The sequence below is a fragment of the Polaribacter batillariae genome, assembly GCF_017498485.1.
Taxonomy (GTDB): Bacteria; Bacteroidota; Bacteroidia; order Flavobacteriales; family Flavobacteriaceae; genus Polaribacter; species Polaribacter batillariae.
In genome coordinates this window covers 1,672,073-1,729,743 of record NZ_CP071795.1, presented here as the reverse complement: position 1 = coordinate 1,729,743, position 57,671 = coordinate 1,672,073, and the positions used below count along the sequence as shown (strand labels likewise).

At 30.3% G+C, this 57,671-nt stretch carries 60 protein-coding genes and 1 pseudogene (2 of these 61 running past the window's edge); 36 read left to right on the top strand and 25 right to left on the bottom strand.

Going from position 1 to position 57,671, the window contains the following annotated elements; all coding sequences use genetic code 11:
* A protein-coding gene (locus JL193_RS07530) for a hypothetical protein (protein ID WP_207973198.1) crosses the window boundary here: on the top strand, positions 1 to 616 show its 3' portion. The gene continues 80 nt to the left of window position 1, outside the view; only the last 616 of its 696 coding nucleotides appear in the window; its start codon lies beyond the left edge, outside the window; it ends in the stop codon at positions 614 to 616.
* A 44-nt stretch (positions 617 to 660) separates the two neighbouring features.
* Here JL193_RS07530 and JL193_RS17155 read toward each other — a convergent pair whose 3' ends face one another.
* From JL193_RS17155 to JL193_RS07510, 7 genes are all read right to left on the bottom strand, one after another.
* A complete protein-coding gene (locus tag JL193_RS17155; protein WP_243456866.1) occupies positions 661 to 915 on the bottom strand; it encodes a hypothetical protein in 255 nt (84 codons plus the stop codon).
* 41 nt (positions 916 to 956) lie between these two features.
* The gene (locus JL193_RS17150) at positions 957 to 1,625 is read right to left on the bottom strand and encodes a hypothetical protein (RefSeq protein ID WP_243456865.1); all 669 of its coding nucleotides are present in this window, start codon (positions 1,623 to 1,625) and stop codon (positions 957 to 959) included.
* A gap of 26 nt (positions 1,626 to 1,651) precedes the next feature.
* Entirely contained in the window at positions 1,652 to 1,963 is a 312-nt protein-coding gene (locus JL193_RS17145) for a hypothetical protein (RefSeq protein ID WP_243456864.1), read from the bottom strand.
* Positions 1,960 to 2,196, bottom strand: coding sequence for a hypothetical protein (locus tag JL193_RS17140; protein WP_243456863.1), 237 nt, complete (start codon positions 2,194 to 2,196; stop codon positions 1,960 to 1,962). Before JL193_RS17140 ends, JL193_RS17145 begins: the two co-directional genes overlap by 4 nt.
* A gap of 135 nt (positions 2,197 to 2,331) precedes the next feature.
* Positions 2,332 to 3,192, bottom strand: a complete 861-nt coding sequence (locus JL193_RS07520; protein WP_207973197.1) for an ABC transporter ATP-binding protein — start codon at positions 3,190 to 3,192, stop codon at positions 2,332 to 2,334.
* Between the two features lie 3 nt (positions 3,193 to 3,195).
* Positions 3,196 to 3,594, bottom strand: coding sequence for a hypothetical protein (locus tag JL193_RS07515; protein ID WP_207973196.1), 399 nt, complete (start codon positions 3,592 to 3,594; stop codon positions 3,196 to 3,198).
* Positions 3,595 to 3,648: 54 nt separating this feature from the next.
* On the bottom strand, positions 3,649 to 4,971 hold the full coding sequence (locus tag JL193_RS07510; RefSeq protein ID WP_207973195.1) for a serine hydrolase domain-containing protein: 1,323 nt from the start codon (positions 4,969 to 4,971) through the stop codon (positions 3,649 to 3,651).
* A gap of 215 nt (positions 4,972 to 5,186) precedes the next feature.
* Between JL193_RS07510 and JL193_RS07505 the strand changes: the two genes are divergently transcribed.
* The 15 genes from JL193_RS07505 to JL193_RS07435 all read left to right on the top strand — a co-directional run bounded on the left by JL193_RS07505 (position 5,187) and on the right by JL193_RS07435 (position 22,202).
* Positions 5,187 to 6,167 carry a sensor histidine kinase gene (locus JL193_RS07505; protein ID WP_207973194.1) on the top strand — a complete coding sequence of 327 codons (981 nt, stop codon included), beginning with the start codon at positions 5,187 to 5,189 and terminating at the stop codon, positions 6,165 to 6,167.
* The gene (locus JL193_RS07500; RefSeq protein WP_207973193.1) at positions 6,164 to 6,868 is read left to right on the top strand and encodes a LytR/AlgR family response regulator transcription factor; all 705 of its coding nucleotides are present in this window, start codon (positions 6,164 to 6,166) and stop codon (positions 6,866 to 6,868) included. The genes JL193_RS07505 and JL193_RS07500 overlap by 4 nt, the downstream gene beginning before the upstream one ends.
* Before the next feature lie 48 nt (positions 6,869 to 6,916).
* The gene (locus JL193_RS07495; protein ID WP_207973192.1) at positions 6,917 to 7,534 is read left to right on the top strand and encodes a lipoprotein signal peptidase; all 618 of its coding nucleotides are present in this window, start codon (positions 6,917 to 6,919) and stop codon (positions 7,532 to 7,534) included.
* Between the two features lie 276 nt (positions 7,535 to 7,810).
* Complete coding sequence (locus tag JL193_RS07490) at positions 7,811 to 8,098, top strand: hypothetical protein (RefSeq protein ID WP_207973191.1); 288 nt, start codon at positions 7,811 to 7,813, stop codon at positions 8,096 to 8,098.
* A 94-nt stretch (positions 8,099 to 8,192) separates the two neighbouring features.
* Positions 8,193 to 8,699: a ferritin gene (locus tag JL193_RS07485; RefSeq protein ID WP_207973190.1), complete on the top strand. Its 507-nt coding sequence runs from the start codon at positions 8,193 to 8,195 to the stop codon at positions 8,697 to 8,699.
* Between the two features lie 733 nt (positions 8,700 to 9,432).
* Positions 9,433 to 10,587: a homogentisate 1,2-dioxygenase gene (locus JL193_RS07480; RefSeq protein WP_207973189.1), complete on the top strand. Its 1,155-nt coding sequence runs from the start codon at positions 9,433 to 9,435 to the stop codon at positions 10,585 to 10,587.
* 346 nt (positions 10,588 to 10,933) lie between these two features.
* Complete coding sequence (gene hppD, locus JL193_RS07475; protein ID WP_207973188.1) at positions 10,934 to 12,097, top strand: 4-hydroxyphenylpyruvate dioxygenase; 1,164 nt, start codon at positions 10,934 to 10,936, stop codon at positions 12,095 to 12,097.
* A 124-nt stretch (positions 12,098 to 12,221) separates the two neighbouring features.
* On the top strand, positions 12,222 to 13,139 hold the full coding sequence (locus tag JL193_RS07470) for a tryptophan 2,3-dioxygenase family protein (protein ID WP_207973187.1): 918 nt from the start codon (positions 12,222 to 12,224) through the stop codon (positions 13,137 to 13,139).
* 102 nt (positions 13,140 to 13,241) lie between these two features.
* Positions 13,242 to 14,012, top strand: coding sequence for a DUF3108 domain-containing protein (locus tag JL193_RS07465; RefSeq protein ID WP_207973186.1), 771 nt, complete (start codon positions 13,242 to 13,244; stop codon positions 14,010 to 14,012).
* A 125-nt stretch (positions 14,013 to 14,137) separates the two neighbouring features.
* Positions 14,138 to 15,415 carry a peptidoglycan DD-metalloendopeptidase family protein gene (locus tag JL193_RS07460; protein ID WP_207973185.1) on the top strand — a complete coding sequence of 426 codons (1,278 nt, stop codon included), beginning with the start codon at positions 14,138 to 14,140 and terminating at the stop codon, positions 15,413 to 15,415.
* A gap of 4 nt (positions 15,416 to 15,419) precedes the next feature.
* Positions 15,420 to 16,988: a glucose-6-phosphate isomerase gene (gene pgi / locus JL193_RS07455; protein ID WP_207973184.1), complete on the top strand. Its 1,569-nt coding sequence runs from the start codon at positions 15,420 to 15,422 to the stop codon at positions 16,986 to 16,988.
* Between the two features lie 217 nt (positions 16,989 to 17,205).
* The gene (locus JL193_RS07450) at positions 17,206 to 19,959 is read left to right on the top strand and encodes a TonB-dependent receptor (RefSeq protein ID WP_207973183.1); all 2,754 of its coding nucleotides are present in this window, start codon (positions 17,206 to 17,208) and stop codon (positions 19,957 to 19,959) included.
* A gap of 100 nt (positions 19,960 to 20,059) precedes the next feature.
* Positions 20,060 to 20,482: a hypothetical protein gene (locus tag JL193_RS07445; RefSeq protein WP_207973416.1), complete on the top strand. Its 423-nt coding sequence runs from the start codon at positions 20,060 to 20,062 to the stop codon at positions 20,480 to 20,482.
* Between the two features lie 2 nt (positions 20,483 to 20,484).
* Positions 20,485 to 21,213: a lysophospholipid acyltransferase family protein gene (locus JL193_RS07440; protein WP_207973182.1), complete on the top strand. Its 729-nt coding sequence runs from the start codon at positions 20,485 to 20,487 to the stop codon at positions 21,211 to 21,213.
* A 5-nt stretch (positions 21,214 to 21,218) separates the two neighbouring features.
* Positions 21,219 to 22,202 (top strand): acyl-ACP desaturase, encoded by a 984-nt coding sequence (locus JL193_RS07435; protein WP_207973181.1) that lies wholly within the window; start codon positions 21,219 to 21,221, stop codon positions 22,200 to 22,202.
* 293 nt (positions 22,203 to 22,495) lie between these two features.
* Here JL193_RS07435 and JL193_RS07430 read toward each other — a convergent pair whose 3' ends face one another.
* Complete coding sequence (locus JL193_RS07430; RefSeq protein ID WP_207973180.1) at positions 22,496 to 23,299, bottom strand: nitrilase family protein; 804 nt, start codon at positions 23,297 to 23,299, stop codon at positions 22,496 to 22,498.
* Positions 23,300 to 23,381: 82 nt separating this feature from the next.
* On the opposite strand from JL193_RS07430, the gene JL193_RS07425 reads away from it, so the two are divergent.
* Positions 23,382 to 26,135 (top strand): PD-(D/E)XK nuclease family protein, encoded by a 2,754-nt coding sequence (locus JL193_RS07425; RefSeq protein WP_207973415.1) that lies wholly within the window; start codon positions 23,382 to 23,384, stop codon positions 26,133 to 26,135.
* A 67-nt stretch (positions 26,136 to 26,202) separates the two neighbouring features.
* Positions 26,203 to 26,403: a hypothetical protein gene (locus JL193_RS07420; RefSeq protein ID WP_207973179.1), complete on the top strand. Its 201-nt coding sequence runs from the start codon at positions 26,203 to 26,205 to the stop codon at positions 26,401 to 26,403.
* 12 nt (positions 26,404 to 26,415) lie between these two features.
* Here the strand turns inward: JL193_RS07420 and JL193_RS07415 are convergent, their stop codons facing one another.
* Complete coding sequence (locus tag JL193_RS07415) at positions 26,416 to 27,207, bottom strand: universal stress protein (protein ID WP_207973178.1); 792 nt, start codon at positions 27,205 to 27,207, stop codon at positions 26,416 to 26,418.
* A gap of 96 nt (positions 27,208 to 27,303) precedes the next feature.
* On the opposite strand from JL193_RS07415, the gene JL193_RS07410 reads away from it, so the two are divergent.
* Positions 27,304 to 28,635, top strand: a complete 1,332-nt coding sequence (locus tag JL193_RS07410; RefSeq protein WP_207973177.1) for an MATE family efflux transporter — start codon at positions 27,304 to 27,306, stop codon at positions 28,633 to 28,635.
* 35 nt (positions 28,636 to 28,670) lie between these two features.
* Here the strand turns inward: JL193_RS07410 and JL193_RS07405 are convergent, their stop codons facing one another.
* The 5 genes and pseudogenes from JL193_RS07405 to JL193_RS07385 form a co-directional block, all read right to left on the bottom strand.
* Positions 28,671 to 28,877, bottom strand: a complete 207-nt coding sequence (locus tag JL193_RS07405; protein ID WP_207973176.1) for a helix-turn-helix domain-containing protein — start codon at positions 28,875 to 28,877, stop codon at positions 28,671 to 28,673.
* Positions 28,878 to 28,879: 2 nt separating this feature from the next.
* A complete protein-coding gene (locus JL193_RS07400; protein ID WP_207973175.1) occupies positions 28,880 to 29,386 on the bottom strand; it encodes a DUF2975 domain-containing protein in 507 nt (168 codons plus the stop codon).
* A 4-nt stretch (positions 29,387 to 29,390) separates the two neighbouring features.
* A complete protein-coding gene (locus tag JL193_RS07395) occupies positions 29,391 to 29,978 on the bottom strand; it encodes a DUF2975 domain-containing protein (protein WP_207973174.1) in 588 nt (195 codons plus the stop codon).
* Between the two features lie 157 nt (positions 29,979 to 30,135).
* Positions 30,136 to 30,836 (bottom strand): annotated as a pseudogene (locus JL193_RS07390) (Bax inhibitor-1/YccA family protein).
* A 63-nt stretch (positions 30,837 to 30,899) separates the two neighbouring features.
* Positions 30,900 to 31,328, bottom strand: coding sequence for a LexA family protein (locus JL193_RS07385; protein WP_207973173.1), 429 nt, complete (start codon positions 31,326 to 31,328; stop codon positions 30,900 to 30,902).
* A gap of 68 nt (positions 31,329 to 31,396) precedes the next feature.
* Between JL193_RS07385 and JL193_RS07380 the strand changes: the two genes are divergently transcribed.
* Genes JL193_RS07380 through bioA form a run of 3 tightly spaced genes read left to right on the top strand, consistent with a single transcriptional unit; the run spans position 31,397 to position 34,462 of the window.
* Positions 31,397 to 32,548, top strand: coding sequence for an aminotransferase class I/II-fold pyridoxal phosphate-dependent enzyme (locus tag JL193_RS07380; RefSeq protein ID WP_207973172.1), 1,152 nt, complete (start codon positions 31,397 to 31,399; stop codon positions 32,546 to 32,548).
* A 34-nt stretch (positions 32,549 to 32,582) separates the two neighbouring features.
* Positions 32,583 to 33,197, top strand: a complete 615-nt coding sequence (gene bioD / locus JL193_RS07375; RefSeq protein ID WP_207973171.1) for a dethiobiotin synthase — start codon at positions 32,583 to 32,585, stop codon at positions 33,195 to 33,197.
* Complete coding sequence (gene bioA, locus JL193_RS07370; RefSeq protein ID WP_207973170.1) at positions 33,197 to 34,462, top strand: adenosylmethionine--8-amino-7-oxononanoate transaminase; 1,266 nt, start codon at positions 33,197 to 33,199, stop codon at positions 34,460 to 34,462. Before bioD ends, bioA begins: the two co-directional genes overlap by 1 nt.
* A gap of 237 nt (positions 34,463 to 34,699) precedes the next feature.
* Here bioA and JL193_RS07365 read toward each other — a convergent pair whose 3' ends face one another.
* Positions 34,700 to 35,143, bottom strand: coding sequence for a cytochrome c oxidase assembly factor Coa1 family protein (locus JL193_RS07365; protein ID WP_207973169.1), 444 nt, complete (start codon positions 35,141 to 35,143; stop codon positions 34,700 to 34,702).
* Positions 35,144 to 35,241: 98 nt separating this feature from the next.
* Between JL193_RS07365 and JL193_RS07360 the strand changes: the two genes are divergently transcribed.
* The 5 genes from JL193_RS07360 (at position 35,242) to JL193_RS07340 (ending at position 40,686) form a co-directional block, all read left to right on the top strand.
* Positions 35,242 to 36,480 carry a beta-ketoacyl synthase N-terminal-like domain-containing protein gene (locus JL193_RS07360; RefSeq protein WP_207973168.1) on the top strand — a complete coding sequence of 413 codons (1,239 nt, stop codon included), beginning with the start codon at positions 35,242 to 35,244 and terminating at the stop codon, positions 36,478 to 36,480.
* 55 nt (positions 36,481 to 36,535) lie between these two features.
* Entirely contained in the window at positions 36,536 to 37,126 is a 591-nt protein-coding gene (locus tag JL193_RS07355) for a hypothetical protein (RefSeq protein ID WP_207973167.1), read from the top strand.
* Positions 37,120 to 38,541, top strand: a complete 1,422-nt coding sequence (locus tag JL193_RS07350) for a flotillin family protein (RefSeq protein ID WP_207973166.1) — start codon at positions 37,120 to 37,122, stop codon at positions 38,539 to 38,541. The genes JL193_RS07355 and JL193_RS07350 overlap by 7 nt, the downstream gene beginning before the upstream one ends.
* A 69-nt stretch (positions 38,542 to 38,610) precedes the next feature.
* Positions 38,611 to 39,708, top strand: a complete 1,098-nt coding sequence (gene bioB / locus JL193_RS07345; RefSeq protein ID WP_207973165.1) for a biotin synthase BioB — start codon at positions 38,611 to 38,613, stop codon at positions 39,706 to 39,708.
* A 111-nt stretch (positions 39,709 to 39,819) separates the two neighbouring features.
* The gene (locus JL193_RS07340) at positions 39,820 to 40,686 is read left to right on the top strand and encodes a cupin-like domain-containing protein (RefSeq protein ID WP_207973164.1); all 867 of its coding nucleotides are present in this window, start codon (positions 39,820 to 39,822) and stop codon (positions 40,684 to 40,686) included.
* A gap of 269 nt (positions 40,687 to 40,955) precedes the next feature.
* On the opposite strand, the gene rseP is transcribed toward JL193_RS07340, so the two are convergent.
* Positions 40,956 to 42,302, bottom strand: coding sequence for an RIP metalloprotease RseP (gene rseP, locus JL193_RS07335; RefSeq protein ID WP_207973163.1), 1,347 nt, complete (start codon positions 42,300 to 42,302; stop codon positions 40,956 to 40,958).
* A 172-nt stretch (positions 42,303 to 42,474) separates the two neighbouring features.
* On the opposite strand from rseP, the gene JL193_RS07330 reads away from it, so the two are divergent.
* Positions 42,475 to 43,152: an SCO family protein gene (locus JL193_RS07330; protein WP_207973162.1), complete on the top strand. Its 678-nt coding sequence runs from the start codon at positions 42,475 to 42,477 to the stop codon at positions 43,150 to 43,152.
* A gap of 226 nt (positions 43,153 to 43,378) precedes the next feature.
* On the opposite strand, the gene JL193_RS07325 is transcribed toward JL193_RS07330, so the two are convergent.
* Positions 43,379 to 44,077: a zinc metallopeptidase gene (locus tag JL193_RS07325; protein ID WP_207973161.1), complete on the bottom strand. Its 699-nt coding sequence runs from the start codon at positions 44,075 to 44,077 to the stop codon at positions 43,379 to 43,381.
* Positions 44,078 to 44,223: 146 nt separating this feature from the next.
* Between JL193_RS07325 and JL193_RS07320 the strand changes: the two genes are divergently transcribed.
* The 7 genes from JL193_RS07320 (at position 44,224) to JL193_RS07290 (ending at position 49,155) form a co-directional block, all read left to right on the top strand.
* The gene (locus tag JL193_RS07320; RefSeq protein WP_207973160.1) at positions 44,224 to 45,261 is read left to right on the top strand and encodes an asparaginase; all 1,038 of its coding nucleotides are present in this window, start codon (positions 44,224 to 44,226) and stop codon (positions 45,259 to 45,261) included.
* Between the two features lie 229 nt (positions 45,262 to 45,490).
* Entirely contained in the window at positions 45,491 to 46,213 is a 723-nt protein-coding gene (locus JL193_RS07315; RefSeq protein WP_207973159.1) for a MotA/TolQ/ExbB proton channel family protein, read from the top strand.
* Positions 46,214 to 46,221: 8 nt separating this feature from the next.
* Positions 46,222 to 46,683: a hypothetical protein gene (locus tag JL193_RS07310; RefSeq protein WP_207973158.1), complete on the top strand. Its 462-nt coding sequence runs from the start codon at positions 46,222 to 46,224 to the stop codon at positions 46,681 to 46,683.
* Positions 46,684 to 46,687: 4 nt separating this feature from the next.
* Positions 46,688 to 47,317: an ExbD/TolR family protein gene (locus JL193_RS07305; RefSeq protein WP_207973157.1), complete on the top strand. Its 630-nt coding sequence runs from the start codon at positions 46,688 to 46,690 to the stop codon at positions 47,315 to 47,317.
* A gap of 18 nt (positions 47,318 to 47,335) precedes the next feature.
* Complete coding sequence (locus tag JL193_RS07300; protein WP_207973156.1) at positions 47,336 to 47,800, top strand: ExbD/TolR family protein; 465 nt, start codon at positions 47,336 to 47,338, stop codon at positions 47,798 to 47,800.
* A 307-nt stretch (positions 47,801 to 48,107) separates the two neighbouring features.
* Positions 48,108 to 48,410, top strand: coding sequence for a hypothetical protein (locus JL193_RS07295; protein ID WP_207973155.1), 303 nt, complete (start codon positions 48,108 to 48,110; stop codon positions 48,408 to 48,410).
* A gap of 67 nt (positions 48,411 to 48,477) precedes the next feature.
* Positions 48,478 to 49,155 (top strand): porin family protein, encoded by a 678-nt coding sequence (locus JL193_RS07290; RefSeq protein WP_207973154.1) that lies wholly within the window; start codon positions 48,478 to 48,480, stop codon positions 49,153 to 49,155.
* Here JL193_RS07290 and JL193_RS07285 read toward each other — a convergent pair.
* The 8 genes from JL193_RS07285 to JL193_RS07250 form a co-directional block, all read right to left on the bottom strand.
* Complete coding sequence (locus JL193_RS07285) at positions 49,150 to 49,749, bottom strand: hypothetical protein (RefSeq protein ID WP_243456861.1); 600 nt, start codon at positions 49,747 to 49,749, stop codon at positions 49,150 to 49,152. The genes JL193_RS07290 and JL193_RS07285 overlap by 6 nt on opposite strands.
* A complete protein-coding gene (gene rpoN / locus JL193_RS07280) occupies positions 49,750 to 51,210 on the bottom strand; it encodes an RNA polymerase factor sigma-54 (RefSeq protein ID WP_207973153.1) in 1,461 nt (486 codons plus the stop codon).
* An 18-nt stretch (positions 51,211 to 51,228) separates the two neighbouring features.
* The gene (locus JL193_RS07275) at positions 51,229 to 51,378 is read right to left on the bottom strand and encodes a hypothetical protein (protein ID WP_207973152.1); all 150 of its coding nucleotides are present in this window, start codon (positions 51,376 to 51,378) and stop codon (positions 51,229 to 51,231) included.
* Positions 51,362 to 51,946, bottom strand: coding sequence for an ATPase (locus JL193_RS07270; protein ID WP_207973151.1), 585 nt, complete (start codon positions 51,944 to 51,946; stop codon positions 51,362 to 51,364). The genes JL193_RS07275 and JL193_RS07270 overlap by 17 nt, the downstream gene beginning before the upstream one ends.
* A gap of 24 nt (positions 51,947 to 51,970) precedes the next feature.
* Entirely contained in the window at positions 51,971 to 53,401 is a 1,431-nt protein-coding gene (asnS, locus tag JL193_RS07265) for an asparagine--tRNA ligase (protein ID WP_207973150.1), read from the bottom strand.
* A gap of 293 nt (positions 53,402 to 53,694) precedes the next feature.
* Positions 53,695 to 54,366, bottom strand: coding sequence for a hypothetical protein (locus tag JL193_RS07260; RefSeq protein ID WP_207973149.1), 672 nt, complete (start codon positions 54,364 to 54,366; stop codon positions 53,695 to 53,697).
* 553 nt (positions 54,367 to 54,919) lie between these two features.
* Positions 54,920 to 56,125, bottom strand: coding sequence for a hypothetical protein (locus JL193_RS07255; protein WP_207973148.1), 1,206 nt, complete (start codon positions 56,123 to 56,125; stop codon positions 54,920 to 54,922).
* A 23-nt stretch (positions 56,126 to 56,148) separates the two neighbouring features.
* Complete coding sequence (locus JL193_RS07250; protein WP_207973147.1) at positions 56,149 to 56,664, bottom strand: hypothetical protein; 516 nt, start codon at positions 56,662 to 56,664, stop codon at positions 56,149 to 56,151.
* Positions 56,665 to 56,841: 177 nt separating this feature from the next.
* Between JL193_RS07250 and JL193_RS07245 the strand changes: the two genes are divergently transcribed.
* Positions 56,842 to 57,671, top strand: the 5' end (the start) of a protein-coding gene (locus JL193_RS07245) for an SWIM zinc finger family protein (RefSeq protein WP_207973146.1). It continues 853 nt past the right edge of the window; only the first 830 of its 1,683 coding nucleotides appear in the window; its start codon is at positions 56,842 to 56,844; its stop codon lies off the right edge, out of view.

The following is a 57,671-nucleotide window of genomic DNA, read 5'->3' as shown; positions in this document are numbered from 1 at the left end:
CATATTATTATTTTCTAGTGTTACTTTTTCTCAAAAAAAAGCAATAAAAAAATTTCAAACAATTTTAAAAAATATAGAAGTTGCTACAGCTGGTTTAGACGATTTGGTGCTAGAGAACTCCACTTCAGAATTTATTGAAATTTATTTGTACTCAGAAAACCCGAATAAAAATCATATTATTTTTGAAGAAGAATATGGTGTTGTAAAAATTCGGTTTAACATTCCTTCTTTTGAAGCCGAAGATAAAATTTTTAGAAAATATATTACCAAAAGGCTTAATAGAGCTAGTGCCATTGTAAAGATTCCTAAAAATAAAAACCTTACTATTTTCGGAGAAAATATAAACATAACTTCTAAAAGTTACGATGGAAATTTAAAAATTTATATCGAAAATGGAATTGTAAAATTAAATACGATAAAGCAGAATGTAGATGTAAAATTATATGCAGGTAACGTGTTTGCAAATGCAAAAAAAATAAATTTTAATATCGTTTCTAATACGGGTAAAATACAAATCGATGGTATTTTTTATAAAAAAGAGTACAAAAAAATAATTGCTTATACTTCTAAAAAACTTAGAATTACTACGATAATAGGCAATATTTATATCGATTAAAAAGTTTAAATCACTTCACAAAATAATTTTTAGTCATAAATTAATTATAAATACTTTTTTAAAAAAATGGTTGCTCCAAAAAATATTAGAATTAATACTAAAGGAGTATGCATATTTACGAAATCATTTTTTATTGCGCCAAAATAATCAAAGAACGGAATTTTATTGATATTCGCATAAGTCACTAAAAAGAAAACAACTTCAAACAGTTTTTTACCTTTTATAATTTGACCTAAAATAACAGATGCAAACACTAAAAACGTAAATCCAACAATAATAAAAGCTGCTTTTATATACAAAAAATTAAATCCTAATTTTATAATTAGTGGAGACGAAATTATTAAAAAAAATAAAAGACTTGCAATAATTTTTGATGCAAAAATCCTTTGAATTGGTTTGTAAGAAGATTCAGAAAACAGATGTATATTAAAGGTTTTTTCTTGTGTAGAGATATCCGAAATTCTATGCACCTGTAAAACCATAAAATTGGTAAAACAATGGTGTGTGCAATTTCTAAAGCTAAAACACCTAACAAAACCATTCCAATAATATTAATAAACCATAACCATTTTTTGCCTTTTCTTACTAATAATAGAAATTCTGTTTTAATTAACGGAAAAATAGAATAATTGGTTTTTGTGGCGATTAATTCCGATAAGTTTACTTCTTTTACAGGTTCTTTTAAATGGATAATTTTCTTTTTTTTCGAAGACTTAAGTTTCTTTTTCAAAGAAAATCGATGAAATAACAGAGAAGAGATGCCTACTAAACCAATTGCTATTATCATCCAAATAAATCTACTGATTATAAATAGCGATGAAAATTGAACCCCTTTAAATTCAAATTTATTGGCTTTTTTGGTATTTCCTAAAACATAACCAATGCTTAAATCTGTATTTTTATCAATTTGAGTAATTGTTCTAACTGTATCTTCTAATTGATGCATGACAACTTTACTTCCAAAAACGTCTAAAGCAAATTCATTTTTATTTTTAGGAGTAAATGCCATCAATACGCAAAACAACAAGAAGAAAATTACATTTTGTAAAACAGCATATTTTGCAAATAGTATTTCAAAAAATACAGCCAAACTTGCAACAAAAACATCGCTGGAATTGTAATGATTGCATAAGGTTTTATAAAATTAACTATTTGAAAAGGATAACCATCGTTATATAAAAAGAAGAGTACAATACTCATTATAAAGATGATAAAAACAATGGTTAAAAGTAAAGTAAAGTTGCTAATGGTTTTAGAAATTAAATACATAAAATTAGAAGTAGGCGTAGCTGCAATTATTTGACCAACTTTGGTTTCAACATCATTTTTAATACCACTATTTATCAAATAAAACCAATTAACGACAAGAAAATACTGCTCATAATTGCGGTTACATAACCAAACCAAGCAGAATTATAATATCCTACATAATCGCTAATTCTTATAGTAGAATAATTAGCATTTGGTTCTGGTACAAATGTGTAGGCAATTGCCAAACTCGCACAAAGTGTAATTAGAAAATTGTAATTTCTAGTACGTTGTAAATAATCTAGTTTTATAATGTTTAAGAATGGTTTCATAAGTTTTGTTTAATGATGAGTAATTCCTAAATGAATTTTGTCTGAAAAAATGCTGCTAATGCTACTAAAGTTAGCATTATGATAGATAGTATGATTAATAAATTACGTGTTGATTTTTTCATTTGAATTATAAATTTAATTTTTATTTAAAAACAAGTAAGCGTCTTCTAAAGTTGCGCTCTGCTTTGTAGAATTTTCAATAGGAGTATTAGAAATGTATCTAACCTTTAATTTCCCATCGATTCTTGATGCATTTATTATAGTAAATTTTTCTTTGTAACTAGATAGTAAATCTGCATCAATAATGGTTTCAAAAACGGCATCCTTAACTTGGCTAATAATTTCATTTGGATTGCCATATTCAATTAGTTTACCATTTTTCATAATAGCAACTTTGTCTGCAATTGTATCAATATCAGAGACAATATGTGAAGATAATATTACAATACAATTATTTGCCAAGTAAGAAATTAGGTTTCTAAAGCGTACTCTTTCTTCTGGATCTAGACCTACTGTGGGTTCATCAAACAAAATAATTTTTGGATTATTTAAAAGTGTTTGTGCAATACCAACTCTTTGTTTCATTCCTCCAGAATAGGTGCCAATTGGTTTTTTTGCATTTTCGATTAAGTTTAGACCTTCTAATAATTGTGTAATTTTAGTCTTTAAATTCTTACCTCCAATACCTTTCATTGCAGCCATATACTCTAAAAATTCGTAGGCATTTAAATTTGGATATACCCCAAAATCTTGAGGTAAAAACCCCAATTTTTTGCGCATATAATTGGCATCTTTTACAATGTTGTTTTTGTTTAAAGTGATGCTTCCGGAGCTAGGTTTACTAACAGTAGCAATCATTTTTAATAAGGTAGATTTTCCAGCACCATTGGCGCCTAATAAACCTAAGATTCCTTTTTCAATATGTATTGAAAAGTCTTTTAATCCATATTTTTCTTTGCTGTATTTTTTAGATACGTTTTGTATTTCTAAATGCATAAACTACGATTTAGGTTTTACTCTTTCTAAAATAGTTTCATAACCATTTTGAGAATACTTCAATCCATTTTTATTGCCTTCAATCCATTGAAAATCAACCCCTCTTTTAGGTTCAGATAGTGTATTTTTATTCTTTGGCAACAATGGGTCTTTAGAAAATTCTGTAATAATGTACATTTTCCCTTTTTCTTCCACAATATCTAATATAAAATTGGCTTCCACCATTTTGTATTTACCAATAAATTTTTTAAAATTTGGGGATTCTACTTTAGTAGTTTCGGTTTTCTTTTTTTGCACAGTTTCCTTTTTTATTGCAACGGTTTCTGCATTTTTTGTTTGACTAAATGCACTTGTTTGAAGGAACAGTAATGCTAAAATTGTAAGTTGTTGTAAAGTGTTCATAATGTTTAAAATTTGGTTATTATACGTATTTGATGTTTATTAAAATGTAAATTTTTATTTCTTTGGTTTGATGCGGTTTATAGTAGTTTCGAATCCATTTTGATTGAATTTTAAGCTATCTGTATTTCCATCTATTTTAGATAAAACTACTCCAACAAGTTTATCAGAAACAGAATTTTTATCTTTTTGAGCAAGTTCACTTTTGACTCCTTGAGCAGCAACAACAATGTACATTTTGTTGTCTTCGAGAATGATTTCTAGTTCTAAATTGGCTTCCTTAAGTAAATAAGTTCCTGTATATTTTTTGAAATTATTAAGGTCAACACTTTTAAAATCTTCGATAGGTTTATTGTTTAAAAAACTTAATAAATCTTTACGAATACTCGCTCTAGAAGGAATGGAGATATTATTAGAAAACATCATAAATAGGTTTTTAGTTGCTGGGTTGTATTGATTTCTAAAAGAGTAACCAATATTGTTGCCTCCATGACCAAAATAGTTTTGATTTTCGAATTTAGATTTAAATATTCCCAAACCATAAGTTTCATTACCAGATTTTAACATTAATTCTAAAGATTCTTTTTTCAATAGTTTTTCAGTTTCAAAAAGAGCGCTATAAAATTGTTCCATATCATATAATGTAGAAGCTACACTACCAGCAGCATAGGCAACATTTGCAAAAAATTGATAGTCTAAATATTCCGAAACATCTTTATTTTCGTGGTATGGAGTTGCTAAATTTGGTAGGTTTTTGTGTAAATAAGGATGTGTATTTTTTAGTTGTAGAGGTTCAATAATACGTTCCCTAAGAATATCAAAATAGCTCTGATCGGTTATTTTTTCAAGAATTTTACCTAATAAAAAATAATTGGTATTACAATAATTGAATTTACCCACCATTTTAGGATTATTCTTTTCTATTTTCTGAAGTAAGTTTTCTTGGTAAACAGCATCTTCTTTAGCGAAAAAAATTTCCACTATATTTTTGCCAATAACTTCATCTAAACCACTTTCATGTGTTAGCAATTGTTGTATTGTTAAAGAATTATCTACATTTTTTATTGGTTTAAGATATGTTCCAATAGAATCAGATAGTTTTAGGTTGCCTTTTTCTTTTTCTTGCAAGATTAGAATTGCTGTAAATGTTTTTGTAGCACTACCAATATTAAAAAGACTATGCTCAGTTAAGTGAAAATTACCTAAACTTAGTGTGCTTCTTTTTCCATCTTTTTTAACCAATATAGCAATACCTTTGTTTTGTTCTTTTAAAGAAGTATTATATTTCTTAGATAAAATTTCTAATGATTTGTTTTGACTAATTGTTATTGTTTGAATTGATAAAAATGCTAAAAGCATTAGTTTTTCTAGAGTTTTCATTTTATTTGTTTTAAAATTGATATCCCAAAAGTGATAAAGATGTTAGGATTTAAAAAAAAAGAATGACGAGTGTAATTAGTTTAAGGATGTACTAACAAAAACACCATTATCATTAAAAAGAAGCTATTCGCATTAAAAAAAGTATCTTTTGTCATTAAAAAAAGTACTTTTAATATTGAAACTCTATTTTTGGAGGAAGTTTTAAAATCAATAAAATGGGAAAATTAGATAACTGGATAGATAACAAAATTGTACAAAACCTCTTTATCTGGGTTTTTCTATTCATTATATTTACGATGGTAATTCAGGCAGAAAATAGGTTGTTAGCATCATTGTTATTTATTGCTTTTATTGCGCCTCCAGTTTATATTAATAATTTAAAAATTTTACCTCTTTTTTTTAATAAAAAAGTAAAATTAGCAGTAGTCTTATTTCTATTAAATGTTTGTTTCTTTTCTTTTTTGGTAGTTGCTTTTTTAAGTAATGGTTTTAAAAGGTTCGAACTTAAAATGTTGTTAAATGCATTTGGAGCCTTGTTATTAATTTTAATTTTTGGAATAGCACTAAAGTTGGCAAAAGAAAGTTTTACCAGAAGGCAGCAAGAAAAAGAAGCCGAATTAAAATTGTTAAAAGCACAATTAAACCCGCATTTTTTATTTAATACTTTAAATAATTTATACGGTTTGTCTGTTATAAAATCAGATAAGTTGCCCAATTTAATGCTAAAATTATCGGATTTATTACGTTATAGTTTGTACGAAACATCAACAATTTTTGTGCCTTTAGAAAAAGAAATTAAATATTTAGAAAACTATATTGCTTTAGAAAGAATACGATTAGAAGATAAAGCAGATATTATTTTCGAAGTTTCGGGAGCTATAGAATCACTAAAAATTGCACCCATGTTATGCATTGTTTTTGTGGAAAATGCGTTTAAACATTTGGGAGTTTTAGAAAACGGAAAATCGTCTGTATCTGTAAAAATTGTAGTAAATAGTAACGAAATTTATTTTAGTTGTACCAATACAGTTGAGGTTTTTCAGATAGAGAGTAGTTACCAATTAGAAAAAGGAAAAAGCGGTATTGGTTTGCAAAATGCGAAAAAGAGATTGGCTTTATTGTACCCTAATAAACATCAACTAAGAATAGAGAAAACAGAAAGTTTATATTGTGTAACGCTAAAACTAGACCAATGAAAAATCTAAATTGTATTATTGCTGATGATGAGCCAATTGCACGTCAAATTTTAGAAAATTATATAGTATCCATTCCATATTTAACTTTAGTTGCTCCCTGCAAAAATGCGTTTGAAGTTTTAGAAAAATTACAAGAACAAGAAGTAGATATTTTATTTTTAGACATTAACATGCCAAAATTATCTGGCTTAAGTTTACTAAAAACACTTCAAAAAAAACCGAATGTAATTATTACAACTGCCTATCCAGAATATGCAATTGAGGGTTTTGAGCTGTCTGTAACAGATTATTTGGTAAAACCTTTTTCTTTAGAGCGTTTTATGCAAGCTGTGCAGAAAGTTTCAAGAAATAAAGTTTCAGAAACTATTGTTATAAACCAACAAGAGCAAACTGCAAAAAGTATTTTTATAAAAAGTGATAAAAAAATTCTAAAAATTAATTTTGATGAAATTTATTACGCAGAAGCTTACGGAAATTACGTAAAGATTTTTACAGATAAAATGATTTTAACACCACAAACCCTATCCGATTTTTTACAAAAACTTTCTTCCAATTTTATTAGAATTCATAAATCGTATCTCATCAATTTTAATTATTTAAAAATGATAGATGGCAACCAAATTATACTTCAAAATGAGGCAAAACTTCCGATAGGAAAATCCTACAAAAAAGAACTTTTAGAGAGAATAGATAATCGCTAAATTATTCTGAATAATATTGTTATTTTTGCAAACACAAATTCAACAAAAATGTCAAGAAAGACACTGGCAATACTTACGGTTTTAATTGCTATTATTGTAGATCAAGTTATAAAAATCTATGTAAAAACACATTTTGCTTTAAATGAAGAAGTAGTTGTTTTCGATTGGTTTAAAATCCATTTTACCGAAAATAACGGAATGGCAATGGGTATTGAGTTTGGTGGAAAAGCAGGGAAACTATTTTTAACATTGTTTAGAATTGTGGCAGTTGTCGCAATTATTTATTGGTTAAAAAGCACCATACATCGTGTGGTTAATAAAGCAGTTATTGTAGCAATTGCACTAATTTTGGCAGGAGCAGTTGGCAATATTATAGATTCGGTTTTTTATGGGATAATTTTCGACGACTCTTACCACAAAGTAGCCACCTTATTTTCCGACAATCCTTACGGAACGTTGTTTCATGGAAAAGTTGTAGATATGTTTTATTTTCCACTTTGGCAAGGTGTTTTGCCAGATTGGATTCCGTTTGTAGGTGGAGAAATGTACACGTTCTTTCAGTATATTTTTAACCCTGCAGATGCCTATATTACCATAGGTGTTGTTTTACTTTTTATTTTTAACAAACAAGCTTTTCCAAAAGAAGACAAAAAAATAGCAGAATAACCAAGCTTGATATATAAAAGTTTGATTTATAACAGTGTTATAATTGCAGAAAAACAAAACCCATTTGGCTAAATATTTTGTATATAAGTCTGCGAAACACGAAAGTCAACTCCATGTCGTTATTTCAAATTTAATTTGTAATTAGTGTTTTAGTGTGCTTATTTTTTTATTAGCCGTTAATGGATTTTTTCTATTATTAACAGTAGAATATTTTATCTAATCTCTTTTTTTAAGAAATTATTTTTATTTATTCTAAATAAGATTTATATTTGCAACATGGAAATGTTAAGTGACGTAACTTTTAATATTCAACTTAAAAGACATACTTTTTGCAACTATCGATTAAAGATAGATCAAAAAGTAATGGCAATTACTTTTCCTCAATTATTACAATTGCGTAATAAAATAAATCAACTTACCGAATATCAAAAATTAGAAGAAATCATTCGAAACGAAAATTTTGTTTTGTTATTTATTGCAGACAGAAAACATTTGGTATTTTTAGATATTCCTAAATTATTAGACTTAAAAGAAGAAATTTCATACGCGTTTTCGAACTTTTAAAACTAAAAATATCTTTATTTAGACTGCTTTTAAATTTTTTTACCTTAACAAAGCAACCACTTTTTAATGTACCTTTGTATAAAAACAAGATATTATGAAAACAGCAATAAGAAGACAAATGACCATTCATCCAGAAGTTATGGATGCTTTAAACGATCAAATCGCTTTAGAAATGCACGCATCTGCCTCTTATTTAGCAATGGCATCTTGGTGCGACCAACGCGAATTATTAAACAGCAAAGCTTTTTTCTACAAGCAAGCAGAAGAAGAAAGACAACATGGAATGAAGATTTTTAACTTTATAAACGATGCTGGAGGTGCTGCAATTTCGCCATCAATACCAGAAGTTAATAACGATTTCGAAGGATTAAGAGAAATTTACGAAAAATCTTTAGACCAAGAAATACACGTAACACAATCTATTTACAAATGCTTTAAACAAGCAAGAAAAGTAGATGATTTTGCATCAGAAGTATTTTTACAGTGGTTTGTAAACGAGCAAGTAGAAGAAGAAGATACCGTAAGAAGCATTTTAGATGTTTTTGAATTGATGGGCGATATGCCATTAAAAATGATCGACGAGCGTTTACCAACAGCGTAAAACGGTTTCTAAAAATAGTAATAAGAGGCTGTCTCGAAAGTATTAAAATTTGTCATTTCGATTGTAGCTTAGAAATCTTATTTATTGAATTTCAGTATTTTAGATTTTTTAACTTCACTCAAAATAACAGTTAAATTTACTTTTGTGACAGCCTCTTTTTAATCGAAAAGAATTCCTCGAGACGATGTCCCGAGTATTGTTGGTTTCAAGAAATTCTTTATGCCAGTTATTTTTGGAAATTACTGGAAAAGAAATGAACGATTTTTTTTCTTAATATAAAGAAGAAAACGAAAGCATAGCCTTAGCCACGGTTTTTTATTCTTAAAATAGAAAGGAAAAAAGGCGATTTATTACAGGATTTTCAAATGGTAAATGGTATTACCGTACAAGAAAATAATAATTTTTCCTAGCAAGTAAAAAAGGGTGTTTTTTACAGAAATTTCAAACAAGAAACGCTATAAGTTCAATTTATAGGTCGTATTCATATCACTTAAAAGAAAATCCTTCTACTTTTTTGTATATTTGAACAACAAACGAAATCGATTGAAATGTATTCAGATTTATTAACACACTTAAAATTTCTCATAAAGCGAAATCCAGAATAAGGCTTCTTTCAGTCATTGTTACTTTTCGACTTTTCTCAAAGTAAACTCTGGCAACAATCTCAATTTAAAAAAGAACAATTATTCACAAGATTCTTGTTTTTATAAGAATTACAAATTAATAAAAAATTATGCCTTTTTATCATAAATTAGGAAAAATTCCACCTAAAAGACACACACAATTTCGTAAAAAAGACGGTAGTTTATATTACGAACAACTGTTTGGTACTATTGGTTTCGACGGAATGTCCACCAACAGCTATCACGAACACAGGCCAACAATGGTCAAACACATTGGCAAACAATACTCAGTAAAACCAAAAATTGCCAAGGCCAATAACATTCAATCTTATCGTTTTCGTGGCTTTCAAGTACCACCAGAAAACGATTATTTAGAAAGCAGAAAAGTTGTTTTAACAAATTCAGATTGTAATATTACTCTTGCAGCACCAAAACAATCTACCAAAGATTATTTTTATAAAAATACAGATGCAGACGAAGTAATTTTTATCCATAAAGGAACAGGAAAATTAAGAACACATTTAGGAAATATCGATTTTAAATACGGAGATTATTTAGTAATTCCACGCGGAATAATCTACAAATTAGATTTCGACAACGAAAATAACCGACTTTTTATCGTAGAATCATATTCGCCAGTTTACACACCAAAACGTTACAGAAACTGGTTTGGTCAGTTATTAGAACACTCGCCATTTTGCGAACGAGACTTAAGAAGACCACAAGAATTAGAAACCTATAACGAACTTGGCGATTTCCTAATCAAAGTAAAAAAACAAGGCGAAATTATAGAAATGACCTATGCTTCACATCCTTTTGACGTTGTTGGTTACGATGGATATAATTTCCCCTATGCATTTTCGATTCACGACTTCGAGCCAATCACAGGACGAATTCATCAACCACCACCAGTGCATCAAACCTTCGAGACAAATGCCTTTGTAATTTGTAGTTTTGTACCACGTTTGTACGACTATCATCCAAACTCAATTCCTGCACCTTACAACCACAGTAATATCGATTCAGATGAGGTTTTGTATTACGTAGATGGCGATTTTATGAGCAGAAACGATATCGATCAAGGGCATATTTCCTTACATCCAGCAGGCATTCCTCATGGGCCACACCCTGGAGCAACAGAACGCAGTATTGGGCATACAAAAACCGAAGAATTAGCAGTAATGGTAGATACTTTTAAACCTTTACAAGTAACAGAAGAAGCCATGAAAATTGCCGATGAAGATTATTATAAAAGTTGGTTATAAAAGCCCATCCGAACCTTCCCAAAAAGAAGGAGTGAGCAGCCTACTCAAAAATTATGTTTTCCATGCTGCTAAATAGTAAACGTTCATTAAAATATAAATTATAAGAAGCTATTTCCTGCTTTCCATTATATCTTTTTTTGCCATAAATGGAAGCAAAAAAAGGATGTCATTTCAATCAGGGCTAAACTTGTTTGGAAACGAATTGCTTTAAGAAATAAAAACTAGCTCCTTTATCAGTAACAAAGACCTCACAGGTTTTCAAAACCTGTGAGGTCTAAAAAGAACAAACAGTAACAACTCAGAAAGTGTTTTTAAACCCTTTCTGGGTTAAAAAAATATACACAAAATGAGTAAAAAAGATATAAAATCAGTCAATTACGGATTAGAAAAAATATTCGAAGGAGCGCAAGATTTCCTTCCATTGTTAGGAACAGATTATGTAGAGTTTTACGTGGGTAACGCAAAACAAGCTGCACATTTTTACAAAACAGCATTTGGTTTTCAATCATACGCATATCGTGGGTTAGAAACCGGCGCAAAAGACTCAGTGAGTTATGTTTTAACACAAGATAAAATCAAAATTATATTAACAACTCCACTAAATAGTAAATCGCCCATAAACAATCATATTGTAAAACATGGCGATGGCGTTAAAATAGTGGCACTTTGGGTAGAAGATGCCAAAAAATCGTACGAAGAAACCATTTCACGTGGCGCAAAATCTTATATGCAACCCACTGTCGAAAAAGACGAACATGGAGAAGTAGTAAGAGCAGGAATCTATACTTATGGAGAAACCGTACACATGTTTGTAGAACGTAAAAATTACAATGGACCATTTTTACCAGGCTTTAGAAAATGGAAATCTGACTACAATCCACCAACAGCCGGATTAAAATACATCGATCATATGGTAGGTAATGTAGGATGGAACCAAATGAACAAATGGGTAAAATTCTACGAAGACGTTATGGGGTTTGTTAATTTTTTATCTTTCGACGACAAGCAAATTCATACAGAATACTCTGCCTTAATGAGTAAAGTAATGTCGAATGGAAATGGGCGAATAAAATTTCCAATAAACGAACCAGCAGAAGGGAAAAAACGTTCTCAAATAGAAGAATACTTAGATTTTTACGAAGGCGCAGGCGTGCAACACATTGCCATGGCAACAGACGATATTATTAAAACTGTTTCGCAATTAAAAGCAAACGGAATCGAATTTTTATCTACACCACCAGAAGAATATTACAAAGCAGTTCCAGGAAGATTAGAAGAATTTAGTCACGAGTTAACAGAAGATATCGAAAAACTAAAAAACTTAGGAATTATGATAGATGCCGATGAAGAAGGCTATTTACTACAAATTTTTACAAAACCAGTAGAAGATAGGCCTACCTTGTTTTTCGAAATCATACAAAGAATGGGCGCCCGAGGTTTTGGCGCAGGAAACTTTAAAGCACTGTTCGAATCTATAGAAAGAGAACAAGCAAAAAGAGGAACTTTATAGAAAGTTGGCTGTTTTTTAGTTTGCAGTAATTAGTAAAAAATATTTTACAGACCTCACAGGTTTTTAAAAACCTGTGAGGTCTTTTCTATAAAACTATTATATCTTTGTTTAACAATCAACAAAAATGAACAGAGACGAAATATTAAAAGCAATAGAAGAAAAATACGATAAGCTAGGTGTTCCAGTAAATGCCATGTTAGAAGGTTTGTTGCACAGCACACCAATTACGTATTGGGATTATATTCAAACAGATGCACTCTTAGGTTTGCAAACGCCAAGAACTACACAACCAGACGAAATGGTGTTTATCATGTATCATCAAGTAAACGAATTACTGTTTAAAATGGTACTTTGGGAAATAGATCAAGTCGCAAAAACGGTGCAAGTTACTGCAGATAAATTTTCGATGCACTTAGGCAGAATCAGCAGATATTTCGACATGCTTTGCAGTTCTTTTAATGTTATGGCAGATGGAATGGAAAAAGAGCAATATCTAAAATTTAGAAACACATTAACACCTGCAAGTGGTTTTCAATCAGCACAATATCGAAAAATTGAATTTGCATCCACAGAACTCATTAATTTAATTGATGCACGTTTTAGAGATCATATCGATAGAAACTCGTCATTTAAACATGCCTACAATCATTTGTATTGGCAAGCAGCTGGTAAAAATTATACAACTGGGCAAAAATCCACTTTACTAAATCTTTTTGAGAAAAAATATATTGGAGATTTTATCGATTTTATGGAAGATTATAACGACATCAACCTCTCCAAAAAGTTTAAACAATTGCCAAAAGAAGTTCAAGAAAACGAAGATTTAATAAAAGCAATGCGTCATTACGATTATACCGTAAATGTAAAGTGGGTAATGGCGCATTACAATGCCGCTGCAAAATATATTGGCGGAAAAGAAAAAGATTTAGAAGCAACAGGAGGTAGCAATTGGCGAAAATACATGCATCCAAAATATCAAAGAAGAATATTTTTTCCTTATTTATGGACCCAAGAAGAATTAAAAAATTGGGGAACCTTTTAAATTTTAAGAAAACGTTAAAAAGTCATTTGCAAATTATGCGTGAATAACTTTTTTCTTTTTTGGAATGGTAATTGTCGTAACTTTTTTATAAGTTTGACAACTATGAAAAAAAATACAATACTAGTACTCGTTTTATTTTTAACTTTCTTTGGATTTTCACAGGAAGAAAAACACGCCTTTAAAAGTGGAGAATCGCTTCGTTATAAAATGAGTTACAGTGGTTTTTTTAGAGCTGGAACTGCAGTTTTAGAAGTAAATGAAACAGAGTTAAATGGAAAAAAAGTGTTTCATACCAAAGGCTCTGGATGGACATCTGGAATGATAAAATGGTTTTTTAAAGTAGATGATGTTTACGAATCTTATTTCGATAAAAAAGAAGTAAAACCTTATTTATTTAAAAGAAAAATAGATGAAGGTGGTTATAAAAAACACAGAAACACCTCTTTTAATTATACTTCTAACAAAGCTTATGTTCAAGACTTTATAAAACAAAAAGACACTTCTGTTGCTTTTTCGAATGTACAAGATATGTTATCTTCTTTTTACTATTTGAGAAATCAAGATTTTAAAAATATGAAAAAAGGAGACGAAATTGCCATCGATATGTTTATGGACGCGCAAATTTATCCTTTTAAGCTTCGTTTTTTAGGAAGAGAAGTTTTAGATACAAGATTTGGAGATGTAAATACCTTAATTTTTAGACCACTTGTTCAATCTGGACGAGTTTTTAAAGCAAAAGAAAGTGTTACCATTTGGATTACAGACGATGCTAATAAAATTCCAATTAAATTAAAAGCAGATTTATCTGTAGGTTCTTTACGAGCAGAATTGGAGCAGTATAAAGGGTTGGCAAACCTGTTTAAAACAAATTAAGAATGTACTTCTTGTAAAATTATAAAAACTTTAACGAATCTATTATTAGAACTTAGTGGGTTAGATTTAAAATAAATCAATTTTATTTGTACTTTTGGGCAACTTATAAAATTACACCCATTTTTTTGAAAAAAGCACTACACCTTTTATTGTTTATAATTGTTTTTTCAGCATGTAATACTGATAAAAAAAAGCCAGTTCCAACATCTAAACCCGTAAAACCAAAACCGGTTTACAGGTATGGTTATAAAATTAACGATTATAAAGTAATTCAAGACACCATAAAAAGTGGCGAGAGTTTTGGGTATATATTAGATAGACATCATGTTAGCTACCCAAAAATTAATAATATCGCGACATCCATTAAAGATATTTTTGATGTTAGAAGAGTAAGAGCAGGCAAGCCTTATACGATTTTAGCAAGTAAAGATTCTTTAGAAGAAGCAAAAGTTTTTATTTACAAAAACGATAAAATTCGAGCGACAGTTGTCGATTTTTCAGACTCTATTGTAAAAGCACACACCTTTTTGCAACCCATAAAAACGGTAGAAAGAATTGTAGAAGGTAAAATATATTCTAACCTTTCAAATGCCATGGATAGTTTGCATTTATCGCCAAATTTAACCTACACGATAGCAGATATTTATGCCTGGACGTTAGATTTTTACAAACTTCAAAAAGGAGATTCTTTTAAAATTATTTTTGAAGAAAAATTTATAAAAGACTCTTTATTCGCAGGTTATGGCAATGTAAAATCGGCTGTTTTTAAACACAATAATCAAGACCTGTATGCTTTTCGTTTTGTGGCAGATTCTGTAAAAGGCATCCCAGAATATTACGACGAAAATGGCAATATGTTAAGAAGCCAATTCTTAAAATCTCCTATAAAGTTTCAATATAGAATTTCATCTAGATATAATTTAAAAAGAAGAATCGCATATTATGGTTACAAAGTTAAACCTCATAAAGGAACAGATTTTGCAGCAAATATAGGCACACCAATTATAGCTACTGCAAGTGGTACAGTTATAGAGTCTAGAAGAAAAGGAGGCAATGGAAATTATGTGAAAATAAAACATAATGGTACTTACGCTACACAATATTTGCATATGAAAAAGCGCAAAGTAAAAAAAGGAGATTACGTAAAACAAGGGCAAGTAATTGGTACTGTTGGTATGACAGGAAATACAGGAGGCCCTCATGTTTGTTATCGTTTTTGGAAAAATGGAAGACAGGTAGATCCTTTAAGCCCAAAAACAAAATTACCAGAAGCAGAACCATTGCATAAAAATATAAAACCAAGATTTTTAAAGTTTATAGAACCTTTAAAATATCAATTAGATTACAATCAATTACCTACAAAAGAGCCTTCAAAAATCACAGAAGAAATTGCACAAAATTAAAGAAATGGCATTAAAAAACATCAATCCGACCCAAACAAATGCGTGGCAAAAATTAACAAATCACTTTAATGATGTAAAGAATATCAATATTAAAGATTTGTATAAAGATGAAAATAGAAAACAAGATTTTTCTATAGAATTTAACGATTTATTAGTCGATTTTTCTAAAAATAGAATCACGCAAGAAACCATTGATTTATTAGTAGAATTAGCCAAAGAAGTCGATTTAAAAGATGCGATTGAAAAGCAATTTAGTGGAGAAATTATTAACGTTACAGAAGGTAGAGCAGTGTTACACACAGCTTTAAGAAGCACTACTGAAACCCCAGTTTTGGTAAACGGAAAAAACGTAAAACCCCAAATACAAACTGCTTTAAGAAAAATTAGAAGCTTTAGCAACAAAGTTATTTCTGGAAAATGGAAAGGATTTACAGGTAAATCGATTACAGATATTGTAAACATTGGTATTGGTGGAAGCGATTTAGGCCCAGATATGATTGTAGAATCGTTACAATATTATAAAAATCATTTAACAACACATTTTGTCTCAAATATAGATGGAGATCACGTTTCAGAAATTATAAAAAAACTAAACCCAGAAACAACGTTATTTGTAATTGTGTCTAAAACATTTACCACGCAAGAAACCATTACAAATGCAGAAACCATTAAAAATTGGTTCTTAAAATCGGCAACAATTTTCGATATTCCCAAACACTTTGTGGCGGTTTCAACAAATTTAGAAGCAGTAGATAATTTCGGAATAGACAAAGCAAACGTTTTTCCAATGTGGAACTGGGTTGGAGGTCGTTTTTCTTTATGGTCTGCAGTGGGTTTGTCTATCAGTTTATCTGTCGGATTTGATAATTACCGAGCTTTATTAGATGGAGCAGAAGAAATGGATGTGCATTTTAAAAATACAGATTTCGATAAAAACATTCCTGTAATTTTAGCCTTATTAAGCATTTGGTATAATAATTTTTATGGAGCAGAAACAGAAGCAGTTTTACCTTACACACAATACTTAAAAAAATTACCAGACTATTTACAACAAGCCATTATGGAAAGTAATGGGAAAGGAGTAGATAGAAATGGCGATAAAATAAACTACCAAACAGGTACCATTGTTTGGGGTAGTACAGGTACCAATATGCAACACGCATTTATGCAGTTGGTGCATCAAGGAACCAAATTAATTCCTGCCGATTTTATTGGTTACAAAGAATCTTTATACGGTTTAACAGATCATCATAAAAAATTAATGGCCAATTATTATGCACAAATGGACGCTTTGGCTTTTGGTAAAACCAAAGAAGAAGTACATTTAGAGTTAAAATTTTCTGGCGATAAAGATAAAGTTGCAAAATTATTACCCTTTAAAGTCTTCGAAGGAAACCGACCAAGCAATGCAATTCTTTTTGATAAACTTACCCCTCGTTCTTTAGGTAAATTAGTCGCTTTATACGAACATAAAATCTACACCCAAGGCATTCTATGGAATATTTACAGTTACGACCAATTTGGTGTAGAATTAGGTAAAGAATTAGCAAAAAAACTATTAAATAAACAGTAATTAGTTGTTTTTAAAATAAAGTTTTTAAAATAGTAACCTTTTTTTCATTTTGATTGATAAATTTATAGATATGTAATTTATTGATTGTCAGATAATAATACTTATTTTAGCGATTTTAGATATCTTAATTTTTTGTTAAAGCTTAACATTAAATTAACATTATAAATGGGTAAAAGAAAGAATTTTGCAGAAAATTAAAATAATCTAAAATTTAAAAATGAAACATTTTAAAAACTTATTATTTGTACTGTTATTTTTTGTAACGGCGACAGTTTTGGGGCAAACAAAACTTACAGGAAAGGTTGTAGATGAAACCAACCAACCATTACCAGGAGCTAGTGTTGTTGTAAAAGGTACAACAAACGGTACATCAACAGATTTTGATGGGAATTTTACTTTAAGAGCAACAACAAACTCAGGAACAATTGCAGTTTCTTTTATTGGTTACAAAACAAAAGAAGTTGCTTTTTCTTCTGCAAAAGCAAGCTTAGGAACTATCAAACTTGAAGAAGACGCAAATTCTTTAGAAGAAATAGTTATTAAAGGAATTATTGATATTGCTAAAGATAGAGAGACGCCTGTTGCAGTTTCTACTATTAAGGCTTCTGAAATTCAAGAAAAATTAGGATCTCAAGAATTTCCTGAAATTTTAAGTAATACACCATCAGTTTATGCAACAAAATCTGGAGGGGGTTTTGGAGATGCTAGAATTGATATTAGAGGTTTTTCTCAAGAAAACATTGCAGTTTTAATTAATGGTGTTCCTGTTAACGATATGGAAAATGGAAGAGTTTTTTGGTCTAACTGGGCAGGTTTAGCAGATGTTACCACAGCTATGCAAGTACAAAGAGGTTTAGGTTCTTCTAAACTAGCAATTTCTTCTGTTGGAGGTACAATAAACATCGTAACAAAAACAACAGATAAAAAACAAGGTGGTACTGTTATGTCTTCTATTGGGAATGATGGGTACTTTAAAAACTTAGTAAGCTACTCAACAGGTAAAAATGAAAATGGTTTTGCAGCTTCAGTTTTACTTAGTAGAACTGCTGGAGATGGATATGTTGATGGTACTCAATTTGAGGGCTATAACTACTTTATTGGTTTAGGATGGGAGTTAAATGATAATCATGACTTACAGTTTTTATTAACAGGCGCTCCCCAAACACACAATCAAAGAACCACGAGTTTTTTTAACATGGCCACTTTAAGTGATTATTTAAGGTATGGAAAAAAATACAACTATAATCATGGTTATTTAAATGGAAAGGAGTTTAATTGGAGAAAAAACTTTTATCATAAACCTTTAACCTCTATTAATTGGAACTGGAATATCAATGAAAAATCTTCTTTAACTACATCTGCTTACGTATCTTTTGGTAGAGGTGGAGGAACAGGTGATATTGGTCGTTTAGGTGGAAATTTTGCAAGCTCAAGTAGATTTAGAGATCCTAATACCGGTTTAGTACAATGGGATGAAATCGTAAAAGCAAATTCTGGACAAGGGGGTAACTTTGCAAGTGGTTACTCTTACGCTAATTCACCAGATCCTACAACTGGTACTTTTATTGTAAATGACGACGGACTAAGAAGCACAGATATTCCTGCAGGTTTAGAAAGAAGAAATGGATTTATTAGAAGAGCATCTGTTAACTCTCACAATTGGTATGGTTTATTATCGAACTACAATGTTGAATTAAACGAAAACTTAAGCTTAGATTTTGGTATCGATTTACGTTCTTATAGAGGTATCCACTATAGAAGAATTGATAATTTATTAGGGGCTGATGGTTATCGTGATAATGATAACATTAATAAACCTTTAAATACATTAACAACTGAATATTCTTCTGACTTATCAAGTCAATGGAATGTATTTAGAGATACTGATGATGAAGAAAAAATCAACTATCACAATGACGGTAAAGTACGTTGGTTTGGTACTTTTACACAATTAGAGTACAAAAAAGATAATATTTCTGCTTTTGTTCAAGCTGCAATTTCTCAACAAGGATATAAGAGAATTGATTTCTTTAACTATTTAGATTCAGATCCAGCCCAAGAAACTAATTGGCAAAACTTTATTGGTGGCAACATAAAAGCAGGTCTTAACTGGAACATTAATGAAGTACATAATGTATTTGGTAACATAGGGTACTACTCTAAACAGCCATTTTTTGATGCAATCTTTTTAAACTTTAGAAACGATATAAATCCAGATGCTGTGAATGAAAAAGTATTTGGTGTAGAACTTGGTTATGGTATTAAATCGGAACGATTTAAAGCAAATGTAAATGTTTACAGAACGCAATGGAAAGATAGATTTGTTTTCTTTGGTTTTGAAAACGCTCAAGGAGAAGAAGGTAATGCTCAATTACAAGGAATAACTCAATTACATACAGGAGCTGAGTTAGATTTTACTTTTGATGTTACAGATCAGGTAAGGCTTTTAGGTACAGCCTCAGTTGGTAATTGGAGATATAAAGATAGAATTACTGGTACTGCATTTGATGATTTTCAAAACCCAATAGGAACTATTGATTTAGATGTAGAAGATGTAAAAGTAGGCAACTCTCCACAGTCTATTTTTAGAATAGGTTTTGATGTAAAACCGTTTGAAAACTTTAAAATAGATATTAATCAGAGATTTAACGATAGATTATTCTCGGCATTAGTAATTGACGACTCTTTAAGTGATGATGCAACAACTTTAGATCCAGCAATTGAACTACCTGGTTATTCTTTAACAGATTTAGGACTTTCTTATAAATGGAACCTTACAGAAAGTCAATCAATTAATTTTAGATTAAATGTTAATAACTTATTTGATGAGGAATATATTGCTGAATCTGCTACGAATTACGAAGTAGGTAGAAGAGGAAATTTTGAGACCTATAGAGGAATCAATACAGATAACAAATTGTTTTTTGGTTTCGGAAGAACATGGAACTTTACAGCTCGATACAACTTTTAATATAATTTTATATTTAAATCAAGAACCACCTCAACAGAGGTGGTTTTTTTATGCATAAAAATTAGTAACTTTGTAAGAACTAATAAAACGAACTATTATGATGAAAGATGTGCACTCTTACTGGGCATATTTAGTACTGGCAATTTTAATATTTACAGTAATAAATGCAATTATTGGATTAACGCAAAAGAAACCATTTAAAGACAAAGACTTGCGTTTAGGTTTGTTTACCCTTATTGTCTCTCATATTCAACTTTTAATAGGTTTAGGATGGTATTTTATGTCTCCTTGGTATAAAGCACTAAAAAATGATGCTGGAGGAGCTATGGCAGATAAAACGACAAGATTATTGGCAGTAGAACACCCAATTGTTATGATTTTAGCCATCGTTTTAATCACAATAGGCTGGTCGAAACACAAAAAGAAAGCAACAGATGCAGCAAAATTTAAAACATTTGCCATCTTTTACGGATTTGCGTTGTTACTAATACTTTCAAGAATACCTTGGAATAACTGGTTATAAGAATGAAAATAGTAAGTTACATGCTATCACCAATCTTTGTATTGGTGTTTTTTTTATTGCTAATTATCTTTCATCCATTACAATGGTTAAGTTTAAATATATTTGGTCATAAAGCACACGATGCAGTTGTTGCTGCTTTAAACTTTTCCCTAGTAAAATCGATGCTAATAATTGGAGTTCCAATAAGACTGATTAACAAATACAAAATACCAGAAGATACTTCTGTCATATTCGTATCAAACCATCAATCTACGTTCGATATTCCGCCAATAGGATGGTTTTTTAGAAAACAACACCCAAAATTTGTCGCAAAAATCGAATTAGGAAAAGGCATTCCAAGCGTATCTTACAATTTAAGAAATGGAGGTGCAGCACTAATCAACAGAAAAGACCCAAAACAAGCAATTAGCGAATTGGTAAATTTTTCAAAGAGAATCAACAAAAATAAATGGGGAGCCATTATTTTTCCAGAAGGTACAAGAAGTAGAAATGGCAAACCCAAAAAATTTGCTATTAATGGCTTAAAAGTAATCACAAAATATAATAAAGAAGGCTATATTGTGCCTTTAACCATAAATAACTCGTGGAAAGTTTTTAAATACGGAAAATTTCCACTAGGTTTAGGTAGCCCAATAACCATTACCACACACGAGCCAATAAAAATCGGTTCTTTACCGTTTGAAGAATTATTAGAAAAAACAGAAAAGGTAATTAAAGAACACATAAAATAAAATAGATGTCCACAATTAAAAATATTAGAAAAGAAGTAATGTTGCAGCTAGAAAAAAGCATGAATACCTTTATGGAAAGGTATTTAATTCCTGCAGAAAAAATCTGGCAACCAACAGACTTTTTACCAAACTCGCAAAAAGATTCGTTTATTACCGAAGTCGAAGAAATAAGAGAAATCTCTAAAGAATTGCACGACGATTTTTGGGTAGTTTTGGTAGGAGACACCATTACAGAAGAAGCCTTACCCACCTACGAATCTTGGTTGTTAGATTTAGACGGAGTAAGCCAAGACCCAGACAACAGCTGGGCAAAATGGGTAAGAACCTGGACCGCAGAAGAAAACAGGCATGGAGACACACTAAACAAGTACTTGTATTTATCGGGTCGTGTAAATATGCGAGAAGTAGAAATTTCTACACAACATTTAATTGCAGATGGTTTCGATATTGGAACCTCTACAGATCCCTACAAAAACTTTGTATATACAACATTTCAAGAATTGGCAACCTATGTTTCTCATAACAATGTAGCAAAAATAGCACGTAAAAAAGGCCACAAAGCCTTAGCAAAAATGTCTAAAATTATTGCTGGAGACGAAATGCGTCATCACCAAGCATACGCACATTTTGTAAAAGAAATTTTTAAAATCGATCCAAGTGAAATGATGTTGGCTTTCCAACACATGATGAAACATAAAATCGTAATGCCAGCAATGCATTTGCGCGAATCTTTTGGCGCAAAAGGCAGTTTATTCGACGATTTCTCTGCAGTAGCCCAAAGAATAGGCGTTTATACAGGTTTCGATTACGTAGATATTTTAAGAAAATTAAACACCATGTGGGAAATTGATAAGATTACAAACCTTACCCCAGAAGCAGAAAAAGCGAGAGATTATCTAATGAAATTACCAGACAGAATGTACAGAATTACAGAAAGAATTGTAATTCCAGATACCAAGTTTAATTTCAAATGGATGATTCCTGCATAGTTTTATTAGGAGCTATTTCCAGCTTTCACTACTCGCTTTTTTTATTCAAAAAAGAATAAAAAAGAGCTCAAACAAACCGTTCAATCTGGGCTAAACTTGTTTGCAAACCAATAGAATAAAAAAGAATTTCTATATTTTTTAAATACACAGACCTCACAGGTTTCCAAAACCTGTGAGGCCTTTTTCATTCTAGAATACCAAAACCCTTTTTGGGCTATTAAATATCAATTTTTAAGGTATAACTCCATATCAACTCTATGTTTTCATGTCCCTATGTAGTAATTTTTTAAAGCTTAAATTTGAACTGAAAAATAATCTCGATCATTTAAAAACCCCAATTTTTCTCTCACACTTTCTTGCTTGTCCTTAAAAATAGTTGCAGTAATATTTCCAACTTCATTTTCACCTAAAGAAGAAAGTTCTTTACCTAAATAATCTATAATTAAAGAATTTCCAGAATATTGGTAATTATTCGCATCTTTTCCTGTTCTATTTACACCCATAACATAACACATGTTTTCAATTGCACGCGCTCTTAAAAGCGTATCCCAAGCTTTTATTCTTACAACAGGCCAATTGGCTATAAACAATAATAAATCGTAATTTTCGGTATTTCTTGCCCAAACAGGAAAACGCAAATCATAACAAATTAACGGGCAAATTTTCCACCCTTTGTATTCGATAATCAGTTTTTTACAACCAGAGGTGTACACTTTATCTTCTCCAGCCAAAGTAAAAGAATGTCTTTTATCATATGTTTCAATTTCTCCAGAAGGAAAAACAAACACAAATTTATTATAATATCTAATGTTATCTTGATCGGATTCGAAAGATCTCTTAATCACCAAACTACCACAAATAGCTGTTTGTTTTTTAGAAGCTATTTTTTGCAACCAAGAAATCGTACAACCATCCATTTTTTCGGCAACATTTTCTGGATGCATGGTAAAACCAGAAGTAAACATTTCTGGCAAAACAATCAAATCTACATCCGAGTTTAACTTTTCGATTTCTTGTTCAAAAAAAGCAATGTTTTTAGCCGGATTTTCCCAAACCAAATCAGCCTGAATACCCACAATTTTTAATTCGTTTTTCATCAAAATTAAAATTAAAGATTTAACACCAATAAAAGTAAGTTTTTTGTAATTTAGAAATTCATTTCGAATGTTAAAAATTTCTATGCAATCTTTTATTTCCGAAACTTTAGACGATATTTTAAAAACGACCACTTCTTTTGAGAACGTACTATTTGTATTGCCTTCTCAAAGAGCAAAAGTATTTGTAAAACAGACGCTAAAAGATAAAATTTCTATCGGTTTTTTGCCTGAAATTTTAAATATCGAACAATTTGTACAACAAGTTTCTGGCATAGAAAAAGTAGATAACATTCAGTTATTATTTCACTTTTATACGATTTATAAAAGCGTAGAAGAAAATCCAGATTTGTTTGATGTTTTCTCTTCTTGGGCGTTTACGGTTTTGCAAGATTTTAACGAACTCGACCAACATTTAATAGATACAAAAGAAATTTTTGTGTATTTAAGAGACATTCAACGATTAAAAAAATGGTCGGTTACAGGCACATTTAAAGAAACAGAATTGGTAAAAGACCACTATGCTTTTTTAGAAAGATTGCATAAATATTATCCTGTTTTTTACGCTTTTTTATTGGAAAAAAAGATAGGATATCAAGGAATTATGTACAGAGAAGCTTCAAAAAAAATAGTTGCTTTTTTAGAAGAAAATTCCAATAAAAAAATATTCTTTATCGGTTTTAATGCTTTAAACAAAGCAGAAGAATTCTTGTTTCAAAAAGTATTAGAAAATGGAAATTCAGAGATTTATTGGGACTTGGATGAAGCATTTTTTAAATCCAATCATCAAGCAGGTACTTTTATTAGAAAGTATAAAAAAGAGTGGAAATATTACGAAAAACACGATTTAAAAACACTTGGTAATTCATTTTCTGAACCGAAAAACATTCAAGTAATTGGGGCTTCTAAAAACACGACTCAAATAAAATATGCAGGAGAAATTTTAGAGCAGTTCGAAAATTTTAATAATACTGCTTTGGTAATGGCAGACGAAACGTTGTTGCCAATTACGCTAAATTCACTTCCTAAAAACATCAATGCCATTAACATTACTATGGGATATCCGTTAAAAGATATTCCAACAACAACGTTAATTTTTTCGATATTTCAGTTGTTTACTTCTCAAGAAAAGTTGCAAAAAACTGCCACCAATGAGTTTTACTACAAAGATGTTGTTCGGTTTTTTAAAAATCAGGCGATTTATAAATTACTAATAGAAAAAGAAACTGCCATTGTAGATGATTTTTGCGATAAAATTGCCAGAGAAAATTTAACCTTTATTTCAAAAAAAACCATAGACCAATTATTAGAAAAGAGTAATAAAGAAATAAGAAAAGTTGTAGGTACTATTTTTACTCCATTTTCTTCAATTTTAGATTTTATTGAGCGAATTTTAGACCTTATTTATCTGTTAAAAGAAGAAACTACAGATTTAGAAAAAGAATATTTATTCCGTTTTTATACGGTTTTTACACAGTTAAAAAACTTGCATTTAGAATATAATTATTTTCAAGATTTAAAAACCTTAGCCTTATTTTTTAGACAGTTAATTGCCACAGAAACCTTGTCTTTCCAAGGAGAACCGTTAAAAGGATTGCAATTAATGGGCATGTTAGAAACACGTGTGCTAGATTTCGAAAACGTAATTTTAACATCTACAAACGAAGGCGTTTTACCCGCAAGTTCGCAACAAAATTCGTTTATTCCTTTTGATGTAAAAGTCGCTTTTGGTTTGCCAACTTACAGAGAAAAAGATGCTATTTTTTCGTATCATTTTTTTAGATTATTACAAAGAGCAAAAAACGTTTTTATTTTATACAATACAGAACACGACGTTTTTGGAAGCGGAGAAAAAAGCCGCTTTGTAACTCAATTAGAAATGTTAAAACCTGGCATTGTTCAAAAAATAGTTTCGCCAGAAGTGGTTTCAGAAAATATTAAATTAAAACAAGTTTGTAAAAACAAATCGATTTTCGAGCCATTAAAAACATTGGCAGAAAAAGGAATTTCTCCTTCTGCTTTTACGAATTATTTGCACAATCCTATTTCGTTTTACAAACAGAAAATTTTAAAACTAAAAGAGTTCGACGACGTTGAAGAAACTGTAGCTTTTAACACATTAGGAACCGTTGTTCACGAAACTTTAGACGAATTATACACCCCATTTGTGGGCAAATTTTTAAGTGCAGAAAATGTTTTAAAAATGGAAGGTAAAGCGAAAAATTTGGTAGAAAAACACTTTAAAACTCATTTTAAAAATGGAGACATTTCTACTGGAAAAAACCGCTTAATTTTTGAAGTTGCAAATCGATTTGTGATGAATTTTTTACAGCAAGAAAAAAAGTCGGTATTAAACACAAATAATCAGCTTAAAATTTTAGCCACAGAAGAAAATTTAGCCACAGAAATAACCATTGATGGCATTGATTTTCCAATAAAAATACACGGACAAGTAGATCGAGTAGATCAGTTGAATGGCGAGTTTCGAATTATAGATTACAAAACAGGAATGGTAGATGCGTCGAATTTAAGAGTTGTAAATTACAACGATTTACGAGAAGATAAATTCCACAAAGCCATTCAGGTTTTATTGTACGCATTGTTGTTTACAAGAAGTAAAAACTACGATTTTAAACAACCGTTAACAGCAGGAATTTATTCCTTTAAAAATTTAAACAAAGGGTTTTTATCTATTAATTTCTCGTCTAATTACAGGCAACCAGATACATTAATAACCCAAGAAAAATTAAACGAATTTTTAGAAGAAATAAAACAATACATTAAAGAAATTTACAACCCAGAAATAGCTTTTATTGAACCTGCAGATTTAAAGTATTAAGATTTTTTACTTCTTTTTAAAAAATAAGTACATTTATAGAATAAAAATAGTTGTAATCAACTTAGTTATGTACACAGAAATTGAACAAAAATCTACCTTTAAAAAATCAATAACTATTTTATTTATCTTAATTTTTGCTATTATTCCTTTGGCAGAAATAGTTATTCATTTAGAGTATAATTCTATAAGTTACTTCTCAATTTACCCTAATCGTTTTCATGGTTTGGATCATCCTTTTGAAGTTTTATCTTTTAAAGCAATAAAATAAGTTTTTAAATTTTTACTTCCCTTTTAAAACCAACAAAGGAACCCTAGAATTAAACTCTTCTTTAAGAATGGTATTTTTCTCCCAAAGTTTTTTAAAGAAACCTCTTTTGCGTTTAAAAACACATAATAAATCTGGGTTATGTGTTTTAATATGTTCCAAAACACCTTGAAAAGTTGTAGAGTTTTCAGTAACCGTTAACGTACCTTGTATTGCCTTTAAATCTTCATGTAGTATTAAATCTTCTTCTTTATAATTGGGTGTTTTTACCAATAATAAATTTACATCCACCTGAAACTTATCAATAATAAACTGTAGTGGTTTTAAGACAGTTTTACTTTTAATTTTTCCAGACTTAAAAGCCATTAAAACTGTAGATATTGGGGCATATTCATATCCATCTGGAACTGCCAAAACAGGTATTTCTGTTTGTTTTACTAAACTTCCAGCAGTTTTTCCTAAAAAAATTTCTTCTTTAATCGAATTGCTTTTTGCACCAACAACTATTAAATCTATCCCTAATTCACTATCAATCGCTTCTACACTATCTACAACATTTCCTTTTGCGGAAATTAGTTTAATATCTACGTTTTTTCGATTGCAAGCATTTACCATTGTTTTTAAATACAAATTTGTTTCGCGCTCTATAATGGCATCAACATTAATCATTGTGCCAGCTTTAGATTGAGAGCTGTATGCTCTAAAAACAAAAACTTTAGAATTTACATCTTCTGCAAAATCAATAGCATATTGTAAGGTTTTTTGTGCACTTTCTGTAGATCCTATAGGTACTAAAATATGTTTCATAGTGGTAAATTTTAATACAGCAAAGTTAGTTAAATTTCAGAGAATCTGTTCTATTTCCATTTTTTAGATATGTACATTTGCAAAAAATCTTTTTTTTTGAAGACAAACATTAGTTTTAAGAATATAAATAAATTGGCAATACCAGCTTTAATTGCTGGTATTGCAGAACCTGTTTTGTCTATTACAGATACCGCAATTATTGGCAATATCGATACAAATGCCACAGAAAGTTTGGCGGCTGTTGGTATTGTTGGCGCATTTATTTCGATGTTGGTTTGGGTTTTTGGGCAAGTAAGAAGTGCAATTTCTTCGATTATTTCGCAATATGTTGGTGCCAATAAATTAGAAGAGGTTAAAAATTTACCTGCGCAAGCCATTACCATTGTGGTTTTAGGGAGTTTGTTGGTTTTGGCGATTTCTTTTCCGTTTTCGGAGCAGATTTTTCGCTTTTACAATGCATCTGGAGTTATTTTAGAGTATTGCATTACTTATTTTAAAATTCGGATTTTTGGTTTTCCATTCGCACTTTTTGTATTCGCTATTTTTGGAACGTTTCGTGGCTTACAAAACACTTTTTATCCAATGATAATTGCTATTATTGGTGCTTCTTTAAACATTGTTTTAGATATTATTTTAGTTTATGGAATAGAAGGTTATTTACCAGCCATGAATATTAAAGGCGCTGCGTATGCGAGTGTAATTGCACAAATTACAATGGCGATAATTTCTGTAGTTTTATTATTGAAAAAAACAGAAATATCATTAAAAATTTCCTTTCCTTTTCATCCCGAAATAAAACGATTGCTAGGGATGATGGGGAACCTTTTTATAAGAACCATTGCCTTAAATACAGCCCTATATTTTGCAACTTCTTATGCCACAAGTTATGGAAAAGAATACATTGCTGCCTATACAATTAGTTTAAACATATGGCTTTTAGGTGCTTTTATGATTGATGGATATTCTAGTGCGGGAAACATTTTATCTGGAAAATTATTAGGAGCAAAAGATTATAAATCGCTTTTAGTACTGAGTAATAAATTATTTAAATACGGGTTTGTTACAGGCTTACTAATGGCAATTATTGGCTTTTTGTGCTACAATTCGATAGGAACTATTTTTACAAAAGAAGCTGAGGTTTTAGAACCGTTTTATCATATTTTTTGGATTGTTTTACTCACACAACCAATTAATGCAATTACTTTTATTTTCGACGGAATGTTTAAAGGAATGGGAGAAATGAAATATTTAAGAAACCTATTAATTTTATCTACAGGTTTGGTTTTTATACCTACTTTGTTACTCTTCGATTACTTCGATTATAAGTTAATTGCCATTTGGATTGCCTTTACCTTTTGGATTTTAGCCAGAGGTTTGCCATTGGTTTTTAAATTTAGAGCCAAGTTTTTACCTCTTGCAGAGAAATAAAATTGCTTTTTTTTGGTTACAGATTTAACAATAAATTATTCTTCTTTATATTCTAAAATGTCTGCAGGTTGGCAATCTAAAGCTTCGCAAATTGCTTCTAAAGTAGAAAAACGAATTGCTTTTGCCTTGCCTGATTTTAAGATGGATAAATTAGCAGTTGTAATTCCGATAATTTCTGCCAAATCTTTACTTTTCATTTTACGTTTGGCAAGCATAACATCTAAATTTACTACGATTGCCATAGTTATATCGTTAAATCGTTTTCTTGTTTGAGCTCTTTTGCTTCCATTAAAACTTTACTAAATATCATTAAAAAGAATCCGAAAATTATCATCAATAAAGATAAATATCTAGAGTCTCCATTAAAGTAAACATAAAATTGTGGAGAGGAAATAAAAAATATTGAAAAACTTAGTACAAAAGCAATAAAATTTGCAACAATAATAAGTTTTCCTGCCTTAAAAAGATATAAAAAAGTTTTGTTGTTAAAATAATCTGTTAGATTTTTTAACAGTAATATTTTAATTAAAAATGAGGCACCATAAATAAATATACAAAATGCAATAAATTTAATAATTACTAATATTTTTAGAGAAATAGGAGTGCCAACTGAATTAAAATGACCAAGATGTAGCACGTCCTTTTCAAATAGCAGTGCTAAAATCACTAATATGTTATCTCCTAAAAACCATAATAAAGTTGCAGCAAACAATATTAAAACTATCTTTTTTAAAATTCTGATATTATCCATAGTTTTATATCGTTAAATCGTTTTCTTCTTTCAAAGTGTTTCCCTCTCTAAAAATTTCTGCCATTATAAAAGCAAAAAGTATAAATAAAATAGGTGATAATGAAATATTATATTTGGTAAACCCACCTTTTAAATAATTTATTGATATAAAACTTGTTAGTATGAAAAATCCAATTAAATATATGCCAATTCGCCTAAATGAAAGAACATTATCTCTTTTAAAAGTTTTAAGATTTTTAACAGAGAGCATTATTTTCTGAAATTCTTTAGTACTTAAAAATAAAAACAATAATATACCTAAATACTGAAAATATAGAATATAAAGTGATGGAGTCCGAATCTTCTCAATTGAATATACAACAGAATCTTCTCCTGCATTTTCCATTTTCCAGCTCGTAGATTTTGTAATGTGAGCCCCGTTATTTTTAAAGTTGAAGGAGGTATTAATATTTTTTATTTTAGCTTGATAAAATTTTCTATTCATCTGAAAATGAATAAAAACTGTGGTTGCTACAATAAATAAAAGAACATAAATTCCTTTAAATGTTTTGCATATGAAAATTGCAATATCTAGGAGTATATTTTTTGTCATCAGAATAAATTTATTATTGTTTAACGATAACAAAAATATATAAAAATTATTGATAAACAATAATAAAATATTATTTATTAATAATATTTTAGTTTCAACCCAAAAAAAATCAGCACTAAAAAGTACTGATTTTCTTTAAAATTATAAAAAAAGTGCCTTAATCTCTAGACATAAAAATCGATAATACATACCAAAAAAGCAACATTAAAGAAGCAAATAAACCCAATGCTGCAGGAATATAATCTTCTGTGCCGAATTTGTTTACCAAATTAGAAGTTTGGTATAAAATAGCGCCACCAGCCAAAACACACATTCCAACCGAGAACCACAAACCTAAGTTAAAACCAAACAAACTTCCGGCAATAATTAAACCAATGGCAATAAAAACCCAACTGTTAAGCCAGATTTTATAAAAGAAAAATCTTTTTTTGTGATAAAAACAATCGAAGAAATACCAATAAATAAACCCAAAGTAACAATGGTAGCCTGTTGCAGTAAATCGTAACTTTCTGTGTAAACAATTGCCATATATAAAAGAGGTACAAAAATAATTGCCTCAGCAAAAATGTAAATGGCATAGGCTAAATATTGTTTGTTTTTGTCTGCAGTTTTTAAAGCAGTACTTTCGGCGTAATTGGTTATAAACATAAAACCACCTAGCATTACTAGCCATTTCCAGCCTTGTGTCATCGAAAGCATAAACTCTACAAGGGCATCACTTTGTAATAAAAGATATTCGAAAAGAATAAATAATAAGATTCCGCCAGCAACATGCGTGTATGTTTTTTTGTAAAAATCTACACGAACTTGGTCTGTTGCTTGTGCTAAAAGTAGTTTGTTTTCAAAGGTGTTTTCCATAGGATTTTAATTTTAGTTAAAAATATTTTCTCGAGCGCAGTCGAAAGTCTATTAAGTTATTATTTATACTTTTTTAATTACGTTTGTTACAATTCCCCAAATAATAAAATTATTTTCTTCTGTAATTTTTATAATCGGATAATCTGGGTTTTCTGGTTGTAACCAAACTTCGTTATTTTGTACTCTTAGTCGTTTTACCGTAAATTCTCCATCGACATAACAAACGGCAATTTTCTTATCAGTCGGTTCTAAACTTCTATCAATTACTAATAAATCGTTGTTGTTTAAACCTGCATTAATCATCGATTGTCCTTTTACTTTTGCAAAAAAAGTACTGTTTTTGTTTTTGATTAATTCTTCATCTAAAGAAACTTTTTCTTCTTCAAAATCTCCAGAAGGAATAGGAAAACCTGCAGAAATACCAGTATCTATTAAAATGGCACCACTTATTGTAGAGGGTTTTGGATTGAAAAAAATAAGATTCTCGGGCATTACAAACTAAGATTATCTTTTATAATTGATTTCGGTAAAGGTACTAATTTTTGTCTATTTTTGTATTGATGAAATTTCCGAAAAAATTAAAAACAAAAATTGATTTTCGTACACAAAATAATTCTTTACGAAGGTTAAAGAAATCATCTAATTTGGTCGATTTTTCTTCTAATGATTATCTAGGTTTTGCAAAATCTGAAGAAATTTTTAATAAAACACATCAATTTTTACTAGCTAAAAACACCCAACAAAATGGAGCCACAGGAAGTAGATTATTGTCTGGAAACCATTTTTTATATGAACATGTCGAGTCGTTTTTAAGCACATTTCATCAAACAGAATCTGCCATTATCTTCAATTCTGGTTACGATGCCAATATTGGTTTTTTTTCTTCTGTTCCACAACGTGGAGACGTTATTTTATATGACGAGTTTTCGCATGCATCCATTCGAGACGGAATTCGATTATCAAATGCAAAATCTTTTAAATTTTCGCACAACAATTTAGAAGATTTAGAAAAACATATTTTGTCTGTTCGAGCGCAATCAAAAACAAAAGAAACCGAAATTTATGTTGTTACAGAAGCTGTTTTTTCAATGGATGGAGATTCGCCCGATTTTATAAAGATGACTAAAATTTGCGAAAAACACGACGTCTTTTTAATTGTAGATGAAGCACATTCAATCGGTGTTTTTGGTAAAAACGGTTGTGGACTTGTTGAAGAATTAGCTTTACAAAAAGCTGTTTTTGCCAGAATTGTAACCTTTGGAAAAGCATTGGGTTGCCATGGAGCCGCTATTTTAGGAAGCAAAAATCTACAAGAATATTTGGTGAATTTTGCTCGTAGTTTTATTTACACAACCGCTTTGTCTCCTCATTCTTTGGCAACGATTTATAGTGCTTATCAAAAAATGTTACAACAAGCTAAATACTCACAAAAACTCAACGAGAACATTGCATTTTTTAAAGCAGAAGTTCAAAAATTAGAATTAAAGAATCGTTTTATAAATAGCAATTCAGCAATTCACTGTTGTGTAATTTCTGGAAACGAGAAAGTAAAGAAAATTTCAAGAAAATTTCAAGAAAAAGGGTTTGATGTAAAAGCCATTTTATCGCCAACAGTACCAGAAAATAAAGAGCGTTTGCGATTTTGCTTACATTCGTACAATTCTAAAGAAGAAATTCGTAATGTATTACATTTGTTGAGTAAATTTAATTAAAATTTAAAATACTTTTTTAGGTAAAACATAAAAAATGAATCAAAAAAAATATTTTATCACAGGAATTTCTACGGAAGTTGGCAAAACAGTTGCAGCAGCAATAATAACAGAAGCTTTAGAGGCAGATTATTGGAAACCTGTACAAGCTGGTGAATTAGAAAATTCTGATACCCATAAAGTGAAACAGTTTATTTCTAACTCAAAATCTGTTTTTCATCTCAATTCTTATGCGTTAAAAACGCCCATGAGTCCACATGCAGCTGCAAAAATTGATGGTATTGCCATTAAACTATCAGAAATAAAAGTACCAAAAACTAACAACAATTTAGTTATTGAAGGCGCAGGTGGTTTGTTAGTTCCTTTAAATAATTCTAAAACTATTTTAGATATTATTTTACCAGAATACAAAGTAATTGTAGTTTCTCGTCATTATTTAGGAAGCATAAATCACACCCTGTTAACAGTAAAATTACTGCAAGAAAAAGGGTTTGAGGTGGCTATTATTTTTTCTGGAGAAGAACATAAAACAACCGAAGATGTTATTAAAAAAATAACAAAAGCCAATATTATTGGACGTATTGATGAAGAGCCATATTTCGATAAAAATGTAATTAAAGAATATGCCGAAAAGTTTAAAGAAAAGCTATAATGACTTTACAAGAAAGAGATAAAAAACATCTTTGGCATCCGTTAAAACAGCACCAATTAAATCCAGATAGTTTAGCCATTGTAAAAGCAAAAGGATGCATTTTAACCGACGAAAAAGGCAACGAATATATCGATGCTATTTCCTCTTGGTACACCTGTATGTTTGGGCATTGCAACAACTTTATAACACGCAAAGTTTATCAACAAATGCAAACGTTAGACCAAGTAATGTTTAGCGATTTTACACACGAACCAGCCGTAAAATTATCAGAAGAATTAATTAAAATTCTACCTAAAAACCAAAATAGAATATTTTTTAACGACAATGGTTCTACAGCTGTAGAGGCAGGAATTAAAATGGCATTACAGTACTATTTTAATTTAAATGAAAAGCGCAACACTTTTATTGCTTTCGAAAACGGTTTTCATGGAGATACTTTCGGTGCAATGTCTGTTTCTGGTTTGTCGGTTTATAATGGTCCTTTTGAAGATTTTTTAATGGAAGTAAAACGAATTCCGGTTCCAGATAGAAAAAATCATCCAGAAATTATTGCAACTTTAAAAGAGTATGTAAAAAATAATAAAATTGCAGGTTTTATTTACGAACCAATCATTCAAGGTGCTGCAGGAATGAAAATTTACGATGCAATAGGATTAAACGAGATTTTAAAGTTTTTGAAATCTGAAAATATTTTAACAATTGCAGATGAAGTGATGACTGGTTTTGGAAAAACAGGAAGCCACTTCGCATCCGATTTTATCGATACAAAACCCGATATAATTTGTTTAAGTAAGGCGTTAACAGGTGGTTTAGTACCTTTAGCCATTACTTCTTGTACCGAAAAAATTTACAATGCTTTTCTTAGTAACGAAATGGCAAAAGGTTTTTTCCATTGCCACACATATTCAGGAAATCCAATAGCTTGTAGTGCCGCAAATGCAGCAATAACATTGCTACAAACAACTAAAATTCAGCAAAATATTGTTAGAATTTCGGCTTCACATACAATTTTTAAAGAACGAATACAACAACATCCAAAAGTAAAAACAGCGCGTTCTAAAGGTGTTATTTTTGCATTAGACTTAAATACAAAAATGGAAAGATATGGCGATTTACGAGAAAAATTATTACATTTTTTTATGGAAAGAGGTGTGTTTTTACGTCCGTTAGGAAACACGATTTACATACAACCACCTTATGTAATTACAGACGAAGAATTGCAAAAAGTATATCACACAATTGAAGCTAGTTTAGAAATTGTTTAAGACGTTTAGTACCTTTTACGAATCTATTTTCTTGTTTGAAATTACCGAAATAAATCTTTTCTATTTCATTATAAAATCAACTCGAAAAGGGTTTAAAAACCTTTTTAGGGTTAGGGAAGGTGTTTTTTTTATACCTACAAGGTTTTAAAAACCTTGCAAGAAAATTTATAAATCTTGTAAGAAGATTATAGAGATCTTTCAGGAGTGTTATAAAAACCTTGTAGGACAGGAAAAACCTTAAAAATCTTCAGTTGTTTTTTCGAGTAAATTAATTTGTTCTTGGCTGTTTTTTATAGACACATACAAATCTTCATATATCCATTTTCCATCTATTTTAATTCCTTTTACAACTAATGTTCCTTTATCTTTTAAACCTTTTATTGGAATGGAAAAATCAATCTCTCCATCATTATTATTTAAAGATATATTTCCAGAAGGCATTCCATAAGTTTCGATAGAATCGCCCAAAGTAGCTACCACTTTTGGGTTGTTTTTCGCTAATTCTGTTGCGTATTTAATAGGAATAGATTCTTCAAATATTTTTGAAATTCCGAAAAATGTAGCACCAATTCCAAAAACAAAAAATAAAATAACTGCAATACAGCCACAACCACAACCGCCAACAGGCACTGCCCACATCCAATTGCGTTGAAACCAATTTTTTTGTGCTATTTCTTCCATCTTTATTTTTTTGAGAAAATAAAGATATTTGTTTTTTTTCAGAATAAAGTAATCTAATTAAATTTTAGATGGTTTATTTTTGTAGAAAATATAATGTTTTGAAACAACCAATCTCAATAACATCCATCGCTTCAATTTCTGCTTTAGGAAGTAATTTAGAAGAAATATGGCAAAATTACTTAACTGATAATCATTTTTTGTCAACAAGAGAATTCAATGGAAAGCCCGTTTTTGTTGGGCAAATTTCAGCAGAAAATCAGCAAAAAATTGCAGCTCTAAAAAACTCAGATGCTAAATATCGAAATTTAGACGATGCTGTTCTATTTGCCATTTTTGTTTCTAGAGAGGCTGTAAAAAATGCAAATTGGACAAATAAAAAACACATTGGTAAAGTTAAAGACAGAGATTTTGGTGTTAACTTTGGTTCGTCAAGAGGTGCAACTTCATTATTTGAAAAATACCATAAAGAGTTTTTAGAGACCCAAAAATCATCAACCTTAAGTTCTCCAACGACCACTTTAGGAAATATTTCTTCTTGGATTGCACACGATTTACAAACTAAAGGCCCAGAAATATCGCATTCTATTACCTGTTCTACAGCATTGCACTCGTTATTAAATGGTGTTGCTTGGATAAATGCAGGAATGTCTAATAAATTTTTAGTTGGCGGAAGCGAAGCTGCGTTAACCGATTTTACCATTGCACAAATGCAAGCTTTAAAAGTGTATGCGAAGCAAGAGGTTAAATTAGAATCTTATCAAAATAAAAAAGATTTCTCGGCTGCGCCCGAAATGACAAGTAGCCCTTATCCTTGTAAATCTTTCGATTTAAAAAAGGCACAAAATACAATGGTTTTGGGTGAAGGCGCTGCTGCTATTTGTTTAGAAAAAGGAACTGTAGAAAATGCAATGGCTAAAATTATTGGAGTTGGTTTTGCTACGGAAGTTTTAAAACACAATACATCGATTTCTACAGATGCAGTATGTTTTCAAAAATCAATGAAAATGGCTTTGGGAGAAATTTCACCAGATGCAATTGATGCAATTGTAATGCATGCACCAGGAACTATTAAAGGAGATGTTTCTGAAATAAATGCAATTTCTAAAATATTTTGTAACAAAATACCATTCTTAACTACTAATAAGTGGAAACTCGGACATACTTTTGGAGCTTCAGGAATGTTAAGTCTAGAATTAGCATTATTAATGTTGCAACATCAAAAAGCAATACCTGTCCCATTTTCAAAAAAACAACCAACTCCCAAACGTCTTACTAGAATCTTGGTAAATGCTGTTGGCTTTGGCGGAAATGCTGTTTCTGTTTTATTGACTCGATAAAGTCATTTTATTTAGTCTGAAACGCTATATTTATTCACTTTAAAAACGAACTATTATGATGGAATGGTTTCAAGAGTTAACCTCTTTTGAAAAAACGTACTGGGTACTTACAGGAATTGCTACTTTTATGTTTTTAATAGTTTTAATAACAACAATAATTGGTGCAGATTCTGATGATATTGGAGATGTAGATGCAGAAATAGAAGGAGATACAGGCGCTGGTTTTCAGTTTTTTACATTTAAAAATTTAGTTGCTTTTTTTACTATTTTTGGTTGGAGTGGAATTTCTAGTATCGATGCAGGCCACTCAAAAGCTACCACAGTTATTATTTCTATACTATGTGGGTTGTTAATGATGTTTGTAATGGCAGCTTTATTCTATTACATTAGCAAATTAACTTCTAGTGGTACTCTAAAGATGCACAATGCCTTAAATGCTGTTGGAGAAGTCTATTTAACAGTAGGGGCAAACAGAACAAGAATGGGTAAAGTTCAAATAAAAGTACAAGGTGCTTTACGAGAATTAGACGCCCTTACAGACTACGAAACCGATTTAATACAAGGCAATATTGTAGTGGTTACAGCTGTAACAGAAAACGGAATATTAATTATAGAACCTCAAAACAAAACAAAATTACTATGCTAAACTTAACAATTTTACAAATTAACCAGTTTTCTGGTGTAATAGGAGTAGGAATCGCAATTCTCTTTATTTTTATATTGATAATTGCCATGATAAAACGCTACAAAAGATGCCCTTCTGATAGAATTTTAGTAGTGTATGGTAAAGTAGGTGGAGGCGAATCTGCCAAATGTATTCATGGTGGAGCCGCATTTATTTTTCCTGTAATTCAAGATTACGAGTTTTTAGATTTAACACCAATTTCTATTGAAGTAAATTTGGTAAACGCACTCTCTAAACAGAATATTCGTGTAAATGTGCCAAGTAGATTTACCATTGGTATTTCTACAGAACCAGGAATTATGCAAAATGCTGCAGAACGTTTATTGGGTTTGGCGCAAAACGATATTCAAGAATTGGCTCAAGAGATTATTTTTGGTCAATTACGTTTGGTGGTTGCCTCTATGGATATAGAAGAAATTAATAACGATCGAGATAAGTTTTTAACCAATATTTCTCAATCTGTAGAAACAGAATTAAAGAAAGTAGGTTTAAAATTAATTAATGTAAATATTACAGATATTGTAGATGAATCTGGTTATATAGAAGCATTAGGAAAAGAAGCTGCAGCACATGCAATTAACGCCGCAAGAAAATCGGTTGCAGAGAAAAATAGAGACGGTTCTATTGGAGAAGCAAATGCACTACAAGACGAAAGAAGTCAAGTTGCTGCCGCAAATGCGCAAGCTGTAGAAGGAGAAAATACAGCAAAAATTGCAGTTGCAAATTCCGATTCTTTAAGAAGACAACGTGAAGCAGAAGCAGAGCGTACAGCAATTGCCGCAGAAAAAGTGCAATCTGCAAACGCATTAAAAGAATCGTATGCAGCAGAGCAAGAAGCAGAAGTTGCCAGAGCAGAAAGAGAGCGTTCTTCTCAATTAGCAGATGTTATTGTTCCTGCAGAAATCGATAAAAGAAAAGTAGAAATAGATGCAGAAGCAAGAGCAGAAAATATTAGAAGAATTGCACGAGGAGAAGCAGATGCCATTTTATTTAAAGCGCAGGCAGAAGCCCAAGGTTTGTATGAAGTTTTAACAAAACAAGCCCAAGGTTTAGATCAAATTGTAAAAGCCGCTGGTAACGATTCTAAAAATGCAGCGCTGTTGTTAATTGCAGATAAATTGCCAGAATTGGTAAAAACACAAGCAGAAGCAATTAAAAATATTAAAATTGATAAAATAACCGTTTGGGAAAATGGAGGAGGAAAAGACGGTAAATCTTCTACATCTAACTTTATTTCTGGAATGTATAAATCTGTGCCACCACTGCAAGAAATGTTTAACATGGCAGGCATGCAGTTGCCAGATTATTTAAAAGGGAAAGAAATTTCTACAGAAGATACCCTAAAGAATAAAGAAGAGAACACTAAAGAATCATAAATAACCCATAATAAATTCCGCTTTTACAGCGGAATTTTTTATTTTTGATGTATCAAATGAATCGCATTTATGAGTGAAGTTAGACACAATTGGACCAAAGAAGAAATATTAGAAATTTACAACAAACCAATGATGGAGTTGTTGTACGAAGCTGCAACAATTCATAGAAAACAACACGACCCAAACGTGGTTCAGGTTTCTACTTTATTGTCTATAAAAACAGGTGGCTGTTCAGAAGACTGTGGTTATTGCCCGCAAGCAGCAAGGTATCATACCAATATAGAGGGTAACGATTTAATGAGTATAAACCAAGTAAAAGCACAAGCTTTGCGTGCAAAACAAGCTGGAAGTTCTCGTGTTTGTATGGGAGCCGCGTGGCGAAACGTAAAAGATGGCCCAGAGTTCGACCAAGTTTTAGAAATGGTTAGAACCATTAACAAACTCGATATGGAAGTTTGTTGTACGCTAGGTATGGTTACCGAAAACCAAGCACAACGTTTAGCAGAAGCTGGGTTATATGCGTATAACCATAATTTAGACTCTTCTGAAGAATACTACAAAGAAGTAATTTCTACAAGAGGCTACCAAGATCGTTTAGATACGATCGATAATGTTCGTAAAACAAATGTAACCGTTTGTTCTGGAGGTATTATTGGAATGGGAGAATCTGTAGAAGACAGAGCAGGAATGTTGGTGGCTTTATCTACCTTAAATCCGCAACCAGAATCTACCCCAATAAATGCTTTAGTAGCTGTTGAAGGAACCCCTTTAGAAGACGAAAAACCTGTTGAAATTTGGGACATGATTCGTATGGTCGCAACCACAAGAATTGTATTGCCAGAAACACAAGTTCGTTTGTCTGCAGGAAGAACACAAATGAGTAGAGAAGGGCAAGCCATGTGCTTTTTTGCAGGAGCAAATTCAATTTTTGCAGGAGATAAATTGTTAACAACTCCAAACCCAGATGTAAATGAAGACATGAAAATGTTTAAATTATTAGGGTTAAATCCGCAAAAACCATTCACTAAAAAAGTGCAACCACAATCTGTAGCAGCAAAAGATTCTAAATTTAAAGCATTAGGTGAAAAACCAAAATGGACCAGACCAGAACATAAAATCGATAGAAATGAAGCTGCAAAACAAAAAGGAAAAGCAGTAAAAGCATAGTCTAATCATCTTTTAATTTTTAACCATTATCTGTAAGAGATAATGGTTTTTTGTGTTTTACAAATATTTTCCTAACAATTTCTTAACTTTGCGTTTTCAAAAAAGAAAGTTATGAGTTTAAACTTATCTCAAATAGATCGAGTAAAAACAATTACGAAGGAAGATTTTATTAAAAATTATTTTAAGCCACAGAAACCTGTAGTTATAGAGCAATTTATAGAAGATTGGCCAGCATATAAAAAATGGAGTTTAGACTACATGAAAGAAGTTGCTGGTGATAAGGTTGTACCTTTGTATGATGATAGACCAGTAGATTTTAAAGATGGTTTTAACGAACCACATGCAAAAATGAAAATGAGCGAATATGTAGATTTGCTAAAAAGTAAGCCTACAAAATTTAGAATATTTCTTTGGAATATTTTAAAGGAAGTTCCTTCCCTGCAAAAAGATTTTAAATACCCAGATTTTGGTTTGCGTTTAATGAAAGGTTTGCCTATGTTATTTTTTGGAGGAACAGATTCTTACACGTTTATGCATTACGATATTGATTTAGCAAATATTTTTCATTTTCATTTCGAAGGAAAAAAAGAAATTATTTTGTTTGACCAAGATCAGAATGATTATTTATATAAAATTCCACATTCTTTAATCACAAGAGAAGATATCGATTTTTCGAATCCAAATTTTAATAAATGGCCAGCTTTAAAAAAAGCAAAAGGCTATAAAACAAACCTAGAACATGGGCAAATTTTATATATGCCAGAAGGCTATTGGCATTATATGAGATATATTACACCTGGGTTTTCTATGAGTTTAAGAGCCATTGCAAGAAAACCTAAAAACCTATCGAAAGCAATTTACAATGTTTTTGTAATGCGAACAATCGACAATATTATGCGTAAAATTAAAGGGCAAAAATGGATTGATTGGAAAAACGAACAAGCCGTTATTAACACAAATAGGTATAATAACTTATAAACAAAAAACGGTATTAATATATTTTTTGTATTTTGTTCTGTCTAAACAAATACTATTTATTATGAAAGCCTGTCCAAGATGTAAATCTGTGTCTAGGCACAGAATGAGAAGAAAAGGAATTGTAAGATTAATTCCAGGAACTAAAAGCTACGCTTGTGATACATGTAATATAGAATATACTTGGATTTCTTTTATTAATCGCTCATTTAAAATTTAACCTAAAAAAAAGCCTCACAATTTTCTTGTAAGGCTTTTTTAGTCTTTTAAAATTACTTAAAGAGTCTAAAAATATCGTTTCCATTTGCAAAAAGCAACAACGCTATTAACAAGACAAAGCCAACTACTTGCGCATATTCTAAAAATTTATCTCCAGGTTTTTTTCCAGTAATCATTTCCCAAAGGGTAAAAACTACATGCCCTCCATCTAAAGCCGGTATTGGTAAAAGGTTCATAAACCCTAACATAATTGATAAAAATGCGGTAATTTCCCAGAAAGATTGTGCACTCCATTCTGCAGGAAAAATACTTCCAATAGAAATAAAACCACCCAAACCTTTGTAAGCACCTGTACTTGGATTAAAAATCTTTTTCAATTGCTTCATATAATCTGTAAGCGTTTTCCAAGATTTCTTTAAACCAGCAGGAATCGCTTCTGTAAAAGAGTACTCTATATCTGCTAATTCGTAATAACCTAATTTTTCTAAATCTGTGTAAGGTAATTGTCCTAAAGCAACACCTAGCTTACCTTCTTCTGTTACTTTAACAGGAATTTCTTTAGTTTCATTTCCCCTTTTTATAGTAATAGTAATATCTTTATTTTTGTTTTTATTTAGTTCGGTTTGAGCTTCATCAAAATACTTTATAACTTTTCCATTAATAGCAGTAACAATATCTCTCTTTTTTAAATCGGCATTTATATTAGGAGAATTTTCAGAAACATTACTAATAACAAAAGGAAGTCTTGGGTATAAAAAAGCTCCAGCGTCTTTTCCCCTATCCATTAACTGAGAAATAAAATCTTCTGGAATTTGCTGCTCTAAAACTTGCCCATTTCTTTCAATTTCATATTTATTACCGTTGATAAATTCTAGAGACAAACCATTAAATTTCTTTACTTTTTGTCCATCAACAGTTAAAATTTTATCTCCAGTTTGCAATCCTAAGTTTTCTGCCAGTTCATTTTCTACCCAAATACCATCTTTTACATTCTCATTTGGCAAATATCTTTCTCCATAAGCCCACATTAAACAGATGTAAATAAAAACTCCTAACACAAAATTCACAAAAACCCCACCCAGCATAATAATTAAACGTTGCCAAGCTGGTTTCGAACGAAACTCCCAAGGTTTTGGAGGCAAAGCCATTTGCTCTGTGTCCATACTTTCGTCTATCATTCCCGAGATTTTTACATAACCTCCTAAAGGAATCCAACCAATACCATAAACAGTTTCGCCTATTTTTTTCTTAAAAAGAGAGAATTTGTAATCGAAGAATAAATAAAACTTTTCTACCCTCGTTTTAAACAATTTTGCAGGGATAAAATGCCCCAATTCGTGCAAAACAATCAACAAAGATAAACTTAAAATAAATTGAGATGCTTTTATTAATATTTCCATTCAGCGTTAAATCATAGTTAAAAAACGTGCAAATGTACGTTTTTAAAGAGAGTTGTAAAAGAACTATTGTTGCTTCATTTTTTATTTTAACAAACATTTTAGACAGATAAGCATAAAAACCGCTTTCTAAACGGTTTTTTAAGTCGTAAATTTGCAGAAATAACTTTGTTTTATGGATTTTAAGTTTTTTAGAAAATCATTACCAACACTTATTTTCTTAGTGGTTTTTTCTGCGATTGCCATTCCTGTTTTTTATCATTTATTAAAAGTCGATAAAAAATTAAAAATCTACAATCCAGCAGACGTAAATCCGCAATTGGTAGATGAAACGATGTTGCATGTGCAAAAAAATCATAAAATAGCAGATTTTAGGTTGATAAATCAGAATGGAGAAACCATTACAAACAAAAATTACACAAACAAAATTTATATTGCCGATTTCTTTTTTACAAGATGTAAAACCATTTGTATTGCAATGGCTTACAATATGAGTGAGTTGCAAGAGTACTATAAAAATGATGATGATATTATGTTTCTCTCACATTCTGTAACTCCTGTGATGGATAGCGTTTCGGTTTTAAAAAAATATGCAGAAAACAAAGGAGTAATTGATGGAAAATGGAACGTAACTACAGGTGCTAAAAAACACATTTACGAATTGGCAAGAAAAAGTTATTTTGCTGTTTTAGACGAAGGTGATGGAGGAGAAAACGATTTTATTCATACAGAACAATTTATTTTGGTAGATAAAGAAAGAAGAATTCGTGGTTATTACGATGGTACCGAAAAAGAAGATATGGAAAAGTTAAAGAAAGATATTGTTTTATTAAAGAAAGAATACACGAATTAGCAGTTTTTTCTAATTTTAGTAGTATTTGCATCATTATAAATCATTTCTACTTTTTTTGAGTGTATAAAATTTCTTTAGTTCGATTATTGTAAATTTTAAACTATAAATATATAGGTACGCTATTACAAAAAACCTTCAGGTTTTTAAACCTGAAGGTTTTGGAGTATATCAATTAAATATCACAGTTTTTTAGAACATTAGCAAGATACAGAAAGTATTTGCGAAGCTAGTCTCTGTTTCCTAAAACTTGCAACCCCCAATACAAAAGCATTGCTAAAGAACCCAAGGCAGCAACTAAATAAGTTCTAGCAGCCCATTTAAGCGCATCTTTAGAACCAGCATATTCTTCTCTTGTTACCATATTTTTGTTTTGTAACCAAGCCAAAGCTCTGTTACTAGCATCATACTCTACAGGCAAAGTTATAAAACTAAAAAGTGTTGCAAGCCCCATAAAAACCAAACCAGCAATAGCAATGTAAAAACCTACTCCAACTTTACCAGAAGCAGCGCCTAAAATTAAACCACCAATTACCAACCACTGCGAAAATTTAGAAGTAATGCTAACAATTGGCACCAATTGAGAACGCATTGTTAAATAGCTGTAGGCTTTGGCATGTTGCACAGCATGCCCCACTTCGTGTGCTGCAACTGCAGCTGCAACTGCATTTCTTTGGTTGTAAACAGCTTCACTTAAATTAACGGTTTTGTCTTTCGGATTGTAATGATCTGTTAATCTACCAGGCGTAGAAATTACTTTTACATCAAAAATACCATTATCTGCGAGCATTTTTGAAGCAATTTCTGCACCACTCATTCCGTTTCTTAACTGAATTTTAGAATATTTTTTAAACTTACTTTTCAGTTGATTGCTAACCAGCCAACTTACCAAAGAGATTGCACCAATTAAAATATAAAGTCCCATCATAATTTATAAAGTTTTAAATTGTATATCGTTTTTGTTTGATAAATTTACAACATAAAGTATTCCATTTTATTTTTTAGGATGAAAATTTACTGATTTTTATCTTTACCAGTCAAAAATTAATAGAATATTTACAATTCAATGACAAAATGACAAACAAACCCAACATACTCATTATATATACAGGTGGAACCATTGGTATGATTAAAGACTATACAACAAACGCCTTAAAAGCCTTTGATTTTAGTCAAATTGTAGAAAAAATACCAGAATTACAGCAGTTAAATTGTAATATTAAAAGTATTTCTTTCGAAGAAGTAATCGATTCTTCAAACATGAACACACAATATTATGTAAATATTGTAGAAATTATTGAAGAAAATTATACAAAATTCGATGGTTTTGTAATTCTTACAGGGTCAGATACCATGTCTTATATATCGTCTGCAATAAGTTTTATGTTAGAAAATTTACAAAAACCCATTATTTTTACAGGCTCTCAATTGCCAATTGGCGATTTAAGAACAGATGCCAAAGAGAATTTAATTACCTCTATAGAAATTGCCTCTACAAGAAAAAATAACAACCCCATAATTTCTGAAGTTTGCCTGTATTTCGAGTACAAATTATACAGAGCCAATAGAACCACCAAAATTAGTGCAGAACAATTCGAGGCATTTGCCTCTATGAATTATCCGCCCTTGGCAGAAAGTGGAGTGCATTTAAACTTTAACGAGCATCTAATTCAACAACCCCAAAAAAAAGAAGAAAAATTAATTATTAGAAAGAAACTAGTAACAGATGTTGTTATTTTAAAGTTGTTTCCAGGAATTACAAAAGAAGTTGTAGCAAGTATTTTAAATATTAAAAATTTAAAAGGAGTAGTTATCGAAACCTATGGCTCTGGCAATGCCCCTAATAAAAACTGGTTTTTAAAATTATTAAAAAACGCGATATTAAAAGGCGTTAAAATAGTAAATGTTACCCAATGTGCTGGCGGAAGTGTAATTCAAGGCCATTATGATACCAGTGTTTCTTTAAAAGAAATAGGAATAATTAGTGGAAGAGACATAACTACAGAATCTGCCATTGCAAAACTAATGTATTTGTTAAACGAAGAATTGTCTCAAGAAGAATTTAAACATTATTTCGAGAAGTCTTTGCGAGGAGAAATTACAAACAAGTAGTTTTTTTCAAAAAAAAATATTTTGAAAATAAAAAAAACAGTATTTTTACAATAAATAGATTAGATTTTTTTTAAAACCGATATTTTTTTTGTTACTTGCCAGTCTCTAAAATAGATAATTAGAGATTGCTGCTTAAAAAAAGAAGTTAAAGTAGCAACTATATTTGTTTATTTGATTTGAAAATTTATATCTTTAACCCGTTAACTATTAAAAATTAATTATAACAGAGATGAAAAAAGTAGTAAATGTTCTATCCGTAACAGGATTCATGTTTTTTGGAGCTATTCAATCAACTTTCGCGCAAGAAGCAGCAACAGAATCAAAAACTTTTCACCAAGAATTAAAACAACGTTTTATTGAAGGTGGCCCAGAATTTATGGGAATTGTATTGGTCGCTTTAATATTAGGTTTGGCCATTGCAATTGAAAGAATTATTTATTTAAACATGGCAACTACAAATACTAAAAAATTAGTAGCAAATGTAGATGAAGCCTTAAGTTCTGGTGGTGTAGAAGCTGCAAAAGAAGTTTGTAGAAATTCAAAAGGGCCAGTTGCGTCTATCTTTTACCAAGGTTTAGATCGAGTAGATGAAGGCGTAGAAGCAGCTGAAAAAGCAGTAGTTTCCTATGGAGGAGTTCAAATGGGGCTTTTAGAGAAAAACGTTTCTTGGTTGTCTTTATTTATTGCTTTAGCACCAATGCTTGGGTTCATGGGAACTGTAATTGGTATGATTGGAGCGTTTGATGCAATTGCTGTAGCAAATGATATTTCTCCAGGGGTTGTAGCAGTAGGTATTAAAGTAGCCTTATTAACAACAGTATTTGGACTTATTGTAGCCATTATTTTACAGATTTTTTATAATTACATCGTTTCTAAAATCGATAGTATTGTAAATAATATGGAAGATGCTTCTATCCAATTAATTGATTTGTTAGTAAAGTATAAAAAATAAATAAACAGATGAAAAGCAATAAAATTTTAAGTATTTTAATTGCTGTTATCGCTTTAATTGGTGCATTTCTTTTCATAAGAATTTTTATGGAAGATACAGAAGCAATTGAAACAGATGCAGCTCTTCAAAACAAAGTAATAAGTCCGATAATTTATTTCTCTACCATTTTGCTTTATGCAGCAGTTATTATTACTGTTTTATTATCATTGTGGAGTTTAATAATGAATCCGCAAAACCTTAAAAAAACATTATTGGGTCTTGGAGTATTGGGTGTAATTTTAATTATAGCATACTTTATGGCAGATGCAAACGCAGTAGTAGATGCTCAAGGTTTAGTTTTAGAAGGTGGTGAAGCAGGAGCAACCTCGAACCAATGGGTTGGAACTGGTATATGGTATAGTATTATTTTAGGAGGATTAGCTTCGCTATTTTTCGTGTACGACTTATTAAAAGGATTAATTAAATCATAAAACTATGGCAAGAAGAGAGAATCCAGAAATTAATGCAGGTTCTATGGCAGATATTGCCTTCTTGCTACTAATTTTCTTTTTAGTAACAACAACCATGAATGTAGATTCTGGTATTTCTAAAAAGTTATCAGAAAAACCACCAGCAGATTACGTGCCACCTAAAATTAAAGAGAAGAATATTTTTGAAGTAAATTTAAACTTTAAAAACGAGCTTCAGGTAGAAGGTGAAAGAATGGAAATTAAAGATCTTAAAGATGCTGCAAAGGCATTTATAGATAATGGTGGAGGTGTAGGTAAAGTAGAAGATGGGGTAGGAACAGGACCTTGTGATTATTGTAGAGGAAAAAGAAGCGAAACATCCTCAGACCATCCTAATAAGGCAGTTATTTCTGTTCTTAGTGATAGAGGTACAGAGTATGGAGTTTATTTAAAAGTTCAAAACGAACTCTTAAGAGCCTACTCAGAATTGCGTAATAGATTGTCTAAAGAGCGTTATGGAGTTTCTTTTGATGAGTTAGAAGAGGCTTATAAAGATGATAGAGATAACGCCGATTTAAAAAAGAAAGTAGAAGATATTAAAAATGCATATCCTCAAATTATTTCGGATGCAGAACCAACATCTTTAGGAAACTAATTTTAAAAAATAACAAATATGTCTAAATTTAGAAAAAAGAAAAAAGGAATGCCAGCAGTAAATACTGCTTCTTTGCCAGACATTGTTTTTATGTTGTTATTTTTCTTTATGGTTACAACAACTATGAGAGAAACCGAATTGCTGGTAGAAAATCCTAGATTACCTTCAGCAACAGAGGTTAAAAAATTAGAACATAAAAGTTTGGTAAGTACAATTTATGTAGGTAAATCAAAAGATCCTAAATATGGTACAAGTTATAATAAGATTCAGTTAAATGATAAAATAGCTACTGCAGACGATGTGCCAGCTTTTATTATTAACGAAAGAACTAAGGTTCCAGAAAATCAGCAGCCTTTTATGACAACGTCTATTAAAGCAGATAGAGAATCTAATGTAGGTACAATTACAGATATTAGACTAAAGTTAAGAGATGTAAATGCTCTTAAAATTAGTTATTCTGCTTCAAAAGGAGATAATAATTAATTTTATATAACACCTAATAAATTTTAAAAAAGGGATAATTCAAAATAGAATTGTCCCTTTTTTTGTTTCATTTTAAGATAAAAATAAGAAATAATGTATCTTTATCACTTTGTTGTATATCATTTAGAAGATTAAATATGAAAAGAATATTAGTTATAGTTATTGGATTCTTATTTATGAATCTTTCATTTGGTCAAGAAATAAAAATAGAAACAATATATTAGGTTATAAATTTGAACAAAATGGCAAACAAATTTCTTGGAAAGATCTGGTAAATAAAACAGAATCGAATATTCAGGCTAATTTATTGATTAAAAAAGCTAAATCTCAAAACACGATTTCAAGTATTTTAGCTTTTGCTGGAGGTGGCTTCATTGGAATTCCAATAGGACAATCGATTGCTAACAGAGAACCGAGTTGGACTTTGGCTTATATAGGTGGAGGGATTGCTGCTATAGGAATACCGATAGCTATTAAAGCTTCAAAAAATGTAAAAAAAGGAGTTGATTTATACAATTCATCATTAAATTTAACTTCTAATAATTATTTTAAACCTGAATTTAAAATGATAGCAGACAGAAACGGAATAGGATTGTCTATGAATTTTTAAAAACTTACCTGTATAAATTAGTGCTTAAAACACGCAATTAATCTTATACAAGCACGTTACATGCGTTATGAAACATATTTCATTTACTTTTTTTTTACTTTTTTGTACAATTAATTTACAGGCGCAAAAAGATTCTTTACAACTAGGAGATAGATATGCAGAAGATCAAATTTATGCGTCTATATCTTATAGCCAACTAAACGACCAACCGACTTTAATTCCTAAAAGTAGTTTTTCTTACTCTTTATCTACAGGATTTATAAAAGATTTTATTTTAAATAAAAGCGGAAGCATTTCTTTTGCGGCAGGTATTGGGTATGGGTATGATTTTTTTAACCATGAATTAAAAGTTGAAGAAATTAATGGTAACACATCGTTTTCTAGAGATAATACAATTAACTCTAACTTCTATAAATCGCATAATATTGAGTTTCCTTTAGAGTTTCGATGGCGAACTTCTACTGCAAATAAGTATAGTTTTTGGAGAATTTACACAGGAATTAAGTTTTTATACAATGCATCTAATAGTTTTCAGTTTGAAGCTGCAAACAACAAACAATTTAAATATAATAATGTTGCTGCTTATAATAAATTACAATACGGCTTAACGATTTCTGCAGGTTATGATGAGTTTAATGTAAATGTATTTTACGGTTTATCTCCAGTTTTTAAAAATGCTTTTATAAATGGAGAAAGTGTAAATACGAAAGTATTAAAATTCGGTTTAATTTTTTATCTTTTATAAAAAGTAATACGTGGCAAAAGGCGATAAAAAACCTACAAAATAGCCTAAATAAACCTCTAAAGGAGTATGAGCTTTTAAATGCAACCTCGCATTAGCAACCATACCAGCAAGAACAATTGTAATAATTATTGTTGTTGGAAAAGGATGGCTGTATTTTGCGCCCAAAACCATAAAAAACCCCGTTGTTATTCCCATAGAAGTTAAATGAATGCTAGTTTTAAGGTTAAAGAAAAACAAGAAATAAACCAAAACTAAGGCGACACATGTTGCATAAAATAAGAACCCCAAATCATCTAAATTAGCAATTTTAAAGAGTGTGTTGCCTAATAGATAGAACAGCACAATCATTATTGCAATGGGTATTTTACGTTCTTTAATACTATTTGCATTAAAAGATTTTACTAATTTAATTTTCTTAAATAAGATTAAAATTAATAGTGGAATTAGATATGTGGTTACAAATACCAAACTTAATAGTATTAATTTTTGATTGCTACCTAAATAGTTTGGGACTAATAAAAAATAGAGAATCACACCAATTGTAGGCACTACAATAGGATGTAAAATTACAGATATGATTTTATAGAATTTCAACTAAATTTCTTTACGCAAACGAGCCACAGGTAAATCTAACTGTTCTCTGTATTTTGCAACAGTTCTTCTGGCAATAGGATATCCTTTTTCTTTTAAAATTGTGGCTAATTTCTCGTCTGTAAGTGGTTTTTTCTTATTCTCTTCCGAAATTACAGTTTCTAAAATCTTTTTAATTTCTCTTGTAGAAACATCTTCACCTTGGTCGTTCTTCATCGATTCAGAAAAGAATTCTTTAATAAGTTTGGTTCCATAAGGTGTAGATACGTATTTGCTGTTTGCTACTCTAGAAACCGTAGAAACATCCATATTAATTTTATCGGCAATATCTTTTAAAATCATGGGTTTTAGCTTTCGCTCATCACCCGTTAAAAAATATTCGTATTGGTAATGCATAATGGTGTTCATGGTTACCAATAGTGTTTGCTGGCGCTGTTTTATAGCGTCTATAAACCACTTTGCCGCGTCTAACTTTTGTTTGATAAAGAAAACTGCATCTTTTTGTGATTTTGTTTTCACATTCGATTCTTGGTATCCTTTTAACATGTTGTTGTATTCTCTAGAAACATGCAACTCTGGAGCGTTTCTAGAGTTTAATGTTAAGTCTAATTCTCCATCGACAATTTTAATAGAAAAATCGGGTACAATTTGTTCTGCAATTTTATTGTTTCCAGCATAAGAACTACCAGGTTTTGGGTTTAATTTAGAAATTTCTAAGTTAATTTCTTTCAATTCTTCTTCAGAAATATTGAACTTTTCTTGCAGTTTTTTATAATGTTTTTTTACAAAATGATCGAAGGCAGTTTCTAAAATTTCGATGGCCAAATTTCTATTTTTATTTGGCTCTTTTGCTTTTAATTGAATGATTAAACACTCTTTTAAATCACGAGCACCCACTCCAATAGGGTCTAAAGTATGCACTGCTTTTTTTAGAACAGAAATTACTTTTTCTTCGGTTGTAAAAATATTTGCTGTAAATGCTAAATCATCTACAAGATCTATAATTTCTCTTCGAATGTAGCCACTATCGTCTATACTACCCACCAAAAATTCGGCAATAGCTTTTTCTTCTTCGTCTAAACGAAAGGTATTTAATTGATTTTTTAAAGATTGATGAAAACTGGTTCCTGCAGCATAGGGTACGTTTTTTTCTTCGTCATCTGCAGAATAATTATTTGCCTGAGTTTTATAGTTCGGAACTTCATCGTCGCTTAAATATTCATCAATATTTATATCTTCTGCTTCAATTTTTTCGTTTCCAGTGTCATCATCAAACTCATTCGATAAATCGTCGTCTATAGAGTCTAATTCGTCTTTTCCTGTATCTAAGGCAGGGTTTTCTTCAATCTCTTGTTTTAAACGTTCTTCAAAAGCTTGTGTTGGCAATTGAATTAACTTCATCAACTGAATTTGTTGAGGAGATAATTTTTGTAAGAGTTTATAATTTAAACTTTGTTTTAGCATAGATTTTATAACCTTTTATTAGGGGTTAATTTTTACAATTTTATTACCCTTCATAATTACAAGTTTAGATTTTTTTTCTTTTTTTTCTATAATTAGTTTTTCATAAACCTTTTCTAGACCTTTAATGATTTTTTCTCTAAAATCTAATTGTTTATCTTTTGTTGTCATAATTTTTTAATTTTTTAAACTTTTCTTTATCTACAATTATAAAATCGTTTTCAGAAATTTTATGAGCAATTAATTGATGACTACCAAAAGAGTTGTCAAAAATTAATGCAGAATCCATAATTGGTAGGTAAATATTAAAAAGATTTTTAATTCCATTTATATATCTTCTTTTAATAACATCACTTGGAATGTGATGCCCACCTTCTGAAACTCTTACTTTTACTCTTTCTACTGCTAATTTAGTGTTATTTAGCCAAAAAAAGAGGAGTATTACACTATACCCTTTTTTTTTAGCATATATAACCTTGTTTTTATAGGTTTTAGACGATAATGTGGTTTCAAATGCAAAGGTTTTTTCTTCTAAGAGTAATTCATTAACTCTATTTATCATTATTCTACCAGCTTCAAAAGCAACTTTTTCTGGTTGAAAAGGGGAAAGCCCTCTAGCAATCTCATCTGCATTTACAAACTCTTTACAATTTATAATTTCTGGCAAAATTGTAAAAGAAGCAGTTGTTTTACCTGCACCATTACAACCAGCTATAATGTAAAGATTTTTTTCTTTCATCAAAATAAAGATACGAAAATCTAATTAGAATTCAGCATTTTGTGGCGTTCTTGGAAATGGAATTACGTCTCTAATGTTGCCCATTCCTGTGGTAAATTGTACCAAACGTTCGAAACCTAAACCAAAACCAGAATGTACTGCTGTACCAAATTTACGCAAATCTAAATACCACCAAAGTTCTTTTTCGTCGATATTCATGGCTTTCATTTTTTCAATTAAAACATCGTAACGTTCTTCACGTTGTGCGCCACCTACCATTTCTCCAATTCCTGGGAAGAGTACATCCATGGCTCTTACGGTTTTTCCGTCTTCATTTAAACGCATGTAAAATGCTTTGATGTTTGCAGGATAGTCAAACAAAATAACGGGACATTTAAAGTGTTTTTCGACTAAAAAACGTTCGTGTTCAGATTGTAAATCTGCGCCCCATTTATCAATTGGAAATTGAAATTTTTTCTTTTTATTGGGTTTAGAATTTCGTAAAATATCGATTGCTTCTGTATAAGAAACTCTCTTAAAGTGATTGTCTGTTACAAATGTAAGTTTTTCTAACAAACTCATTTCGCTTCTTTGTGCTTGTGGTAGTTTGCTTTCTTCTTGTGTTAAACGTTGGTCTAAAAAGGCTAAATCGTCTTTGCAGTTTTCTAAAACATACGCTAGAACCGATTTTATAAAGTCTTCTGCCAAATCCATATTGCCATCTAAATCCATAAAGGCAACTTCTGGTTCTATCATCCAAAATTCTGCTAAATGACGTGTTGTATTTGAATTTTCTGCTCTAAAAGTTGGGCCAAAGGTATATACTTTACCCAATGCCATTGCATAGGTTTCGGCTTCTAATTGACCAGAAACTGTTAAATTGGTTTCTTTTCCGAAGAAATCTTTAGAGTAATCTATTTTTCCGTCTTCGGTAACTGGTGCTTTATTATCTTCAAAGGAAGTTACACGAAACATTTCTCCTGCACCTTCTGCGTCTGAACCTGTAATAATAGGTGTGTTTACGTAGTTAAAGCCATTATCTTGAAAATATTTATGGACTGCAAAAGACAGTTTAGAGCGCACTCGCATTACTGCACTGAATGTATTTGTTCGAACGCGCAAGTGTGCATTTTCTCTTAAAAACTCGAAACTATGTTTTTTAGGTTGAATTGGGTATTCGTCTGGATTAGAGTCTCCTAAGATTTCAATTTCTGAAACTTGCACCTCTATAGATTGTCCTTTTCCTTGGCTTTCGGCTAAGATTCCTTTTACAGCAATCGCAGCTCCTGTAGTAATTCTTTTTAATGTTTTTTCAGGTGTGTTTTCAAAATCGATAACACATTGTATATTGTTAATGGTAGAACCATCGTTTAAAGCAATAAATCGGTTGCTTCTAAAAGTTCTTACCCAACCTTTTAAAGCTATTTCTTGTAATACTGTGCCTGATTTTAAGATTTCTGCTACGTTACTTTTCATTGTTATTTAATAAATATATTGTATTTGAAAATAAGTCTATTCAAGGGGTAAAGATACTTTTTTTTGTAGTAAAATATAAGTTAAAAAATATTAGTGTCTGATAAAAAAATATATAAAAGAGAGACTTCTTACTTTTTTATATCTTAATTACTTATGTTACGTAGCGGTTTTATTAAAATTGAGATTGGATGTTGATAGCTTCTCTAAGTGTTTCTATATCGTTAGGTATTTTTTCTAACGGTAAAAGTTGACTTAGCCTTGGGTATATTGTTGTTACTGGCATAATGCTTTTTTTATTCTTTTTCTTTTTTTGTTTCCTTTTCTTCTTCTGGATAGTAAGTAATTTCTCTACTGTATTTTTTTATGGGTTTTGTACCGTCATTAACATAGAGCAAGCACTCTAACCAATTATCATATCTATCGTGACCTGAGTACTCCATACGGTAGGTTACATCTACATCTTTTAGTTTATCTCGTTTGTATTTTACCAATTTTACCAACTCTTCTTTCTCGTTGTAAAAAAACTCGGAAGCAAAAGCGCCTTTGTAGCTACTAAAAAACTTTAGGCCTCTTATGCGTATGGTTTTAGTAAGTTTCCCTTTGGTATTATAGAAATAGTTTTCTTTAAATATTATATTTCTTTCTGTTGGGTCTTCAGCGTCATAGTTAGCAATTTCTATAAGTAGATTTTGCTCATTATAGGTATAGGTTTCATAAGGTACACCACCATAACTTTCTTTTTCATATTGTTTATTTAACCCATGATCTACATAGCCACTCATAATCCACGTAAAATCGTAGTCTTTAGCTATTAGTTGGTTTTTTTTATTGTATTTGTAACTAGCAACGTAGGTTACTGTAGTATCTACAATTTTATCTAAATCTAAATCTGTAAGGTTTAATTTTTTTTCTTTAGTAATTTTATTATTTTTTAATTCATACCCAAACCCATAATATGACTTCATAAAAGAGCTATCTTTTTTAACACGATAATCATAATTATCATAATAATTACTATTTATATATACTCTATAGGGGTTAAAGACTCTTTTTAATGGTTTATACGTTTGTTTTATCTTAAGTTTTTCTTCTAGGTCTTTAAAATATATATATATATATCGATTCTTGAACTGTATATACCAAGTCCTTTTATAGTATCTACACGTTTATATATTACGGTATCATTATTATCAATTTCTGTTTTATCTCCATTCCTTAAAGGATGGTCCTTCAGTATAAGACCATATTTATTAAACTTGTTAAAACCTGATGTAAAACCTATATATTTTTTACTATTGAAACCAGAAAACTCTCCAATAATACTTAAGCTATCTTTAGATTTTGGTCTCTTAATCAATTCTTTATAATACCCCCTAATTATTTTTACTGGCCCATTGGTGTAATATTTATTTCTTACATCGGTATATAGGCTAGGGTATAGTTTTTCTTTAGATATAGAACTACAATAACTAAAAGTTAGTAGTATTACTAGTAAAATATAAAAGTATTTACACATATTTATTGGTTACTTTTTTCTTTTTTTGTTTCCTTTTCTTCTTCTGGATAGTAAGTAATTTCTCTACTGTATTTTTTTATGGGCTTTGTACCATCATTAACATAGAGTAGGCACTCCAACCAATTATCGTATTTATCGTGACCTGAGTACTCCATACGGTAGGTTACATCTACATCTTTTAGTTTATCTCGTTTGTATTTTACCAATTTTACTAACTCTTCTTTTTCATTGTAAAAAAACTCAGTAGCAAAAGCACCTTGATAGCGATCTAAAATCTTGAATCCCCTTATACGTATAGTTTTAGTATGTTGCCCCTTGCTGTTATAAAAATAGTTTTCTTTAAAGATTATATTTCTTTTTTCAGGGTCTTTATATTCATAATTAACAACTTCTATTAGTTGGTTTTGGTCATTATACTTATAGAGATCATAAGGTGTTTCTCCATATTCTCTTCTTTGATAATCGTAACTTAAATCGTGATCTACAAAACCTGTAAAAACCTGCTTAAAATCATAGTCTTTAGCAATGAGTTGTTTTTTTTTATTGTATTTGTAACTAGTAACATAGGTTACGTTAGTATCTAAATTATTCTTAAAATCATAGTCATGAATGTGTAATTTTTTTTCTTTAGTAATTCTGTTGTTTTTAAATTCATACCCAAACCCATAACGAGACTCTAAAAAAGAACTATCTTTTTTAACACGGTAATCATAATTGTAATAATAATCACTATCAGCGTAAACTCTATAAGGGTTAAAGACTCTTTTAAGCGGTTTATACGTTTGTTTTATTTTACGTTTTTCTTCTAGATCTTTAAAATATATATATATATTAACATCTAAATAATACGTACCAAATTGTTCTGTGACCCTTTTTTTTCTACGTCTAATAGTATCTGTAATGTCTAACTCTGTTTTAGCTGCATCTACAAAAGTGTGCCTTTTTATAAGAAAACCTTCCTTATTGAATCTATTAAATCCTGGGTAGTTAAAACCAATTGTTTTACCACTTTTAATACTAGAATTTCTTGTAATTCTTAAACTATCTTTAGATTTAGGTCTTTTAATTAACAACTCTAAAGAACTTCTAATCGTTTCTACTGGGCCATTCAAATAATATTTATTTCTTACATCGGTATATAAGCTAGAGTATAGCTTTTCTTTTGGTATAGAACTGCAAGAATTAAAAGCAAGTAGTATTATTAACAAAATAAAAAACTGTTTGTACATACTTAACGGGTTATTTTTATTAAACTTTGTCTTAAATCTTCGGGCTTGGTATCCTCTTTATCTATATTTACCAATTTTTTTATTTCTGAAACCACATATTGCATGGTCGTATCTATACCAGTAAACTCTATAAAATCGTTATCTTCGGTAAAGGTTGATTTATCTATCAAAGCACCTTCTATACCTAAGGCACCTCTTACTTTACCACCAAAAAGTGCAGCACCAAGGCTAACGCTAACATCTACACCCAGTTTTCCTTCAAAGCCAAACGCAAATTCCTTAATACCAGCTAAAACCACAAATCTTTTAAAAAAATTATCTAAATCCATTTGTCTCCATTTATCTAAACGATTTGTAATTCCGTATTCGATATTTCCAGACAATGAATATTCATCGGCAGGAGTCTCACGAAGTTCTGTAAGTATTTTTTGATTTCTTTCAATTTCTTTATCAAAATCAAAAGAATCAAGTTGCTGTTCTATTATTTTTTTGATAAGTGTTAGTTTATTTGAATTCATAGGTGTTTTTAAGCTATTTTATTAAGTGATGATGTATTTTCTGAGGGATTAAAGATAGTGAAATACTGAAAAAAATAATGATAATTTCATAATGTTTTATTCTGAATGATTAAAAAAAATTACCTTTGAGTTTTAACATTTAAAGATTAGAAAATTATATTATAATAGGGTTAAAAGATGAAAATACCATTAAACGAATTTGAGCAATTAATTAATGAAAAAATTCTACATAGAGGATTGTCCTATTTTAAAAGTAATGCAATAACTGATTTTTCAGAAATTTCAATAGGAGAATATGAAGCTATTGTCTCTGGTACAGATGAATATATAGTTCGGCTAGCAATTAAAAACAATACTATTATAGAGCACCATTGTAATTGCCCTTATGATAGCGGGCCTGTATGTAAGCACATAGTAGCAGTAATTTTCCATTTACAACAAGATGAATTGGAATTAAATCAACTTAATATTTCAAAGCCAAAAAAGAAAAAAACAAAGTCAATTACACAGCAAGTAAAAGAATTGTTAAAAATCATTTCGCACGAAGAGTTAATAGATTTTGTACAAAGTAATAGCAAAAAAGACAGGAAATTCAGAAACTATTTTTTAGCGTCATTTGGTCATTTAAGTCAACATCAATCAAAAGAATTTTATCAAAAACAAATTCATTCCATATTACAAACAGCAGCAGGACGAGATGGTTGGATTGGTTGGTCAGATATGAAATATGTGGTTAGTACTACCGAACCCTTTTTAGAGAATGCAGAAAAGTATTTAGCAAAGAATAACTTGGAAAATGTCTTCTTCATTAGTACGGCTTTACTAGAAGAAATGACAGAAGCATTTCAATATGGAGATGACAGCAATGGTGATTTAGGCTATTTTGCAAACTCAGCAATGGATTTACTTTCTAAATTAGTTAAAGAAAAGCTTTCTAGTAAACTTAAACAAGAGATATTTGAATACTGCATTTCTTCTTTTAATAAAAAGCTGTTTGAGGGTTGGGA

What these genes read in the sequence shown, in the direction of transcription:
- JL193_RS17150 (WP_243456865.1), bottom strand. Translation starts at nt 1,625, where the DNA reads ATGGCATTTACTCCTAAAAATAAAAATGAATTTGCTTTAGACGTTTTT.
- JL193_RS17140 (WP_243456863.1), bottom strand. Translation starts at nt 2,196, where the DNA reads ATGAAACCATTCTTAAACATTATAAAACTAGATTATTTACAACGTACT.
- JL193_RS07520 (WP_207973197.1), bottom strand. Translation starts at nt 3,192, where the DNA reads ATGCATTTAGAAATACAAAACGTATCTAAAAAATACAGCAAAGAAAAA.
- JL193_RS07515 (WP_207973196.1), bottom strand. Translation starts at nt 3,594, where the DNA reads ATGAACACTTTACAACAACTTACAATTTTAGCATTACTGTTCCTTCAA.
- JL193_RS07510 (WP_207973195.1), bottom strand. Translation starts at nt 4,971, where the DNA reads ATGAAAACTCTAGAAAAACTAATGCTTTTAGCATTTTTATCAATTCAA.
- JL193_RS07505 (WP_207973194.1), top strand. Translation starts at nt 5,187, where the DNA reads ATGGGAAAATTAGATAACTGGATAGATAACAAAATTGTACAAAACCTC.
- JL193_RS07500 (WP_207973193.1), top strand. Translation starts at nt 6,164, where the DNA reads ATGAAAAATCTAAATTGTATTATTGCTGATGATGAGCCAATTGCACGT.
- JL193_RS07495 (WP_207973192.1), top strand. Translation starts at nt 6,917, where the DNA reads ATGTCAAGAAAGACACTGGCAATACTTACGGTTTTAATTGCTATTATT.
- JL193_RS07490 (WP_207973191.1), top strand. Translation starts at nt 7,811, where the DNA reads ATGGAAATGTTAAGTGACGTAACTTTTAATATTCAACTTAAAAGACAT.
- JL193_RS07485 (WP_207973190.1), top strand. Translation starts at nt 8,193, where the DNA reads ATGAAAACAGCAATAAGAAGACAAATGACCATTCATCCAGAAGTTATG.
- JL193_RS07480 (WP_207973189.1), top strand. Translation starts at nt 9,433, where the DNA reads ATGCCTTTTTATCATAAATTAGGAAAAATTCCACCTAAAAGACACACA.
- hppD (WP_207973188.1), top strand. Translation starts at nt 10,934, where the DNA reads ATGAGTAAAAAAGATATAAAATCAGTCAATTACGGATTAGAAAAAATA.
- JL193_RS07470 (WP_207973187.1), top strand. Translation starts at nt 12,222, where the DNA reads ATGAACAGAGACGAAATATTAAAAGCAATAGAAGAAAAATACGATAAG.
- JL193_RS07465 (WP_207973186.1), top strand. Translation starts at nt 13,242, where the DNA reads ATGAAAAAAAATACAATACTAGTACTCGTTTTATTTTTAACTTTCTTT.
- pgi (WP_207973184.1), top strand. Translation starts at nt 15,420, where the DNA reads ATGGCATTAAAAAACATCAATCCGACCCAAACAAATGCGTGGCAAAAA.
- JL193_RS07450 (WP_207973183.1), top strand. Translation starts at nt 17,206, where the DNA reads ATGAAACATTTTAAAAACTTATTATTTGTACTGTTATTTTTTGTAACG.
- JL193_RS07445 (WP_207973416.1), top strand. Translation starts at nt 20,060, where the DNA reads ATGAAAGATGTGCACTCTTACTGGGCATATTTAGTACTGGCAATTTTA.
- JL193_RS07440 (WP_207973182.1), top strand. Translation starts at nt 20,485, where the DNA reads ATGAAAATAGTAAGTTACATGCTATCACCAATCTTTGTATTGGTGTTT.
- JL193_RS07435 (WP_207973181.1), top strand. Translation starts at nt 21,219, where the DNA reads ATGTCCACAATTAAAAATATTAGAAAAGAAGTAATGTTGCAGCTAGAA.
- JL193_RS07430 (WP_207973180.1), bottom strand. Translation starts at nt 23,299, where the DNA reads ATGAAAAACGAATTAAAAATTGTGGGTATTCAGGCTGATTTGGTTTGG.
- JL193_RS07425 (WP_207973415.1), top strand. Translation starts at nt 23,382, where the DNA reads ATGCAATCTTTTATTTCCGAAACTTTAGACGATATTTTAAAAACGACC.
- JL193_RS07420 (WP_207973179.1), top strand. Translation starts at nt 26,203, where the DNA reads ATGTACACAGAAATTGAACAAAAATCTACCTTTAAAAAATCAATAACT.
- JL193_RS07415 (WP_207973178.1), bottom strand. Translation starts at nt 27,207, where the DNA reads ATGAAACATATTTTAGTACCTATAGGATCTACAGAAAGTGCACAAAAA.
- JL193_RS07405 (WP_207973176.1), bottom strand. Translation starts at nt 28,877, where the DNA reads ATGGCAATCGTAGTAAATTTAGATGTTATGCTTGCCAAACGTAAAATG.
- JL193_RS07400 (WP_207973175.1), bottom strand. Translation starts at nt 29,386, where the DNA reads ATGGATAATATCAGAATTTTAAAAAAGATAGTTTTAATATTGTTTGCT.
- JL193_RS07395 (WP_207973174.1), bottom strand. Translation starts at nt 29,978, where the DNA reads ATGACAAAAAATATACTCCTAGATATTGCAATTTTCATATGCAAAACA.
- JL193_RS07385 (WP_207973173.1), bottom strand. Translation starts at nt 31,328, where the DNA reads ATGCCCGAGAATCTTATTTTTTTCAATCCAAAACCCTCTACAATAAGT.
- JL193_RS07380 (WP_207973172.1), top strand. Translation starts at nt 31,397, where the DNA reads ATGAAATTTCCGAAAAAATTAAAAACAAAAATTGATTTTCGTACACAA.
- bioD (WP_207973171.1), top strand. Translation starts at nt 32,583, where the DNA reads ATGAATCAAAAAAAATATTTTATCACAGGAATTTCTACGGAAGTTGGC.
- bioA (WP_207973170.1), top strand. Translation starts at nt 33,197, where the DNA reads ATGACTTTACAAGAAAGAGATAAAAAACATCTTTGGCATCCGTTAAAA.
- JL193_RS07365 (WP_207973169.1), bottom strand. Translation starts at nt 35,143, where the DNA reads ATGGAAGAAATAGCACAAAAAAATTGGTTTCAACGCAATTGGATGTGG.
- JL193_RS07355 (WP_207973167.1), top strand. Translation starts at nt 36,536, where the DNA reads ATGATGGAATGGTTTCAAGAGTTAACCTCTTTTGAAAAAACGTACTGG.
- JL193_RS07350 (WP_207973166.1), top strand. Translation starts at nt 37,120, where the DNA reads ATGCTAAACTTAACAATTTTACAAATTAACCAGTTTTCTGGTGTAATA.
- bioB (WP_207973165.1), top strand. Translation starts at nt 38,611, where the DNA reads ATGAGTGAAGTTAGACACAATTGGACCAAAGAAGAAATATTAGAAATT.
- JL193_RS07340 (WP_207973164.1), top strand. Translation starts at nt 39,820, where the DNA reads ATGAGTTTAAACTTATCTCAAATAGATCGAGTAAAAACAATTACGAAG.
- rseP (WP_207973163.1), bottom strand. Translation starts at nt 42,302, where the DNA reads ATGGAAATATTAATAAAAGCATCTCAATTTATTTTAAGTTTATCTTTG.
- JL193_RS07330 (WP_207973162.1), top strand. Translation starts at nt 42,475, where the DNA reads ATGGATTTTAAGTTTTTTAGAAAATCATTACCAACACTTATTTTCTTA.
- JL193_RS07325 (WP_207973161.1), bottom strand. Translation starts at nt 44,077, where the DNA reads ATGATGGGACTTTATATTTTAATTGGTGCAATCTCTTTGGTAAGTTGG.
- JL193_RS07320 (WP_207973160.1), top strand. Translation starts at nt 44,224, where the DNA reads ATGACAAACAAACCCAACATACTCATTATATATACAGGTGGAACCATT.
- JL193_RS07315 (WP_207973159.1), top strand. Translation starts at nt 45,491, where the DNA reads ATGAAAAAAGTAGTAAATGTTCTATCCGTAACAGGATTCATGTTTTTT.
- JL193_RS07310 (WP_207973158.1), top strand. Translation starts at nt 46,222, where the DNA reads ATGAAAAGCAATAAAATTTTAAGTATTTTAATTGCTGTTATCGCTTTA.
- JL193_RS07305 (WP_207973157.1), top strand. Translation starts at nt 46,688, where the DNA reads ATGGCAAGAAGAGAGAATCCAGAAATTAATGCAGGTTCTATGGCAGAT.
- JL193_RS07300 (WP_207973156.1), top strand. Translation starts at nt 47,336, where the DNA reads ATGTCTAAATTTAGAAAAAAGAAAAAAGGAATGCCAGCAGTAAATACT.
- JL193_RS07290 (WP_207973154.1), top strand. Translation starts at nt 48,478, where the DNA reads ATGAAACATATTTCATTTACTTTTTTTTTACTTTTTTGTACAATTAAT.
- rpoN (WP_207973153.1), bottom strand. Translation starts at nt 51,210, where the DNA reads ATGCTAAAACAAAGTTTAAATTATAAACTCTTACAAAAATTATCTCCT.
- JL193_RS07275 (WP_207973152.1), bottom strand. Translation starts at nt 51,378, where the DNA reads ATGACAACAAAAGATAAACAATTAGATTTTAGAGAAAAAATCATTAAA.
- JL193_RS07270 (WP_207973151.1), bottom strand. Translation starts at nt 51,946, where the DNA reads ATGAAAGAAAAAAATCTTTACATTATAGCTGGTTGTAATGGTGCAGGT.
- asnS (WP_207973150.1), bottom strand. Translation starts at nt 53,401, where the DNA reads ATGAAAAGTAACGTAGCAGAAATCTTAAAATCAGGCACAGTATTACAA.
- JL193_RS07260 (WP_207973149.1), bottom strand. Translation starts at nt 54,366, where the DNA reads ATGAAGTCATATTATGGGTTTGGGTATGAATTAAAAAATAATAAAATT.
- JL193_RS07250 (WP_207973147.1), bottom strand. Translation starts at nt 56,664, where the DNA reads ATGAATTCAAATAAACTAACACTTATCAAAAAAATAATAGAACAGCAA.